Source organism: Stutzerimonas sp. NM35 (assembly GCF_054604355.1).
In genome coordinates this window covers 3,928,626-3,986,296 of the sequence record NZ_CM137728.1, presented here as the reverse complement: position 1 = coordinate 3,986,296, position 57,671 = coordinate 3,928,626, and the positions used below count along the sequence as shown (strand labels likewise).

At 61.5% G+C, this 57,671-nt stretch carries 49 protein-coding genes (2 of these 49 cut by a window edge); 20 read left to right on the top strand and 29 right to left on the bottom strand.

Annotated elements, in window-relative coordinates:
- A protein-coding gene (locus ACYCFC_RS18420) for an Arm DNA-binding domain-containing protein (protein WP_459652517.1) crosses the window boundary here: on the bottom strand, positions 1-1,128 show its 5' portion. It extends 33 nt beyond the left edge of the window; the window shows 1,128 of its 1,161 coding nt (coding positions 1-1,128); it begins with the start codon at positions 1,126-1,128; its stop codon lies off the left edge, out of view.
- Positions 1,121-1,354, bottom strand: coding sequence for a hypothetical protein (locus ACYCFC_RS18415; RefSeq protein WP_003292744.1), 234 nt, complete (start codon positions 1,352-1,354; stop codon positions 1,121-1,123). Before ACYCFC_RS18415 ends, ACYCFC_RS18420 begins: the two co-directional genes overlap by 8 nt.
- 96 nt (positions 1,355-1,450) lie before the next feature.
- Here ACYCFC_RS18415 and ACYCFC_RS18410 point away from each other — a divergent pair, with 96 nt between their 5' ends.
- A complete protein-coding gene (locus tag ACYCFC_RS18410) occupies positions 1,451-1,663 on the top strand; it encodes a helix-turn-helix domain-containing protein (RefSeq protein WP_459652516.1) in 213 nt (70 codons plus the stop codon).
- A 17-nt stretch (positions 1,664-1,680) separates the two neighbouring features.
- Here ACYCFC_RS18410 and ACYCFC_RS18405 read toward each other — a convergent pair whose 3' ends face one another.
- From ACYCFC_RS18405 to ACYCFC_RS18380, 6 genes are all read right to left on the bottom strand, one after another.
- Positions 1,681-4,548: a hypothetical protein gene (locus ACYCFC_RS18405; RefSeq protein WP_459652515.1), complete on the bottom strand. Its 2,868-nt coding sequence runs from the start codon at positions 4,546-4,548 to the stop codon at positions 1,681-1,683.
- A 231-nt stretch (positions 4,549-4,779) separates the two neighbouring features.
- A complete protein-coding gene (locus ACYCFC_RS18400; RefSeq protein ID WP_459652514.1) occupies positions 4,780-6,507 on the bottom strand; it encodes a hypothetical protein in 1,728 nt (575 codons plus the stop codon).
- 974 nt (positions 6,508-7,481) lie between these two features.
- Positions 7,482-8,057 (bottom strand): DUF6088 family protein, encoded by a 576-nt coding sequence (locus tag ACYCFC_RS18395; protein ID WP_459652513.1) that lies wholly within the window; start codon positions 8,055-8,057, stop codon positions 7,482-7,484.
- Between the two features lie 29 nt (positions 8,058-8,086).
- The gene (locus tag ACYCFC_RS18390; RefSeq protein ID WP_023131001.1) at positions 8,087-8,350 is read right to left on the bottom strand and encodes a BPSL0761 family protein; all 264 of its coding nucleotides are present in this window, start codon (positions 8,348-8,350) and stop codon (positions 8,087-8,089) included.
- A gap of 118 nt (positions 8,351-8,468) precedes the next feature.
- Entirely contained in the window at positions 8,469-8,891 is a 423-nt protein-coding gene (locus ACYCFC_RS18385; RefSeq protein WP_459652512.1) for a hypothetical protein, read from the bottom strand.
- A gap of 127 nt (positions 8,892-9,018) precedes the next feature.
- Entirely contained in the window at positions 9,019-9,837 is an 819-nt protein-coding gene (locus tag ACYCFC_RS18380; RefSeq protein WP_459652511.1) for a hypothetical protein, read from the bottom strand.
- Between the two features lie 583 nt (positions 9,838-10,420).
- Between ACYCFC_RS18380 and ACYCFC_RS18375 the strand changes: the two genes are divergently transcribed.
- Positions 10,421-10,651, top strand: a complete 231-nt coding sequence (locus ACYCFC_RS18375; RefSeq protein ID WP_023086883.1) for a helix-turn-helix domain-containing protein — start codon at positions 10,421-10,423, stop codon at positions 10,649-10,651.
- A gap of 22 nt (positions 10,652-10,673) precedes the next feature.
- Here ACYCFC_RS18375 and ACYCFC_RS18370 read toward each other — a convergent pair whose 3' ends face one another.
- The 7 genes from ACYCFC_RS18370 to ACYCFC_RS18340 all read right to left on the bottom strand — a co-directional run bounded on the left by ACYCFC_RS18370 (position 10,674) and on the right by ACYCFC_RS18340 (position 21,956).
- Positions 10,674-11,660, bottom strand: coding sequence for a Wadjet anti-phage system protein JetD domain-containing protein (locus tag ACYCFC_RS18370; RefSeq protein WP_003302600.1), 987 nt, complete (start codon positions 11,658-11,660; stop codon positions 10,674-10,676).
- Entirely contained in the window at positions 11,660-16,084 is a 4,425-nt protein-coding gene (gene mukB / locus ACYCFC_RS18365; RefSeq protein ID WP_459652510.1) for a chromosome partition protein MukB, read from the bottom strand. The genes ACYCFC_RS18370 and mukB overlap by 1 nt, the downstream gene beginning before the upstream one ends.
- Positions 16,081-16,761 (bottom strand): chromosome partition protein MukE, encoded by a 681-nt coding sequence (locus ACYCFC_RS18360; protein WP_459652509.1) that lies wholly within the window; start codon positions 16,759-16,761, stop codon positions 16,081-16,083. The genes mukB and ACYCFC_RS18360 overlap by 4 nt, the downstream gene beginning before the upstream one ends.
- On the bottom strand, positions 16,758-18,065 hold the full coding sequence (locus ACYCFC_RS18355) for a condensin subunit MukF (protein WP_459652508.1): 1,308 nt from the start codon (positions 18,063-18,065) through the stop codon (positions 16,758-16,760). The genes ACYCFC_RS18360 and ACYCFC_RS18355 overlap by 4 nt, the downstream gene beginning before the upstream one ends.
- Positions 18,066-18,122: 57 nt before the next feature.
- Positions 18,123-20,402 (bottom strand): AAA family ATPase, encoded by a 2,280-nt coding sequence (locus ACYCFC_RS18350; protein WP_459652507.1) that lies wholly within the window; start codon positions 20,400-20,402, stop codon positions 18,123-18,125.
- A gap of 595 nt (positions 20,403-20,997) precedes the next feature.
- On the bottom strand, positions 20,998-21,489 hold the full coding sequence (locus ACYCFC_RS18345; protein ID WP_037045108.1) for an RES family NAD+ phosphorylase: 492 nt from the start codon (positions 21,487-21,489) through the stop codon (positions 20,998-21,000).
- Positions 21,486-21,956, bottom strand: coding sequence for an antitoxin Xre/MbcA/ParS toxin-binding domain-containing protein (locus tag ACYCFC_RS18340; RefSeq protein WP_037045105.1), 471 nt, complete (start codon positions 21,954-21,956; stop codon positions 21,486-21,488). The genes ACYCFC_RS18345 and ACYCFC_RS18340 overlap by 4 nt, the downstream gene beginning before the upstream one ends.
- A 324-nt stretch (positions 21,957-22,280) precedes the next feature.
- Between ACYCFC_RS18340 and ACYCFC_RS18335 the strand changes: the two genes are divergently transcribed.
- Positions 22,281-22,526 carry a hypothetical protein gene (locus ACYCFC_RS18335; protein WP_037045104.1) on the top strand — a complete coding sequence of 82 codons (246 nt, stop codon included), beginning with the start codon at positions 22,281-22,283 and terminating at the stop codon, positions 22,524-22,526.
- Positions 22,527-22,937: 411 nt separating this feature from the next.
- Here the strand turns inward: ACYCFC_RS18335 and ACYCFC_RS18330 are convergent, their stop codons facing one another.
- The 3 genes from ACYCFC_RS18330 to ACYCFC_RS18320 all read right to left on the bottom strand — a co-directional run bounded on the left by ACYCFC_RS18330 (position 22,938) and on the right by ACYCFC_RS18320 (position 25,023).
- Positions 22,938-23,168, bottom strand: a complete 231-nt coding sequence (locus tag ACYCFC_RS18330; RefSeq protein ID WP_459652506.1) for a hypothetical protein — start codon at positions 23,166-23,168, stop codon at positions 22,938-22,940.
- Between the two features lie 39 nt (positions 23,169-23,207).
- The gene (locus ACYCFC_RS18325; RefSeq protein WP_459652505.1) at positions 23,208-24,044 is read right to left on the bottom strand and encodes a hypothetical protein; all 837 of its coding nucleotides are present in this window, start codon (positions 24,042-24,044) and stop codon (positions 23,208-23,210) included.
- Positions 24,045-24,162: 118 nt separating this feature from the next.
- Positions 24,163-25,023: an NYN domain-containing protein gene (locus ACYCFC_RS18320; protein WP_459652504.1), complete on the bottom strand. Its 861-nt coding sequence runs from the start codon at positions 25,021-25,023 to the stop codon at positions 24,163-24,165.
- Between the two features lie 227 nt (positions 25,024-25,250).
- Here ACYCFC_RS18320 and ACYCFC_RS18315 point away from each other — a divergent pair, with 227 nt between their 5' ends.
- The 16 genes from ACYCFC_RS18315 to ACYCFC_RS18240 all read left to right on the top strand — a co-directional run bounded on the left by ACYCFC_RS18315 (position 25,251) and on the right by ACYCFC_RS18240 (position 46,174).
- Positions 25,251-26,645: an SrfA family protein gene (locus tag ACYCFC_RS18315; protein WP_459652503.1), complete on the top strand. Its 1,395-nt coding sequence runs from the start codon at positions 25,251-25,253 to the stop codon at positions 26,643-26,645.
- A gap of 15 nt (positions 26,646-26,660) precedes the next feature.
- Positions 26,661-29,723 (top strand): virulence factor SrfB, encoded by a 3,063-nt coding sequence (locus ACYCFC_RS18310; protein ID WP_459652502.1) that lies wholly within the window; start codon positions 26,661-26,663, stop codon positions 29,721-29,723.
- On the top strand, positions 29,720-32,434 hold the full coding sequence (locus ACYCFC_RS18305; protein WP_459652501.1) for a putative virulence factor: 2,715 nt from the start codon (positions 29,720-29,722) through the stop codon (positions 32,432-32,434). The genes ACYCFC_RS18310 and ACYCFC_RS18305 overlap by 4 nt, the downstream gene beginning before the upstream one ends.
- A 3-nt stretch (positions 32,435-32,437) precedes the next feature.
- Positions 32,438-33,484 (top strand): flagellar basal body-associated FliL family protein, encoded by a 1,047-nt coding sequence (locus ACYCFC_RS18300; protein WP_459652500.1) that lies wholly within the window; start codon positions 32,438-32,440, stop codon positions 33,482-33,484.
- On the top strand, positions 33,481-35,475 hold the full coding sequence (locus ACYCFC_RS18295; RefSeq protein WP_459652499.1) for a vWA domain-containing protein: 1,995 nt from the start codon (positions 33,481-33,483) through the stop codon (positions 35,473-35,475). Before ACYCFC_RS18300 ends, ACYCFC_RS18295 begins: the two co-directional genes overlap by 4 nt.
- 4 nt (positions 35,476-35,479) lie before the next feature.
- Positions 35,480-36,178: an ABC transporter ATP-binding protein gene (locus tag ACYCFC_RS18290; RefSeq protein ID WP_459652498.1), complete on the top strand. Its 699-nt coding sequence runs from the start codon at positions 35,480-35,482 to the stop codon at positions 36,176-36,178.
- Entirely contained in the window at positions 36,162-37,385 is a 1,224-nt protein-coding gene (locus ACYCFC_RS18285; RefSeq protein WP_459652497.1) for an FtsX-like permease family protein, read from the top strand. The genes ACYCFC_RS18290 and ACYCFC_RS18285 overlap by 17 nt, the downstream gene beginning before the upstream one ends.
- An 85-nt stretch (positions 37,386-37,470) precedes the next feature.
- A complete protein-coding gene (locus ACYCFC_RS18280) occupies positions 37,471-38,922 on the top strand; it encodes a formylglycine-generating enzyme family protein (RefSeq protein WP_181083367.1) in 1,452 nt (483 codons plus the stop codon).
- Positions 38,923-38,963: 41 nt separating this feature from the next.
- A complete protein-coding gene (locus ACYCFC_RS18275) occupies positions 38,964-39,698 on the top strand; it encodes a hypothetical protein (protein WP_459652496.1) in 735 nt (244 codons plus the stop codon).
- Between the two features lie 153 nt (positions 39,699-39,851).
- A complete protein-coding gene (locus tag ACYCFC_RS18270) occupies positions 39,852-40,346 on the top strand; it encodes a hypothetical protein (RefSeq protein ID WP_459652495.1) in 495 nt (164 codons plus the stop codon).
- Positions 40,347-40,406: 60 nt separating this feature from the next.
- Complete coding sequence (locus ACYCFC_RS18265) at positions 40,407-41,651, top strand: vWA domain-containing protein (protein WP_459652494.1); 1,245 nt, start codon at positions 40,407-40,409, stop codon at positions 41,649-41,651.
- 176 nt (positions 41,652-41,827) lie between these two features.
- A complete protein-coding gene (locus ACYCFC_RS18260) occupies positions 41,828-42,034 on the top strand; it encodes a hypothetical protein (RefSeq protein WP_459652493.1) in 207 nt (68 codons plus the stop codon).
- A 61-nt stretch (positions 42,035-42,095) separates the two neighbouring features.
- The gene (locus ACYCFC_RS18255) at positions 42,096-43,010 is read left to right on the top strand and encodes a LysR family transcriptional regulator (protein WP_459652492.1); all 915 of its coding nucleotides are present in this window, start codon (positions 42,096-42,098) and stop codon (positions 43,008-43,010) included.
- 197 nt (positions 43,011-43,207) lie between these two features.
- Entirely contained in the window at positions 43,208-44,200 is a 993-nt protein-coding gene (locus ACYCFC_RS18250; RefSeq protein ID WP_014854594.1) for a TRAP transporter substrate-binding protein, read from the top strand.
- A 91-nt stretch (positions 44,201-44,291) separates the two neighbouring features.
- Positions 44,292-44,861 carry a TRAP transporter small permease subunit gene (locus ACYCFC_RS18245; RefSeq protein WP_459652491.1) on the top strand — a complete coding sequence of 190 codons (570 nt, stop codon included), beginning with the start codon at positions 44,292-44,294 and terminating at the stop codon, positions 44,859-44,861.
- On the top strand, positions 44,858-46,174 hold the full coding sequence (locus ACYCFC_RS18240; RefSeq protein ID WP_459652490.1) for a TRAP transporter large permease: 1,317 nt from the start codon (positions 44,858-44,860) through the stop codon (positions 46,172-46,174). The genes ACYCFC_RS18245 and ACYCFC_RS18240 overlap by 4 nt, the downstream gene beginning before the upstream one ends.
- Before the next feature lie 150 nt (positions 46,175-46,324).
- Here the strand turns inward: ACYCFC_RS18240 and ACYCFC_RS18235 are convergent, their stop codons facing one another.
- From ACYCFC_RS18235 to mdcA, 10 genes are all read right to left on the bottom strand, one after another.
- Positions 46,325-47,791: a carbon starvation CstA family protein gene (locus ACYCFC_RS18235; protein ID WP_181083314.1), complete on the bottom strand. Its 1,467-nt coding sequence runs from the start codon at positions 47,789-47,791 to the stop codon at positions 46,325-46,327.
- A gap of 479 nt (positions 47,792-48,270) precedes the next feature.
- On the bottom strand, positions 48,271-49,035 hold the full coding sequence (gene madM, locus ACYCFC_RS18230; RefSeq protein WP_459652489.1) for a malonate transporter subunit MadM: 765 nt from the start codon (positions 49,033-49,035) through the stop codon (positions 48,271-48,273).
- A gap of 4 nt (positions 49,036-49,039) precedes the next feature.
- Complete coding sequence (gene madL / locus ACYCFC_RS18225) at positions 49,040-49,450, bottom strand: malonate transporter subunit MadL (RefSeq protein ID WP_459652488.1); 411 nt, start codon at positions 49,448-49,450, stop codon at positions 49,040-49,042.
- A 117-nt stretch (positions 49,451-49,567) separates the two neighbouring features.
- Positions 49,568-50,503, bottom strand: coding sequence for a malonate decarboxylase subunit epsilon (gene mdcH, locus ACYCFC_RS18220; RefSeq protein WP_459652487.1), 936 nt, complete (start codon positions 50,501-50,503; stop codon positions 49,568-49,570).
- Positions 50,500-51,120 carry a malonate decarboxylase holo-ACP synthase gene (locus ACYCFC_RS18215; protein ID WP_459652486.1) on the bottom strand — a complete coding sequence of 207 codons (621 nt, stop codon included), beginning with the start codon at positions 51,118-51,120 and terminating at the stop codon, positions 50,500-50,502. The genes mdcH and ACYCFC_RS18215 overlap by 4 nt, the downstream gene beginning before the upstream one ends.
- Positions 51,121-51,205: 85 nt before the next feature.
- Positions 51,206-51,991: a biotin-independent malonate decarboxylase subunit gamma gene (mdcE, locus tag ACYCFC_RS18210; RefSeq protein ID WP_459652485.1), complete on the bottom strand. Its 786-nt coding sequence runs from the start codon at positions 51,989-51,991 to the stop codon at positions 51,206-51,208.
- Complete coding sequence (locus ACYCFC_RS18205; protein ID WP_459652484.1) at positions 51,988-52,854, bottom strand: biotin-independent malonate decarboxylase subunit beta; 867 nt, start codon at positions 52,852-52,854, stop codon at positions 51,988-51,990. Before ACYCFC_RS18205 ends, mdcE begins: the two co-directional genes overlap by 4 nt.
- Positions 52,847-53,146 (bottom strand): malonate decarboxylase subunit delta, encoded by a 300-nt coding sequence (locus ACYCFC_RS18200; RefSeq protein WP_058077775.1) that lies wholly within the window; start codon positions 53,144-53,146, stop codon positions 52,847-52,849. The genes ACYCFC_RS18205 and ACYCFC_RS18200 overlap by 8 nt, the downstream gene beginning before the upstream one ends.
- Positions 53,147-53,148: 2 nt before the next feature.
- A complete protein-coding gene (locus ACYCFC_RS18195) occupies positions 53,149-54,027 on the bottom strand; it encodes a triphosphoribosyl-dephospho-CoA synthase (RefSeq protein WP_459652483.1) in 879 nt (292 codons plus the stop codon).
- Positions 54,027-55,703, bottom strand: coding sequence for a malonate decarboxylase subunit alpha (mdcA, locus tag ACYCFC_RS18190; RefSeq protein ID WP_312247132.1), 1,677 nt, complete (start codon positions 55,701-55,703; stop codon positions 54,027-54,029). The genes ACYCFC_RS18195 and mdcA overlap by 1 nt, the downstream gene beginning before the upstream one ends.
- 179 nt (positions 55,704-55,882) lie before the next feature.
- Here mdcA and ACYCFC_RS18185 point away from each other — a divergent pair, with 179 nt between their 5' ends.
- Positions 55,883-56,989, top strand: coding sequence for a DUF1615 domain-containing protein (locus ACYCFC_RS18185; protein ID WP_459652482.1), 1,107 nt, complete (start codon positions 55,883-55,885; stop codon positions 56,987-56,989).
- Positions 56,990-57,209: 220 nt separating this feature from the next.
- Here ACYCFC_RS18185 and ACYCFC_RS18180 read toward each other — a convergent pair whose 3' ends face one another.
- Positions 57,210-57,671, bottom strand: partial view of a methyl-accepting chemotaxis protein gene (locus ACYCFC_RS18180; protein WP_459652481.1) — the 3' end only. It continues 1,086 nt past the right edge of the window; only the last 462 of its 1,548 coding nucleotides appear in the window; the start codon falls outside the window, past its right edge — the gene reads right to left on this strand; its stop codon occupies positions 57,210-57,212.

The following is a 57,671-nucleotide window of genomic DNA, read 5'->3' as shown; positions in this document are numbered from 1 at the left end:
GAATGCACTGCCATCACGGCGGGTCAGGTTGGGGACATAGCGCGAATAGACTCGGAACAGCATCTCGGTGGTGGTGTGCCCCATCTGCCTGGCGATCCACTCCGGGTTTTCGCCTGCAGCCAGCCAGAGGGTCGCGGCCGTATGACGGGTTTGGTAGGGACGCCGCCTGCGCAAACCCAGGTGCCGCAGCAGCGGGTACCAAACCCGTTCGTTGATGTTGCGGTATGCGTGCGGCGTACCTTCGCGGGTGCAAAAGACGAACTGCCCGCTGCCGGTCTTCTTGCGCTGGCCGACGAGCGCCTGATAAACCGGCTCGGACATATCGATCTCACGCTGTGAGCCGTCGTTCTTGGTGTAGTCGAGCTTGCCGCCCACCCAGGTTTCACGGATCAGAATCTGCCGCCGCTGAAAGTCGACATACTTCCATTGCAGACCATCAACTTCGGCTGTCCGCATGCCGGTGAAAAAGCGCACGGTGTAGTAGTTCCGGAAGTCTTCACGCACTGCGCTGAGGATCTGCAGCACTTCATCCAGGGTGAAGGGCTCCACGTCTGTCTTGGGGACTTTCAGCGATTTGATGTTGAGATATGGCGAGGTAAACTCGAAGCGGTCAGCTGCCTCACTAAGGATCATGCGCAATGGCGTCATGATGTGGTTGATTCGCGTCGCTGTCAGACTCTGACCTTTCTGCCCGGGGACTTTGCCGAGTGCCGAGCGGAATGACAGAAGTTCTGCTTTGGTGATGGCGCTGACCTCTTTTTTGCTGAACTCAGGCAGCAAATGCTTATCAAGGGTAAGGCGCACGGTTTTGGCGTGCGTATCACGCCACTCGACCCTCATCTCCTCAAACCACAGTTCGGCAAAATCCTTGAACAGTGGTGTTTTCAGCGATGCACAGCCAGCCTGCAGCCGACTGATCTCTTGTACTTTGCTGCTTTGAGGGAAGTAGGTGGCGTAGTCGAAGCAGCCGAGGGTGATTTCCGCCTCTATGCGCTCAAGGATCTTCTCCAGCTTTTTCCGGTTAGCAGGCGTATCAGGCAACGTGGTCTGCTCGCGGCAGCGCTGATCCAGGTAGGTGAAGTCAAAGAACAACTTTTCGTTGTCGGTACGGGCACGAATCTTACCCATGGCAGATGCCTCCACCAGCCATCGGAACCAGCCCAGAAGCCCGCGAGAATTTCTGCATGTCTTCTTCGACGGCTTCCCAGATGAAAAGAATCTTGCGGCCGCCAAAGGGACGGAAGTAGTGAATCCCTTCGAGCAGGACTGAATCTTTCAAGCGATTACGGATGGTGCGCGCGTCGTACTTCATGCGCGTGGCCAGCTCTTCGGTAGTCAGGTATGTGTGAGACATGGATATGCCCTCTCTGCCAAATTGAACGACAGCGGATTCTTATGAGCTTCTGAATGCTCATAATGATCCCCTGAAGATCATTTTTTGGAGATTGGGATGGTCAAGTGCCATTTTTCTCGCTTACTGGGCGAGCGGAAACTGAAGATCAGTGACGTGGTAAGGGACACGGGGATCAACCGCGGAACCCTCACGCGGCTCTATCACGAGACCGCGCAGAGGGTGGAGCTCAAGGACCTGGAAACGATCTGCCAGTACCTGAACTGCCAGGTGGGAGATTTGCTGGAATTGCAGGATGATCCGGAGGGCTGAATGCCCTCCAGACTTGCTCAAGCACGGAAATGCCAGTCGATGGAAGCCATCAGCAGCAGGTAACGTAAGGCCGCGCCTGAATGCCTGTTCTGCTGCAATCCATTTTGGAGTTCCAGTGTGGCGCGAATGCCTAGATGCAGATTTTCCACCTCGGTATTCTCCGGCTGAAGCAGCGCGATTGGCTTCCGAGGGGTTTCAAGCGCGCGGCGCCAATATGCTTTGCTCGCTCTCGGCTTTCGCCTGTCATAAACGATCAGCTCAATCGACCGCGCGGGAATGCCTAGCGCAGTCAGCAGCCACAAGTAGTCCCGTGCCTGCTCCTCATCACGGTTACGGTAAAAGCGCAGAGTGCTTTCCGAGAACCAGCTTCGCTCTACAAAGTCATCTAGAACTCGATTGGCGCGGTCGCCTTCAGCGCCTTCCAGGATCGTGTATAGAGACTGGGCGTAAACAGCTACTGAGTTGCGCCCCCCATGGCGCGGCGGCATCGGCACTAGCGATGGCGCATTGGTGTGTAACGAAAAACGCAATCGGTGCTTGTTGCCATTACTAGACAGGGAGCTCTGTGCCAAATCCCGTATATAACGCGCCCGCTCAAGCATCATGGCCCGATCCTCTGGAGAAAAATCCAGCCAGTCCAGATTAACCTGCTGGTTGGCTTCCTCCGCATAGGAGGCATAGGCCAGCATGGACTCGATTTGGCAGACTCGCTCCATCGCCCAATTTTGCTCAACGAACTGCACGACTGGACGCATTGCAGCTCTTCGAGTCCGCCTATGCGCTCTGAGAGGCCTGATCCGACCGATAACCTTCAGAAGCAGCTCAGCTTCCGAAGACGCCTCCATCGTAGGCAGACTCACCTGTGCAATCGACGCTACATTGTACGCGCTAAACAGCCAGGCTTTGGGGTTCCACTGCCAGGCTAGTGCCAACATCTGCGGCAGGCAGTGAACATAGTGCAGAAGCGACACCTTCGGGCTGCTATGGCCGAGAAGGGCGCTGACGACATGGACAACACGCCGTGTTGGCCCGCCACTGGGTAACGCTAGCCCGGCACGCAACCTTTCTAGATCCTGCAGCCACCGGCTGGTCTGCGGTAGATCATAGAAAATAAGCTTCGGTGTGACGTTGGTAACTAAACCGCTCAGCTTGAGCATCAGCCAGGTGGCGCATGAGTGGCGCAGATGGTGGTAATGAATGACGTCCGAACCCGTCACAGCACGCATGCAGGCATGTAATGCCGGCATCAAAGTGCTTTCGCTTATCCACTGTGATCTCAACTCTGGGATACAGAGCAGAAACTCCGAAAATGGCTTCTTACCTTCCTCTGCCTGACGTTGCTGGCACCAGCTCATCAACAAAGTAAGCTCGTCAGGCTCCAGCAGCATCAAAAGGGGCAGCCTTCTGACCGAGTTCTGTGTTTTCAGGCCGCGCAGGGCATGAGGTCGAACGAGCAGGTCAATGGGCAAGTCCAGATCAACAAGCTCTGGTAGAGACAGTCTGCGCATGTTTGGTTGACGCTGGTGAATGCGTTCGCTGCAATCCGCTGCTAGCAAGGGCAAATGTATATCGCATAGCCGTAGCTTCAGGGCTTCGTTACGCCGCAAGCCTAGCCGGAATCCTAAGATGAGGAACAACTTGGCCGCTGTCACTAGACGCGGTGTTCGAAGCTCTAGTCCGCAGGTATCAATGGCGCGTGAAACCGCCTGATACTGATCCTCGGAGAGAATGCGCGCATCAACACTTAAGACGTCCTGGCCGATACCCAGTACTGCAAAAGGGCTGATGGGAGGATAGTGGTGATGGCGTTCCAGAAACGCATGGAACTCATAAATCGCCCTGGCCAGAGTCCGGCGCTTGCCATCGCTGGGCTGGGCCTCGAGCAAACCTTCATAAATGTTCTCCAGTGCATCTGGCTCCAGTCTGAATACCGTCAGACCATCTAGCTGTTCCAACGCCTGCCCTAGCAGCCGAACATAGCGGGCGACCGTTGACCGTCCGATACTGTTTCCATATACCGAGCCCCCAGAGAGCATGCAGCCTGCCCATTCCGTTACTAAGAGCTCAAGCGCACTGGCATCTTGGGGTGGCTCGATGCGTTGTTCGGAGCGAATCTTCTGACATATCTCCAGCAACCAATCTGGCGCGTCCACCCTCTCCTCTATTTCAGTCCTCCCACCAGCACGGCTTCCATAAGCATCAGCAGGGTCATCTAGTCCGGCGACCCCAAATAGCTCTCCCCATGAGGAAGGGCGCAGTGAATGGGACACGAACACCTGTCGGCAGGCAAAATTGACCATCATCTGGGGCAGGTGCAACTGCACCTGCATGCGTAGCAGTTCCAGTAGTTCTGTCAGACTGCCTGGGAGATCTTTGACAGGCACCCCAGATGACGTCAAAAATGCGTTAACGCATCGGAGCTTGCCCCCTCTACGCCGCAGTTGTTCTTTCAATAAGCGAAGATCGTCCGCGCACCGAAACATCAACGCCAGCGTGGCCGGATCCGGAAACCACTGTCTGTGCTCGGCCTCTCGCTTGCCACGAAGCGGTAAAGGAAGCCTGACCTCAGGCACACCCGCCAGCCATTCGATCCGCTCTAAGGGTACTGAAACGAGAGCATTCAGCTGAGCAATATCTAGCAACCCACCGCTATAGGAAGCACTCATCAGCAGTAGTCCGACGCGTTGTGGAGGATGGAGCGACTCGAGATCACGCCGGTAACCCATCTGCATGGCCCTGAGCAACTGACGGCTGAGGCGTAATCGCTCAGCGGTGTACATATCCGGGTTGAACGGGTTTGCGGGACGTTCAACTGCGATGGCCAGCCGCGCTAGTGGGAATCTGGGGAGGTGGTTCCGCACCCGCTGGGTAATGCTTCGCAGCATGTTACGTAGCGCGTGATCCGTTCCCAATTGAGCCTCCAACTCGCGTACATGCTCGACAGTGATGTCTCGAATGGCACATGCACCCAGTAACCACTGGCCCAGTGGCCCAGTGGCACTCCACATTCTTCAGCGATTCGCCTCAAACGCTCACGAACCATTCCTTTCCAGTCCGGCTCATGAGGTGCTGCAGACCATAAATACTCAACCTCTTGGTCGCTCAGGCGTGTCATCTCATCGCCCCCACCGACTTCCCTGGACGTACCAGCCCAGTGTTTTCAGCAGTTGCGTTATCCAGTCACCCACCACCCCGGCATAGGCTGCAGGGCAAAACGATGAATACGGGTCTTGAGGCTCTTCTCCACGCAGCCAGTGCCCCATAAATGCAGCAAGGACCTCTGCAGGACAGCCACGCTCGGACAGCTCTGTGCGGAGAAATTTTCGGTAAGCGTTGACCCGATGTGGGATGTAGTCAGCCACCTGCTCCATATACAAGTAAAGAGTGGCGGGCCTGATCTCTATGCGGCGGACTCCGCTATCACTATGCGAGAGGAAGAAACCGCGAGACCATCGCTCATGATCCTCCGAGGAGTCAGAGAGAAGTACTTTCGAGATAGCCGCGCAATGCGCGAGGTAGTGGGCCGTTTGCCGTTGCAGCATCTCAGGCACGCAGACCAGCCGACTCATGTGCTGATCGCCGCTGTCCTTGTCAGCTATAGCGCCCATCCTCAGTAGCGAATCGAATTCGTCGACGAACCGCAGCGGATTGCGGATAGCCCGGCAGCCCGTGGATAGCATGAACATTTGCACAACCCATAGGGTGTAGACGTTATGCCACGTAATTTGGTGACTTAGGGTCGATGATGGCTTCTTACGCAGGATGCTCGCCATGGCTCTTACATTGGATGCAATCGTCTCGGGCAATAGGCAGTGCGTGGCGCCCAAACTTCCGTGCTGACCGACCTCATCCGGTTCTGGTAATTGGTACGCTAAGCCAGCACAGGCATAGACCCGTTGTAGGACGCGTCCCAGAGAAGAACTGTAGATGTGCTGTAAATGGCTGGCCCTGGGCTGCAGGTAATACTGTGGCGTTTGTGCGGAGGGCACTCGGACGCCAGACAGCATTCCAGCGATAGCTACGTCCTGCGTGTCCGCGGCGATCTGATAGAACAAGTAATTCCTGACCTTGCTCAGGGTGTATCTGGGATCGCTCTTGCCTAGAACCGCGAGAACCTTCCTGACTTCTGCGACCAGCTCTTCGACCTGATGGATAAAAACATAATCGGACGTGCGAGGAAAATGTCGCAACAGCACTGCGATCAAAGCAGAGCTGCCGGCCAGATCAGGCAGTAGCAGGCGGGCCTGTGAAGATCGAAATCCGTGTTTAGCCTGCCAACGCTCATCTCCCACCAATTCAGGATGACGAACACGTACGCAGAACTGCGAGGCCGCCCCTCTCAACAGGCACACACCGTCGGTGCAATCTGCTTCCCGATCAACCACCGTTAGCTGAACGACCTGGTATGGAGCCTGCCCAAGCCAGAGGCTTATGTGCAGCATTAGGATGGCTTCCATCCGCAGCTGCAGGTGCACATTATTCTGGCTATGAGTTAGCGCCTTCCGACATTCCTCAAACATATCACTGGCACCGAACAGCAGATTCCTCAACTCTGTAAGCGTGAATTGGGTATATGTGAACGGTAATTGCTGGCGACTTCGTACTATGTGATTTTCGATGCTCCGCTGGCTGAGCAAATCAGCAACGAAGGGCCGCTCTGCACACTCATCGTCCAGCACCCAGATTTCAGCGACAGGGCCCAACTCATCCGGAGCCAACTCAGCCATATCGGTATCTGTAGCCGGGGACTGGGTGAGGATTTGATAATGACCCGGCAACTGGTCAGGATCATCTGGATCGCCCAGTGCAAAACCATCGCGATCCTCAGCAATGAAATGCGTCAATTCCAGAGCAACCGGTTTTCCTCGCCGGCTACGGCTACCGCCGCCACCGCCTGATCTCGTTGGCGGCTCCTCCCCCTGGCTGTAACGAACCAATCGAGTAATAGAAGCGAACCGATCCGCATTCTCCGACCTGGAATCGAGTACTGAGAAACCTCGACATGCCGCCACGAAGTTGGCCGTGGCCCCCCAAACCCTCAGTTCAGGGGGAATGATCAGATGACGCGCTTCGCACAACCACCTCAGATCTAGGAACGCGGCATACCGCTGAGCAGACAGTGGCGACTGGCTAGGGGGCTGCGTTGCCGCGAGTAGCTGAGCGACCAGACGGTCGTAGTCTGGTGCATTCTCCGTATCTCGTGGCGCATGCCACAACGCTGCATACGGGAACCCATACTTTTTCACCCCCCTGCTCAGTACAGGGTTTCGAGTAGGTGGTGGTGTTCCCAACCAGAAGCGGTTACCCAAACGCTCCGAGATTTGGGGCTGTCTGCTCAGCGAGACGATCCACATGCATGCCTCTCGCCACACGAGCGGATCACAGTTCCCTATTCTGATAGGTGAACCAAGCTCAGATATGCGCAATGCGCGCAGCAGCCCTGCCACCATACGTGGCAAGTCGATCAGATCTGGGTGTGCACAAATGACATCAAGGATTTCCCCAACTACTTGGCCGGATTGGCCCTGCTCTATGGCTAGAGAAATTAGCGCTTTTCGGTTCATGTGGTTACCGCTCTACAAAGGGTTCACCTTCATAGTGGGAGAGCCAAATCCCCTAATCGCGCATAGACGCGATCCGCGCATGCGCGGATTTTCGATGCCTACCCAGTCGAACCTAGTTGCTGCCAGATGACTGGTTCTGCGATGAGACCTCGTGGCACACCTTCAGTAAGCACTGCTATTCCAAGTTGCAAGAGACCATGTTGCAGATGAAGTAGCGGTAAGAAACCGGGCCACGCGAGCTTCCGGGTTAGGGGTCATGATCCCAACGCTGCGCGCGTCCAGCTGGGTAGTTTGCAGCGCAGCAATGTAGTCAGCTCTACAAGGCTAAGCCCCCCTTTTATTGCATCGATGCATTCCTGAGTAACACCACCTTTACCAAGATAATAAAGAGCACTAATAGCCATGCCGACCTTGGTTCCTGCGCACTGCATAGCCATCGGAGCAGCATGCACGAGCCTGATCTCGGCCTTCCCCATAAATAGCGATCGGCTGGGGCCGCTCGTGTAATAAATCGGAATGACCGGCATCTGTGTACTCAGCCCGAATCGCCTCACGGCATCGGCGCCGTGGATCTGCAGCTTCCAACGGTTCTGCCTGGCAATCAGATTCACCACGTCCCAAGGCCCAGGACGATGAACCCGACCGGTGTACTGGCTGTATTTCGGCCGCATGTAGATGCCACGATACACATGCTCAAGCTCGCCACGGCGAACAAGTTGGGCGACTGCCTTGGAGATGGCCGAGTTCGAACCAAGCTCTGCAAGACACCTGATGCTGAAAGGCCTCCCCTTGCGCAGGTACTTCAGCCGCTGCGCGACGAGGTGAGACACCGGCGGTTCGAAATTTGGGCTGGACATCGCTATCGAGTCGACTCCAGCGACGAGCAGAGCAGCGGCTGGTGGAAGGCGATCACCCGCCGTCGGTATTCATCTTCAAGCGCTTCGTTTACCAGACATTCCTCAAGGCGCCCCAGCGAGAAAATCTGGTCGGCAGATGGATAGTGCCTGAGCAGGCTTTTCGCATAGCTGCGGATATCCTGCGGTAACCCAGAATGACGGGAGAGTTCACGCAGGAACTCCTCTGTTTTGACGATGGCGCGTGTTCTTTCATAAGGAAGAGTCAATCTCGTTATCTCCTGGTCATGATCTCAAAGCCCCGGATAGCTGGCTCACCATCGTCCACCACACAGCGCGTAGTTCAGCGCTGCGGCCATAGGGAGATCCCATACGACCCAATCCTGATCAGCACCTGCGATCATGATCGCGCTCCGTCTCGGCCTCCCGCTGTTCCATCCACTTGGCCAGACCCCATACCGTGGTCCCCAGCGCCAGCAGCAGCCAAAGCAACCATTGCGGAACTTGATATTGGGCGCTTAGCCAGAGACCTGCACCACCGCAAAGCATCACCACGAAAAACCATCTCATCAGCGTGCGCTCCCGATTACTTACGAGACACACGGTAACTCGATGTTCCGCTGCGCTAGCGCAGATGCCACAAATTTCGTCAGTTCCCAGATTGGGAAATGAGGATGAAATATTTATGGATTTCCGACGCAGCCGTCCTACTGCCGTAAAATCTGGCCGCTTGGGAATATGGCTGAATGACGCCTCCTTGCTCCGCTGCTCGCAGTGGAGGGGACGGCGATGAGCATCCACGATGCTCATCGCTTACTCCTGGTCACCAACGTCCAGGCCGCTTGAAGCATTAGCACAACCTCAAAAAATCTGAGGGACAAACGCCTAGAAAGCGCCCTGTCCAGTCCAAACTCGGACAGGGGAGCCTCAAGAGGGACTACGGATTGCCAGCCATCTGTCGAGCGTAATGGCGATCGCTGAGGTCTTTCTTGGGGTCAGCCTTGACCCAGCGCTCAGGCCTATTGCAGTTAGTGCAGGTCAATATCTGCTTATCAGGGCTGAGGTTGTATAGGCGGCTCTCAGAGCCAACTTTGACCTTCAATCCAACATCTGAGACCTCGAACCCTGGTACTTCCTGCCCTATGCGATCCATGGATTCAAATCGGAACGACCAGCGTTTAATCTGACTTTTGCGCCAGATAGTCATGATGATCAAGGGGTCTTGTTTCGTTGTTCTCTGATAAACCCAATCGCCTTCATATGGGCCTAGTTTGGTTGCTTCTTCGTCTCGCTTGGCCTGCTCATAAATTTGCTCCTGCATCTTGAGTAGCTCGGCATTCAATGCTTCTTCATCCTTAAGGGCTTGATCTTTCAGCATCCGCTCTACGTCATAAGGCCCTTGAGGGTCATATTTCCAAACCGCCGCGTCATTGATGCCAAGCACCTTGCAGTTGAGGCAATCGATACTCTGCTCATCTACATTTCGCGTGAGGGCCAAGCGTTCGGAACTATTAACATCATCAAGGAGAAGTTTTTTATCTTTTACTGAAACTTTCATCTTAACCAGCGGCTTGATGCGACCGTCGCCCACATCCTCTCCAAATATCTCGGCCTCATCACCGTGAACATTGAGAACCATTGCCCTCTCGCCACCGGGTATCTTGTAACGATACGCACCTGTGAAATCCTCACTGCCGCAACCAGCAAGAATGGAGCTAGCAAGAGCCAATGAAATAAACCTAGAAAAGTTCCGCATAAAATCCTTTACGGTAAATCACATAATCAATGACGTACGACTAGACTGACGACTGTGGAAAAGCTAATCAGCCGCACTGCCCTGCTATTAATCGAATCTTAATGCTGTAGTCCATATGACGCTCAGTTTCATGTAGATCCTTTGGCTTGAAGTCTCGTCGAGAAAAATTAACAATCTCCGAATCAGTAAACCCATACTCCTGCATTCTTTCCAACGTGCACGAACAGAGTGCAGGTGAGGACCCGCGCGCCTTGGAAGCAGCCTCACATCTTTTAACAAGTTGCTGAACTCCAGCTTCGCCAGCGAAGGCTCTTGACTGCAAAAACAATGCAAATGACACGAAAGCAGCTATGCCAATAATCCTCATATACTTTTAACATCCTTCTATTTAACTGCTTACTTATCGGCAATTAATCGTTTGTACTGAATTACAGCCGATTACGAAGACGGCATGTAGGAAGGCAGCCCTGCAATTCGCTGGGGTGACGCCATGCCATGAGGTCACGTTTTACCAAATTCACAATATACTGTGAAGACCAGAGATGACGCCGCCCAGATAGTCCTCCCTTTTGGGGAGTCATCTGTGGAAGTCGGATTGGCGTTCGGAAAGGTCCTGCGCAGACGGCGTGTCGAAGCAGGATTCACCCAGGAGCAATTGGCCCATGAGGCGGAATTGCAGCGTAACTACGTCAGCCTGATGGAACGGGGCATCAATCAGCCAACGATCACCACCTTGATCAAGCTAGCTAACCCCCTGGGCTGCACCGCAGCAGAGATCGTCGCCGAGGTAGAACAACTCGTTGCGCATCCCTGAGCACCGGTGTCCTTCGAGCCCCTCAATCGGCGACTAGTTGAATGATCGACTCAAGAGCACTTCTCATCCTAGAGTCGACCACCAAAGGCTCCTGCTCCAACCAAAGACCTCTGTCCACGAGATCATGCACCAGCTTGGGCGCATGACGAAGATCAAGCCCAGCAGGCCATGGCTTTTTCAACTTCCTAGGCTCGACGCACTCGGTCCAGAAGGATGGAACGAACCAGCACAGATCCGACCGAAGCTCTCGTAGTTTCAGGAAGATTCGTACGCCGTTCGGGTCGAGATCACCAAAGTGAACGACAGGAACCTCGGGCTGCACCTGAGCGAGTAGATGCACAACAGTGGCTATGTCCCAGCCAGGGACATGAGCCAAAAGCCATCCGTCCAGCATCGGCAGGTCACGCCAAGCGCCAGAGTTTTCCACCAGCAAGACCGCTCGCAAGGGACCTTCCAAGGTGAGGCCATCAAGGAAGGCCCGCTCCGGGATCGGTGCTTCACCAAGAAAACGGGCAAGCTTCCATAGATCCAGGACACCCTGCTCGGTCTGTGCCACCAATCCACGCGGTGGCCGCAAGCGTAACAATCCGTCGTGGGTCGCCTCGGTGCCGGCAAGCGCGGCTAGCCGGCGCGGCGTCAGTACCGCTTTGGAGTGGGGCGCGGTTAGCGCGGCTGCAGTCCGGCGATTGAGACGTCCTGGCAGCGCCGGAAGCCGCCCTGCGCGGCGCGCATCTTCCAAGCGAGTCCAACCATCAGGCGTGGGAGAAAACCCTCCCGCTGTAAGTGCCGCCAGCGCTTCCTGCCAGTCCGGCCATACCCGCTCAAGCAGCGCAACGAGTTCAGTGCGGCGAGCCTCTACCAAGGCAATCTGATCACGCCGGCCGGTCGAGCGGATCCAGGATAGTTCTGCCAGAGTGTCATACGCTTTCACCTGTGAGGCGCGGCGCTTGAGCGTCCCCTGCACCAGCAACTCGAGCAGAGCGATGCGCTGCTGCGGCGTCTGCCACATTAGCCTACGCTCCTAGTGCGACGACCGAACACCAGAACTTCCTCGCGCCCCTCGGGCGTCACCTGGCGCACCAAGCGATACGTCGTATTACCTTCGGCACGCGCCACTTCGGGAGCCGCGATCATCAACTGCAGATCCAATGTCTGACACAAATCGAACAAGACGCCGAGATTGTCTGGCGACAGGCGGTTGGCTTCGTCCAAGAACAGGAAACGCAGCGAACCGTGAGCGCGCTTACCGCGCAGCAAGGTCGCATCGCGCTCCCACTCGGTGAGAACTACCATCATCAACGCAGCACCGACACCGATCGCCTCGCCGGTCGACAAACGTGTCGGGTTGGCGACTTCCCACTCGGTGCCGGACTTGCGACGGATCTCCACCTGCAGATGCACGTATTCCCGATAATCGAGCAGACGCTGCCCTGCTGAGCGCCCACCGCCGTAGCGACGAAAGATTTCGTCGAGCGCCTCCTCGATCGGCATGTCCGCCTGGAACAGCAGCTCCTGGGCCGCACCTTCACGCAGGGCGCGAAGGATCTGCTCCATACGTTCGACAGCCTGCATGCGCACACGGATGCCCTGAATGCTGCCGAAGCTGACCTTTTCTAGATTCTTGGTCAAGCGAGTGACTTGGCCACGCGCCTTGCGGATCTGTACGTCAATGCCTCGTGCTACGTCTTCGCTAGCTCCACGCAGGTCGCTTTCCTGACGGGCGAGACGCTCTTCGAGGTCAGATAGTTGGTCGCGCAGCCGGATGAGTGCTTCGCGCGGGTCATCGACCTCGGCTACCTGTGCCGGCAGGCGGTGGCGCAGCCAGTCGCGCACAGCCAGCCAGAGTTCAAGAATAGGATCAGCGAAAGCGGCGTCTGCCGATGGATTTCGTACCAGTTCAAGCTCAGCGAGCAGAGCGTCCCCGCCTCGTGCGTTGCGTAACCGTTCTAGCAAGACGTCACGCCGCGCTGTCGCGATCTGTACGAGATTGACATGGCCGCGGATACTGCCTGGCCCGTCGGGATCATTGCCGAGTAGATTGCCTATGAGGCCGTGGCGCTGTGCCCGATCATGTAGTTCACTCCACCGCCTCGTTGCAGGCTCGGCCTCACGGCGCTCGCTGGTGAGTTTCTCATCGGCTGCGATCAGGCGTTCCTGCGCTGCTCGCTGGGCTTCCTGCTGCGTACCGACGGTTCTATTCAATTCCTGTCGTCGGTGCTCCAGAGCACGCAGCGATTCTTCCTGCCGTACGACCTCTTTAGCTGCATCCACTACCGCTTCTTCCGTCGGAGCAGGGATACCTATCCCGTTGAATCGAGTCGTAGCAGCCGCATGCTCCTGACTGGCGATTTGACGTCGGCCTTCCACTTCTTGGAAGTGCTCGGTAATTTGGTCATATCGTGCCTCAGCTTGGCTCACCCTTTCCTCGGCTGCCTCTTGCAAGCCTTCCGCTTCGCTCAGTTGCTCCTTCAGGGCCGGTATTAATTCCTGCGAGTCTTCGAGCCGGCGCGGCGCTTCCTCCCAGGCGAGCGCCTCAGCGTTGTCGCACAGGTATTCGAGGGCTTCGATCCCTGCATCGAGTTGCCGGCGCCGGCCTTCCAGAGTGTCGGCGTGGCGCGTCAGATCCTCTATGTCCGTGTCCGACAACGGAAGCTGGCGCAAATCACCAAGTCCGTTCTCCACATACAGAACATCCTCTTGGTTGGCGGTAACCCAGTCCCTGGCCTCGCCTGCCTGCGATGCCCTTTCACTGAGTATCTGCGCCCGCTCGCCGTGGTCAGGAGGATCAAGCAGAATCGCCTCGGCCAACAGCGAACGCAGCCTGCCAATACGGGGTTGCAGTGCCTGTGCAGCCGCAGCATGGCGATCAGCCATGTCGCTCTGTCGCTCGATCTGTTCACCGACCAAGGCGATCGCCTGCTGCACCTCGATGATGGCGTCCGCGGGGTCACCTGCCAGCCAGACCTCCAGCCCGGCGAGCAGCGTGTCGCCATTCTCCTGCAACCGTTCCAGCGTGCGGCGCTGGCTCCTCGCATTCTCTAGTTCGAACGTTTTCTCTTCGGCCTGCGCCTGCAGCTCGGCCGCCCGTCTCTCGCGCGCACGCCGTCCCAGCCGCGGCTTGGCAGGAATACGCGACATACGCAGGGCAATCCCTTCTTGGACGAGCAAATCACCTTCGTTAGCCATCGTAGTGTCGGAGGAATCGGCCAGACGGTAGAGATCGGCATCACGCGACACCAGTAGCACGTCTGTCAGTTCCTCTGGCCGGTCGACAGAGGCACGAGCTGCCGCAGCGGGATCATCGACGACCAGTGCCTGTGCCAGGGGGCCAAGTCGGGCCTCCAGCACAGCCGCTTCCTCGATCACCACTTCTTCGTAGCTGCCAGCCAGCAGCTCGGCGCCGAGCCTGTCCTTGAGCTGCAGCAACGCGGGCGAGAACGGCCCGCCGGCCGACAGCAGGTCACGTGCGTCCCGGAGCAGCTGCTCCTGTACATGCCGTGCCCCCTGTTCGACCCGGGCTGCCTCGGCGTGCTCTGTGCTCAAACAGGCACGAGCTGCATCCAGACTGGCCCGGTCCGTCACATGGGTATCGAGGTGATCGGAAATGCGGACGGCGCACTCCGCCAAAGTCTGCCATTGCGGCTCGCGTGCCATTAACTGCCGATGCTGTTGCTGCAGCTCCTCACGCCGGCGCCGTAGCTCAGCAAGTTCTTCATTGGCCGCCCGTTGTGCCTGTTCATGTGTGGATTGCTCGACTTCAGTATCACTCAGCAACGCGTCGACGACTTCAATGGCAGGCGCCTGGGTGAGAACCACGCCCAGCTCCCTCGCCGTTGCACACACCCGGGCCTGCCGGGCCTGCAGCTGTTGCGCTTCGGCCAGTTTCGCCTCAATGTCGGGAAGCTGCTCGGCAAGTACGCTCAGTGTCCGATGACGGTGCACCGCTTCGGTGGCCACATCGTACGCAGCGGTGATTTCGACATCCCGTCCCGCTAGCCGCCACACAGCCTCCATGAGCTGCTCATGACGCGCACGATGCTCCAGCGCATCGGACAGGCGCGTCCTTGCCTCCCGACGTTCCTGATCGACGCATTCGAGCATGTGGCGTACCGACATAAGCTGATCGGCGAACTGCGCAGGAAGCAAAGGTACGGTCTGCAAATGCGCCTCGGCTTCCCGTAGCCGTCGAATTGCCTGACGATAAGCAGCAGCCCGGCGATGCAACTCTTCGATGCCCTGCTGCAGATCGGCGAGCCCCTTGGCAGCGCGTTTGTAGCCCTCCCGGGCACGCTTGAGTTCCTCGCGATTGCGAGTCCGCAACGTTTCAGATTCGCTTCGTAGCCTGCCCGCTTGTTGTGCCGCTGTCTCAGCTTCCGCGAGCAGGGAGACACATTGTTGCAGGTTGCGTAGCGCCGCTAAGGAGTCCTTCAGTCTGCCGTGCCAGTCGCGGGCGGTTCCAAGTACGCGGTCGAGTTCATCTTTGCAAGTATCGAGCGTATTCAGCTCGGCCAAGGTTTCGTCGAGTACTCTGCGCGCTCCCTCTTGCGCCTGGAAGGCTTGATCGCGTGCGCTCTGCGCCTCGGCTACCCGGCGTGCCAGCTCATCGGCCCGTTCACGGGTGGCAAGGAAAGCTGCTGCGAACATGGCCTGGCCGGCTTCGAAGATACTGCCGATTTCTTGCTCCAGGCGGCGCGACTCTTGCACTTCTACCCGCGTGCGCCGGCAGGAATCCAGATTCGATCGCATCCTCTGCAAGGTATCAGCGAGGCCACTTTGCTCCCTGAGCAGGAACGAGCGTAGCTCCGAAGTGAGCACCCTTGAGATGCCGCCGGTCATGCTGGTACGCAACATATCGTTGAACTTATTGCGCTCCTCATCGGTACCAAGGCGCAGGGGCATGACTCCCTGATCGAATAGCGCGGCGAAGTACTCCCGGGCGGATGGATAAGATTGTAATCGCCCACCGAGCCGCGCCGCGTTGTCGCGCAACTCCTGTAACTCCGGCACGGACTCGACGCCCCCCTGTGCAACCAGCAGCAGATCCTGCAAGCGAACCGCAGGTTCGAGGCCCCAGACTATAAATGGGGTGGGCTCCACGGAGGGTTCACCTTTGCGTTCCAGATGTACCCCAGCCAGTAGCCTCTGTGCACCCGCAAGGGCAAAATCTACCACCACGTAGGAAGGGCGTCCGGGATCACCGAGACGTCCCCAAATACCCTTGTCGCCGCCAGTCGCTCCAGTCTCGCCGAGATTGGTGAAGCGCAGGCGGGACATGTCGGGCAGCAGAGCGACATAGGCGGCAATCATCACCGTGGTCTTGCCGGCACCGTTGCTGCCCTCCAGCGCAGTGACATGCCGATCGAGTAGATAGCGCTCGTAGAAGACACCTTTCCAATTGACTAAGGCCAAAGCATCGGCGCGTGTTCGGCTCATGACAACACTTCCTCCCCCTCCGCGTCGCCGCTATCGTCATCCATGTCGTTAGCATCGCCCAACAATACCTCGCCACGCGCAACCAGCCGCTCTAGGGCGTCACTGGGATCTGCGAGCCCGCGAACCGGCTCGGCAAAACGCATGAGTGCCGGACGCAGGCGCAACCTGGCAGCATCAACCACATCGATAAAGCCCAGGTCAGCTAGCTTACGCAGCGCCTCGTCCGCCTTCCCACGCACAGTTTCAGCAGCGATGCGTTCGTCATACTTGCGTCTACGCGGATTTAGCGTACGCACCAGCGCATCGGTGCCCAGCAAGCCGGAAAGCCGCTGCAATAGCGCTTCCCGTGTCGCCATGCCGCCATACTGCAAAGTCGCGGGATCGAGATACAACAGCGCCAGTACCTGCCCGACTAGCATTTCGCCGACCGACAGCTGGCGGCGCCCTAGCCGCTCGCCGCTGGGCAGCAAATAGAAATAGCCATCGCTCTGCTGGATCAGCTCGCCACCGAAACGTCGATAGAAAGGTTCGAGCAGCGCCTGTGCCTCCACCAAGTAATCATAGAGGCTGCCGTCATCTCGGCCGATATGGCGTCCACGTCGCAGCATCAGATCCACCTCGGGGAATCGCTCGTCGACTATCACCTCTTCCAGAGAATCGAATACGGCATCGCTCACTCCACTTTCCTCCGACCCTGGACAGTCCAATCCTCGACTTCGAGCTTTTCGCCCACCTCTCGCCATGGCCGCTCGCGGCTCGAACGCAAGCGGGCTAGCCTCGCAGCTGCGTCAGCGATCCGGCCCGCAACCACGTACTGGCTATCATCGGTCAACGTGGCTAGTACCTGCACCGTCAGCCCCGCCAAGGTATCTACGCCCTCGTCGAGCGCCCGACTCACCATCACTTCGATGTCTGCCAGCGCATTTTCAGTTTCCACCCAGGCTGGTTCGGTCTCACGATCAGTCCTTGGCCTGGCCACTGCTGGACGCTCGACGCGTGCTTCAAGTGGACGCAGCAGGCAGATGGAACCCGCATGCGCAACCAATAGATGGAAAGACCTGTTCTCCCAGTCCGCGATCTGATCGCGCAAGCGCTGGCTCAGCGCCCGATCAGGATCCAGTCTGACCACGTCGCGCAGGTAACGGTGTACATACTGGTAGTACTCGGACCATGCCTTTTGGCGTGCACCGCCCCAGGCTCCGATCCGGTCTACATGTTCGATGACCCGCTGTGCGGCTTCCTCGGCTTCGACATTTTCTGCTGAAACGGCTAGCGCCTGAATGTCCTGGAGCAACGCGACGAAATGGTGTGTGTCTCGCAGCAGGATTTCATTGAGTTCGCGCAATGTGTGGGTTGTTGCGTCGAGCAAGCTCTGGCATCGATCGATTGCGCTAAACCAGTCGGTCGACAGCAGGCTAGCGATTTCCGCCTGGATTTCCTCCTGCTGGGCATCAAGCCCCCGCTGCCGACGTTCGATACCCGCCACCATGTCGCCGACCGTAATCCTCAGAGGTGCGACCACGCGCTGACGCCAGTCCTCGTCGCTATGGGCCTTCCTGGCTGTCGCCAGGATGTCGGCCAGTTGAGCGCGCAAGGTACCGGTCAATAGGCTGAGGCTTTCCCGAGTCAGGGCCTCATCCGCCAGAAAGTATTCGATAACCGCAGCAGCAAGTCGTGTCAGCGCATACTCGCCCGCCCGTACGATGCCGGCGCCATCAACTCGGGCCAGCATGCGCTGCTCGCGTAATCGTTGAATGGCGTGGGTCGCGCGCTTGCGCGGATTTTCGGCCGCGGGTTCGACGACATCGCAGACCTGTTCGAACAGGTCGATCAGCAGATCTTCCTCGAACGACGCAAGCCCAGCCTTGTCCGCTCTCAGGTACAGACCTGCGAGAAAGCAGACATCCGCTGTCTTCAGGTCAAGATTGACCTGATCCCGCACCAGCGAGGCGATAAGGCGATTCGGATCGGATGCTGTCATAAGCGCTGAGTAGGCTTCTCTGCTACGCAGTATGAATGTGTCCAAGCCTCATATTGTTCAGGCATGGACGGCCCCCTGTGCATTGACCTGCTGTTCCTGAGTTTTGGCCGCGATCTCGGAATCGTCTGAGTATGCTTCTCGCATCATCATCTTGTAGTGAGCCAAATGCCCGGACTTGACGAAGATCGCCTTGAAGATATTCAGGTAGCTTTCCACCATTGCATCGTCGACAGCGACATACAGGTCATCGTGTGCGAAGTGGGAACCATCGTTGACCCATGAAAAAAGCGATCGGCATATGACCTTCTCACGCCCCTCGAACAGGTTGCAGATGTCGTCGGTATCGGATCCACCCAGGATCTTGAAGTAGTTTTCAAGAATGCGCCTGAGGGTGTTCTGGATTGAAAGGTTGGATCGGTCGGCCCGTCGTACCTCCGCCCACAGCAGTTCGTATGAGGTGACTATCGGGTTGCTTGTGTGGGCCTCTACTCTTGAAGAGTGATGAGATTTTCGGACGACCCAGAAGGTTTCCTCGCTGCGCATCGCATTTCTATCAGTGCGCCGGGCGTTGAAGGTCACTTCCTTGTGGAAGTAGACGTTATGGGTCAGTACGAAGACCTGTTTGATGTGAGCGGTTCCTTGGCGCACCTCATCGAACAGCGCCTTGATCAGACTGCTAACGATGAAGAGGATATCGCTATCCAGACTCGACACAGGATCGTCGAAGACCACTATACGGTCAGTCGTCACGCCGCTTTCCGAATCGCTGCCTTTGAGCAGATGGTAAAAATAGAGGAAGGTGACGAAGGTACGTTCGCCTTCGCTCAAGGTTTCCCTCGCATCCATACCATCCGGTCGCCGCAGCACATAGGCGGTACCGCTATCTGCCTTGGCTAGGGAGAAACCATGAAAACCGAACGAGGCTAGCAAGGCATTTATTGCATCGATGGTCGGCTGGATGCTGGTGGTCGCACGCTCCAGCTCAGCTATTTCTTTCTCCACCTGACGCCGGTCTGCTTCCGCCGCTTCGATCTTGCCGTTCAAGGCAGTGATCGCACCCACCAACCCTCGTTTCTTCGTCGAGTAATCCTGCAATGCGGGCGCCAGCTCGATGGCGACGATGTGCTTCCACACCTGGCTTGCCAATTGCTGCTTTTCTTTGCCCAGATTAGCTACCGTAGCGTTGTGTGACTCGATCTGCTCGTTGGCCAGCGCCAGTGCCTGGGAGATCGCGCCCAGAGCGTCAGCCAGAGGTTCCAGTGCAATGAGCTGGCTTGGCTCGCGTTGCTTATCGGCAAGATGCTGACGATTGAGGGCAATCCGAGAAGACAGCAGCGCCACTTCTGTCTTCAGTGTTTCCGCATCGAGAAATCGGGAAGGCGCATTAAGGATCTCGGACAATTGCGCCAAAAGCTGATCGGCCGCCGCGGCATAGGTCTTAGCCAGTTCATCAATGGCACGACTGTCATTCAGAAACGTTTCGTCGAAATAGGCCTCCAGGTTGGCCGCGAACGAGGCCTCTGTGGCTTGCTGGCAGAAAGGGCAGACTCCTGTCGCCTCATCGAAGTAAGCCCGGCCCTGCCGCACCCAATCGCTGTTGCCCAGCGCCTTGATCATTGCCGCGATATCGACATCTTCCCGGCCCAGAACGCGCTTGCTCAGGATCGGATTCGATTCGTGGGACAACAGCGCATCGAACGAAGGCAATACGACGCGGGGCTCCAACATAGGTGAGGGGCCAAAAATGGTCTTGGCTTTCTCCTGGAGATCGGCCAACGAAACCAATGCTGCAGAATTCCCAGCATGCTCCTGCAGCACACGGACCTTGAAGTTCTCGGCATTGTTGCGTACGCCCTGGAATGCCAAAGCGAATGCACTATCGTGCTTTTTTTTCTGGGCCCAGCATGTCTCCTGAAACCAAGCCTCGAGATCGGCGAGTTCTTTGCGTTTTCCTCCCAGACCATCCAGCCCTTCTAGAGTCTCCCTCAGACTGCTGATGCGTCCACTACAGCGACCGGATTCCTGCTTGAGTGCCGCGATCTTGGCAAGATTGTCGACGTTCTTTTCACCGAGGGTGAAGATGCCTTTGAGCTCCGCAGAGGGGCCAAAATTACGTGCAACGAAGTCGCGGTTGTAGACCATAGCCTGAAGGGGCACGCCGCTCTTCCAGCCAACATGGCAACTCGGATAACGAGTGGGGTTGTCGATCACCCTGGAAATTGTGGTTTTGCCACACCCATTGGCACCGTAGATAAAGTTGAACTTCGTCAGCCCATCAAGCGCTTGTACCTCTTGTCCATACGAAGCCACCCCCACTATCCGTATTGACTCAATCATTCGCCTCTCTCCCTAGGCAATCGGTGCCAATCTCTGGCCGGCTATTCGTTATATAGCTTGCAATGTCATTCGAATAGAGTGAGTGAAAGACTAGACCAGTCGAGGTCTAGTGATCTATTCCGGAGGCGCACGCTGGATATGGGCGATTTGGCGGAGAGTTCTGTCGTCACGAGGGTGTATTTGGCTAGTTCGGCGAAGGTGCCCCAGTGAGCGCTTGTGGCGGGTCAGTGGTTTTTGCAGGACTGCCACCGACATTCTGCGGTAGACGAGCGCAGCCACGGTGGCTACAGAGCGAAGTCTCGATGACCTATCAATGAACTGCCGGTGGATTAGCTGAATGCGGCATAGGGATATTAAATTCCCCCGGTGGTATTGCGGGATTTTCAGCTCAATAGGGGCGGTGTTAGCTAGTAGGCCTGGGGCGAGTTCAATTGTCAGAAGCTGCGGCTAGAGATGAGTTGTAAATCAGGGGGACAGGTAGGGCCTTTTGTTCTGGCCGGTACACGTCCTGGTACTACAGCTACGTGAAGAGCTGTCACGTAATCTAAAGGCGTTCACCTGAAAGACACTGCTGGCTCAGCCAGCGCAAAGCGGCTCAGACCTTAACGAGGCGCGTATCCAGGCCGAAGCGCTCTTGGCTGATCATTCGATACCTGCCCTCGGCCAGCTCGCGACTGACAAGCAAGTTCCAAGAGTGGCGAGTGACGGCGGATGGGATCAGTACGAACGGATGCTCGGCCAGCAGGGCGTCTGCAAATTTCTGCTGGTTAGGTGAAGCGGATGCACTCGTCAGCCAGACAGGATTGGGAACATCCTCGGGCTGTATGACCTTGATAAGGCTCTGATCGAGCACTTCAAAGCATGTGAGCACATGCGCAACCGTATCCAGCACATCGAAGCCAACATGCACCGCCACCTCCAGGATGGCGGTTGATGGGTCTGCCGATGCGTACACAACGTTTCGCCCCGGAGGATTCCAGCGGCCACCCAGCTTGTGGGCACCAATGCCACTGTCCCAGGTGTCCTTGTAGAGCTCGCGGTCAAGGCGCCATGCGTACCATGAGCCAGACCAGGGAAGCGGGTTCACTGATAGACCCCGTACTCGATACGCTCCAGATAATCCTCGACGGCCTGAAACCCCACCGGGTTGTCGATAACGTCCAGCGGCACGTCGCCGTCCAGATACTTGCAAGGACGCCCTAGCCATTCTTCGGCCAGCTTCTGAGTGCCGAACACATTGATCGCGTGCTCCAGCACCTTCGCGTACTGGAACGCCACAGCGCTCTGTTGGGAATTGAGGTGTGCTGGTTGCTTGCTGCCCTGGCGCTGGATCGTCCTGATGGACTTGCCCACAATGCGACTCATGATCTTCTTCGTCGAATACAGATCAGAAATCGCAAGCATGTCTTGCACGTCTTTCAGGTCGAAGCCTTTGACCGTGAGCCTGTAGACCATGACCGGACTGAGCTGGTCAGAGTCACTTTGGAAAAGATATTCCGTTGGCCTACGAGCGGCAGGTGCTGGCTTGCGGGTGCGAGTGTCGGCGGAAACCATAGCGTACTCCTCCACATGCGACATATGGCATTATTGTAGCGTCATTTGGCGCGCCGTGCAGCGGATAAGTGCTTGGTGCTCTGTTCGTGGCCTGAATCGATTGTGCGCATGCCTGACGTCCCATTCCGGGTGCTCGCGCAGTTGAGCTGCTTGGGTGAGTTTTCGCCCGCCGGCAGCAGTGGCTGGATCGGCGCGTTCGTTACCACTCTCTGAGCCTACCCGCTCTTTGCTATGCTGCCAGCCTGCGCCGCAGGACTTAGTTGGCTGCGGCCTGCCGCCGCCTCCCCTTGCGGACACCTCATCCAACCGGCTTCTGGAGTCGCGATGAAACATCATCTGGTGATCGAAGACTGGGAAGGCGATGGCGCCATTCGCCTGCCCGACGACGTTCTGCAGGAAATGGGAGTTGATGTTGGAAGCACGCTCTACCTGCTTGAGGAATATGTAGGCACCACCCGTTGCCTGGTGCTCAGTAAGACTCCGCGCATTCCTGATCGCGTTGATGAACTGGCTGGCCATTGGGAGTCGTTTGGCAAAATCTCTGCCGAGATAAACGCCAATGACGAGTGAGCTGACTACCCAGCCTGCTGCCCGCGAATCCCGGTGCTTGACGCTCTGCCATTGCCTCCTGCAAGGAGCAAAGACTTTCATGCATAGACAAGGGCCGCTAGCCTCTGGCCAACCACATTCCTGGGTTGCGCAAATGTGACAGCCCAGGACAAAAAGCAGGTTTGTGCGAACTCAGGCGCAGCACGGCTGTAATTGTGCATTCCACGCGCCGATGCGAGCGGGGGCAGCGCCAAGTACCAGTGATCTATTAACCCCCACTAAGTTACGATGATCGCTGCAGATCGCGAGCAGAACTCAGGCTCAATGAGACGACGGTAGGACGCGTCAGGGTCTGGCTAGTGGTCAAAAATCGATATCCCGGATTTCGTTTTTTGTGCCAAGGGTAACTGCCCTCGGATGTCTCTATTAGCCTTAAACTGCAAGACACAGTAAAAGACGAAACCCTTGCAGTACGGCACTTAGAGGCATTTTTGAACGCTTGTCGCCAACCAAGATTTCTGTACCGCATTGGCCTCCGAAGGGGGTCGTGGGTTCGAATCCCGCCTGGTGCGCCATCTTCATAGCAAAAAGCCCCGGATGAAAATCCGGGGCTTTTTCGTTTGGCGTGTCCCATCCTGAATAAGGTGCCTCGTCCTGGGTCATGCTGTCCTTCTTCAGCAGATCGTACAGCTCCAGTTCGTCTTACTGCTCCGGAACCTGATTGTGGATCGCAACGTGCTGACCAATCAGCGTCAGCCTTCGATCAAGTTCATTCATCAGGCGCAGCTGGGTCGCCATGACCTCCCTCTTGTTGAAGAATCCCGGCTGCTCGGTGTGAAGGCCGAAGCGGCTGTTGATCGCGGTCGGTGACATGACCTCTTGGTAGGCCTTCGACGCATGGTTGTAGATCGCGCACAGCAGGCCGCTGGTGGTCTCCGCCGGGTGAACGAACACCAGCGTCAGCCACTGTCCCGTGCGCATCTGGATGCTGCTGTCGGCAAACCCGAAGCAGGCCTCGCTGCCATCGCCCAACCTGATCCAGAACTCATGCTCGGTGGTGGTGTAGCTGCTGACGTGCATCGAGGAATGCGCGCTTCCACCCATGGAACCATAACCGCCATAGACGTACCCGCCATTGCTCGCACTATGGGAATGTGAAGCCGAGAGGTGGGTGTTGGCGCGCTTTTGCGTATCCAGAACCTGGCCGGTCAACGAGAAAAAGCGTAGTTCGTGATGAAAATGCCGGAGCCCTTCCTCAAGGAAGTTCTCGTCATCCGGCGACAAGGTGATGTCGTACATCGTGCGCACCATTTCTTCGCGCGCGGCCTTGTCGCGCTTGGCTCTCTCCTGCAATTGCGCGCGGTGAGCCTTTGCGTCTTCGAAGGCCTTCATGGCCTGGGCCTTTACGATCGGGGTCTTTTCCTTGGCGAAAGCCGAGGTTTTTTCCGTCGCTTCCTTGATGACCGGCGCAGCTTTCTGGCTGGCTTCGGCAGCAAGTTCCTTCGCGCGGTTCAGGGCCTGGGAGGCTTTTTCAGCCATTTCCGGGTTCGCCTGTACCGCCTTTTGCTTCAGGTCATCCCATAAGCTCATGTGCGTATCTCTTCATGAAAGAAAGGCCCGTTAAAGACGGACCAACTGAATACTCGACAGCGGTCTATCAGCGCTTGCCAGCCTTGCCCTGCTTCTCCGGTTTGCCTGGCTTGCGCAATCTCACGTAAAGGTCCAGGCCGCCGGTGGCGCTGCTGCCACGTGACTCCAGATCGAAACGTCTGGGCTCGGCGGCGATCAGGTCGCTGAGCTTTCTGCAGCCATACAGCCTGGGGTCGAAGGCCGGGCGCAGCTTGCTGATGTTCTGCCCGAGGGTGCCGAGCTGGATCCAGTCGTCTTCCTCGGAAAGATCGTCGAGCACCCTGGCGATGAAATCCACCGGAACCTGCTGGCAATTGATGGCATCGGCCTTGCCGAGAGGCTTGGCCACGTGGCTGACGGTCTCTTCGACCTGGGCAGCGGCGGCGGCGAGCTTTTCCGGCGAAGGCGCTTCCGGCGGCTGCTTCAGGGCGGCGGCACGGAGGATCTCGGTGTAGATGAACTTGTCACAGGCCGAGACGAATGGTGACGGCGTCTTCTGCTCACCGAAGCCATAGACGGTCAGGCCTTCCTCGCGGATGCGCGCGGCCAGGCGGGTGAAGTCGCTGTCGCTGGAGACCAGGCAGAAGCCGTCGAAACGCCGGGTGTAGAGCAGGTCCATGGCGTCGATGATCAGCGCGCTGTCGGTGGAGTTCTTGCCCGAGGTGTAGGCGAACTGCTGGATCGGCTGGATGGAGTGGTCGAGCAGCACCTTCTTCCAGCTGCCCAGGTTGGGCTTGGTCCAGTCGCCATAGATGCGCCGGACACTGGCGACACCGTATTTGGCGATCTCCTCGAACAAGGCTTCGACGATGGCCGCCGGGGCATTGTCTGCATCGATGAGTACGGCAAGAAATTTCTGCTTGTGCGGGGTGCTGGACTTGCTGGCCATGGGTCATCCCTGGAAGAAGATGTCACGACCATAACGCCGTCGTGCGGCTGCTGGCCAGAGGGCCATGCGTGCAACCCTACAACGGTCGTCATAGAAGCGTCCTGCAGTTTTCAAAAGCGCTAATGGCAAATTGACCTGAAAGGCCGTTTGCCATACTGTCCGTTGCAAATTGTGACGGAGCGCAAGGCTCTGTTTGAACGCCATATTGATCACGTTCTGGAGCAGGGATGCGCGGTGCATTGCTACGCAGTGGTAAAAGCGAGACTTTTACCGCTTTGGGGGAGACTGGGCAGCCGGTCTATCGGGCCGCCCTGCAACTGCGCGAGGCCATTCGGCGCAAGGACCCGACTCTCGTCGATCATCTGGCGATACCCCAGAGCGACGAACTGGGCAATCAGATCGACTGGTACAGCGGCATTACCGGCGATGTGATTCCCTGGACCTCGGCCACCGAAGAAGAACGCGCGCCGGCCAGGCCGCAACTCGAAAGGCTCAAGGCCGCGCTGGACGATCTCAGCACCCGCTTCCTCGGCAGCGACCCGGCTGACCAGCAGGGCGACAAGGCAGTGTTCGGCAAGCTGCTCAAGCGGGTCATCTATTTCCCCGATGAAAGTTTCGTCTACCTGGTCAACGGCAAGCCGGTACTGACCTTCTGGGGTTTTCAGCATGCCGATGCCGACCGCAGCCTGGAACCTCTGCATTGCCTGTATCCACGCAGCGAGCCGGCGCCCAGCATGCCCGTGACGCCAGCGCCGAGCGTGGCGGCTCCACTGGCGGCGGCACCCGTCGAGCAAGTGCCGGTCGTCACCCGCCCTTGGTGGCGGCGCTGGTGGTGGCTATGGCCGCTGCTGCTTCTACTGCTGACGCTGCTGTTGCTCAGCCTGCTGCGCGGCTGTATGCCGAATGCGGGCTTGCCGGACCTGCCCCAGGTGAACCTGCCAACACTGTCCACGCCGCAACTGCCGAGCGGCTCATTGCCGGCTGGCGGGCTGAGCCTGAACGGCTCAGGTGGCGCCGGCAATGGCGGGCCCAACGGCGCACCCGGATTGCCAGAGGGCAATGGAGATTCGCCAGCACCCGAGCCCACCGGGCCGGGTAACGAGCCGGAACCGAACGAGGCACCCACCGAAGAGCCGCCGGCACTGCCTGAACCGGAAGCGGAGCCTGAGCAGCCGGCTGATGAACCACAGCCCGAGCCGTCGCAGCCTGCCGAGCAGCCGCAACCACCGCAACTGCCCCTGGACCCGCAAGAGCCGCTGAGCATTCCCGAGCAGGCCGGCAACGGCCCGGCAGACTTCCTCAATGGTGACTGGCGCGCCGGCGCCGGCATCCAGGATCGCCGCACCGGCAAGCCGCTGCGCCTGCAATACCGTTTCGATGATGGCAAGGGTGAGGTCACGGTACGCCGTCCGGATGGCGTGGACTGTTCCGGCCCGGTCACCGCCGCCATGAACAACGGCAGCCTGGCCATCGACAGCCAGGGGCAAGCCGCCTGTGCCGATGGCAGCAATTACGACATGCCACAGGTCACCTGCGCCAAAGGCGCCCAGAGCATCGCGGACTGCACGGGCAGCTACGGAAACGAACGCTTCCCGATGTCCATGCGCCGTGCTGGCGAATAAGACTGGATGAATCCAATGTTGCCTGAAGTTACCCAATTCGAAGATACGGTCACCCTGATCAGCGATACCGGCATCCAGTTCATGGATTTCGCCCTTGCGCTGGACCTGCGCAAGGAGCCGCCGGGTGAATTCGCCCCACTGACCAGCGGCCTGCTGACCCGCCTGCTGTACAACGAGGAAAAGGACTTCTACTTCTACGAGCCCGAGCCGGAGAAGATCGAGAAGACCAAGCCCGCTTTCAGCCTCGACATGAAGAGCAGCCTGGACCTGCTCGACGGCCTCTGGCTGCCGATTCCCTTCTTTCGCTTCATGCCGCCCCATCGCTACGACGAAGGCCCGAGCAACTGGGCACGCATGCGATTGGTCAAGCTGCCCACGCCGGATATCGACGGCAACAGCCATCGTCTGACGCTGGCGTTCGACAGCCGGGTTATGCCCCGCCAGGACGGCACTGCCTACCTTGCGCCCAACCAGGAAGACGTCAGTTCCGGTGTCGCTTTCCGCCTGGCCTGCAACATCCGCGATACCCGCTGGTTCCTTGACCAGGGCTGGGTCAGGGAATGGCTGCTGGAAGTCTTTCGCGAAGGCAACGCGCATCGCCCGCGCGAGGAAATCGACATCGAGGTGCGCGAAAACCATCATCTGGCGCACTACCTCAACCTGCTCAGCCTGATGGCCCGCCCGGTCGCTGCACAGCAGACCAATGCCCGCGCCAAGGTGGAAATCCCGGAAATCAAGGTAGTCGCCAACGAGGTCAATGGCCAGGTCAAGCCTATCCCGGTGGATCTGGTGCTGGACGTCGGCAACTCGCGCACCTGCGGCATCCTGATCGAGAACCACGGTCAGGCGGGCTCGGGCCTCAAGCACAACTATGTGCTTGAGCTGCGCGACCTGATCACGCCCGAACACACCTACAACCAGCCGTTCGAGAGCCGCGTGGAATTCGCCCAGGCCAACTTCGGCAAGGATCAGTTCTCGGTCAAGAGCGGTCGCCACGACGCCTTCCAGTGGCCCACCATCGCCCGTGTCGGCAGCGAGGCCGGGCGTCTGGCCAGCCGTCGCCGCGGCACCGAAGGCTCGACCGGGCTGTCCAGCCCCAAGCGCTACCTCTGGGACGAAAATGCCTACGGCCATGGCTGGCGCTTCAACTGCTCCTACATCAAGGGCGACAGCGAACCCTACGCCACCGCCGCGCCGTTCTCGCACCTGATCAACGAAACCGGCGAGGCGCTGTACAGCCTCGACGAGGATGACCGCCTGCCGGTGTTCATGCCGCGCTACTCGCGCAGCTCGCTGATGACCTTCATGCTGGCCGAGGTCCTGGCCCAGGCGCTGTCGCAGATCAACAGCCCGGCCCAGCGCTCGCGCCAGGGCCACACACGAGTGCCGCGCCAGCTCAACAGCATCATCCTCACCGTGCCGCCGGGCATGCCCCAGGCCGAGCGCAGCATCCTCAACGAGCGCATGCTGCAGGCCATCGGCCTGGTCTGGAAAAGCCTCGGCTGGCACACCGGCGAGGAAGACCCGCACGAGGAAGAAGTCAGCAGCGCGCGCACACCGATTCCGAGCATCCGCGTCGAGTGGGACGAAGCCTCCTGCGGCCAACTGGTCTACCTCTACACCGAGGTCAACGAGAAATTCGCCGGTCACCCGGAAGAGTTCTTCGCCACCCTGGCGCGCCCGGACAAGGCCGACCGCGAACGCATCACCCTGGCCACCATCGACATCGGCGGCGGCACCACCGACTTGGTAATCACCGATTACCGTCTGGATCGCGCCGGCAATGGCGGCAGCGGCAGCAACGTGCATATAGTGCCGGAACAGCGCTTCCGCGACGGCTTCAAGGTGGCTGGCGACGACATCCTGCTGGACGTGATCCAGGACTTCATCCTGCCCAGCTTCGAGAAGGCTCTGCAGGTTTCCGGGGTACGCAGCCCAAGTGCGTTGATGTCGCGTCTGTGCGGCGACGAATCGGTCAGCGCCCAGGACGCCATCCTCCGCCAGCAGCTCAACCTGCAGGTCTTCACCCCGCTGGGCCTGGCCCTGCTCAAGGCTTACGAGCAGTACGACCCGGAGCATCCGCAGGAAGTCATCAGCCACAGCTATGCCAAGCTGCTCGGTGAAAAGGCGGTGAATGAAAGCGTCTGGGAGTACGTCTGCAGCGCGGTACGCCGTGAGGTGGGTGGGCAGACGCTGTTCGACCTGCTGCAGGTACCGATCAGCTTCGATCTGCAGCAACTGCACGCGGCCTTCCTCAACGACAAGATCAATCTGACCAAGACGCTCAGCGCCCTGTGCGAAGTGATCTTTCAGTATCCGTGCGACATGCTCCTGCTGACCGGGCGGCCCTCGCGTCTGCCTGGCGTGCAGGCGTTCATCCGCAAGATGCTGCCGCTGCCACCGGGGCGCATCCTGCCGCTGCAGAACTACCGCACCGGCGGCTGGTATCCCTTCCACAAGAGCGGCCTGATCGACGACCCGAAAAGCACCGCCTCGGTCGGCGCCATGCTCTGCCTGCTGTGCGCCAACCACAGCGTGCCGAATTTCTATTTCCGCTCGGCGGCGCTCAAGCCCTACTCGACCATCAAGCACATCGGCGTGATCGACCTGAACAACGTCATCAAGGATGCCGACGTGCTCTACCGCGACATCGTCTCCGAGGACGGCAAGATCAGCCTGCCACTGCTCGGTGAAGGTGACGAAACCGACACCCCGCAACTGGAGATGCGCGGTGACCTGCGCCTGGGCTTCCGCCAGTTGACCGCCGAACGCTGGGCTGCATCGCCGTTGTACACCCTGCGTTTCACCAAGGTCGGGCGCGAGAAGTTTTCCCGCGCCGATGCAGAAGGTGAAGCGCCGCTGCTGAAGATTCGCTTCCAACTCGATACCCGCGACAGACGCACCAAGAAGCAAGGCCTGATCAGCGACCGGCTGGCCATCGCCAACGTCGAATCGAATAGCAGCAAGGTCGTGTTCAACCCGCGCAGTGACCTGGAGCTGGAGCTGAACACCATGCTCGATGCCGGGCTGAGCGATACCAAGTATTGGCTGGACAGCGGAAGTGTGAAGCGCAAATGAGCAACCTGACCCCCAAACAGAACCAACTGAGCACCGCCTGGACGGCCATTCACGAAGGCGCCGGCCAGGCCCTGGAGTGGATTCACGAAGTACGCGGCAACGCACCGCGTCTGGACAGCGAGGCCGACAGCTTCAACCTCAAGCTGCACCGCGCGCGCAACCTGGCGCGCAGCCTTGGCCGGGTAGCCGGCACGCCCATGACCATCGGCTTCTTCGGCCTGTCCCAGGCCGGCAAGTCGTACCTCATCTCGGCGCTGGCGGCGAATGGCAGCGGCAAACTGGAAACCACCTACGGCGATACCCGGCTGGATTTCATCAGGCATGTGAACCCGCCGGGTGGCGGCAAGGAGGCCACCGGTCTGGTCACCCGCTTCAGCCGCACAGCGCAGTCGGGGCCGGCCAGCCATCCGGTAGAGCTCAAGCTGTTCAGCGAGATCGAGCTGGCCAAGATTCTGGCCAACGCCTGGTTCAACGACTTCAACCAGGAGCTGGTCGACTACGAACTCGACGAGCCGCGCATCGCGCGTATTCTCAAGCCCTTTGAAAGTGGCGCCATGAACGCCGCGCAGGCCGGAGTCAGCGCCGATGACGTGGTATCGCTGTGGGATTACCTGCGCGACAACTTCGAGAAGTCGATCCGCAAGCTGGAGCATCATTACTGGCCGCGGGCAATGGAACTGGCGCCACGCCTGAGCTGCACCCAGCGCGCCGAGCTGTTCTCGATTCTCTGGGGCGAGCAGCCGGAGCTGACCAACATCTATATCCAGCTGGCTTCCACGCTGCAGCGCCTGGGCCATGCGCCACGGGTGTTCGCACCGCTGAGTGTGCTGGTCAGCCGTGACGGCGAAGGCTACTCCCAGCGCGACAGCATCATGAACGTGGACATGCTCGAGCGCCTGGGCAGCAGTCGCGATCTGCCGGTCGAAGTCTGCCCGGCGCCGGGCCAGAGCCTGCTGCCGGCAGTCGGCATTCCGGTGGTGCAGCTGGCTGCGCTGACCGCCGAGATGATCTTCCCGCTCATCAACCCGACACGCGACCCGCAGGTTGAACAGGTCGATCTGCTGGACTTCCCCGGCTATCGCGGACGCCTGGGCATCCGCTCGGTCAGCGAAGCCGGCAGCCAGGCGAGCACTCAGGGCGGCAATCCAGTGTCGCAACTGTTGCTGCGCGGCAAGGTCGCCTACCTCTTTGAGCGTTATACCGACAGCCAGGAAATGAACAGCCTGGTGGTCTGCACCAGCTCGTCCAAGCAGATCGACGTCAAGGATGTCGGCCCGGTACTGACCCGCTGGATCGAAAAGACCCAGGGCGCCACCGCCCAGGAACGCGGCAAGCGCACCCCCGGCCTGATCTGGGCGCTGACCATGTTCGATATGCAGATCGGCTCCATGCTGGAACAGGACGAGAGCATGGTTCTTGCGGGCTGGGACGGCCTGCTGAAGAAGACCATGCTGGAGCGCTTCGGCCAGTACGAGTGGATCCAGAACTGGGCCGGCCAGCCATTCAACAACACTTACCTAGTGCGCAAGCCACGCCTGCCGATGGCCACTTTCGTCGAAATGGCGGAAGGCAGCTACGACGAACTGGGCATGCTGGCGCGTTATCAGCAGCAATTGCAGTTGCTGGGTCGCACCTTCGTCGAGGCGCCGGCTGTGCGTGAACACATCGCCCAGCCGGACGAAGCCTGGGCGGCGATGATGGCGCTGAACGACGGCGGCATCCAGCGCATCAGCCAGTACCTGGGCCGGGTCGCCCATCTCGACTTCAAGCTCAACCGCATCGAAGAACAGCTGGAGCGTTGCCAGGCTGACCTGCTGCACAGCCTCGACGGCTGGTATCACAAGGACGGCGAAGGGGCCTTGGCGCTCAAGCGCGCCCAGGCACAGATGATTCTGCAGGATCTGGGCCGCAGGCTACCGGTGCTCGGCGAGCTGATCGACCATCTGCAATTGCCCGGTGACAGCGTGCGCGACCTGTATCTGAGCGGCGCCTACGAAGTGGAAGAGGAAGCGCCCGAAGGCACCGAAGAGGTGGCGCAGGCCGCCCCGCAAAGTCTGTACGGCAACGATGGCGGCTTCGATTTCGGCGATGTATTCGCTGCAGACAGCGGCGCCAGCAGCTCAGCGCCAACGGCCAAGGTAGCGGCACCGCAACAGCAGAGCAGCGAGCACCGTTTCGCCAGGGCCGTGTTCAAGGCCTGGATCAGCCACCTGCGCGAGCTGAGCAACCGCCAGAACCTGCTCACGCTGCTGGGCCTTGAGCGCAAGATCGTCGAGGCCGTGGTGGACGAGCTGATCACCGCCGCCTACCGCCTCGATGTGCCCGACCAGCTCAGCCGCGCGCTGCAGCAGCGCGCGCAAAGCGGCGCGCGACGCGACCAGCTGGTGCAACGCCAGGTGCTGACAGTGCAACTGATGCTGCGCGACTACGTGTCCTGGTTCGGCAACCTGCAAAAACCAGTGGAGGAGCGACCCAAGAGCCTGATCGGCGAAAAGGATCACCTGTTCGCCTTCTATCGCCATCCGCAGCCGGGTCAGTTACCCGAGCTGCCCGCGCAGCCAGCCAACCAGTCCAAGCTGTTCCTCGGCGACTGGCTATCCGGGCTGTACCGGATCACAGAGGACAATGCCGGGCACAGCGCCGGACGCGAAATCACCATTGAACAGAATGAATGGCTGGGCCGTGTGCTGCAGTCCTTCCAAGCGAGATAATTCATGACCATACGTGTCGATCTGCTGGCCCTTGAGCCGAACATTCCCGGCCAGGCCCGGCTGGCCGTGAAGAAATGGCGCGGCGCCAGCGAGAGACTGGAGTTTTCCATCCAGCGCAACCAGGACCAACTCTACCTGCAGGGTAACCGCCAGTGGAGCAACAACCCGTTCTGGTTCCAGGTGCCGCGCTTCAACCAGGGCGCCGACGAGGACGTGCTGGAAACTCCGATCGGTCCCGAAGTGGTCGATCCCCTGCTCGAAGGCAGCGGCAGCTCCAATTACCGTATCGAGCTGCGCGAACTCGATGGCGGCCTCGCTGACCAGGGCGTGGTGCGCCCCGGCCAGGGCCTGCTGTCGTCGATTGCCGGTGGCGAAACGCGCGCCCTCTATGATGGCGGCAACCTGAGCGCCGTTCCTGAGACGCCTGCTGTGGAAATCCCGGACCTGCCGACACTGGAGCTGCCCGAGCCGCAACCTGCCGCGGAGCCGATCAGCGTCGAGCCCGAGCCGATTGTCGCTGAGCCTGTCAGCCCCGAGCCAGCGGCGAAGAAGCGCAGCCTGCTGCCGCTGATCCTGGGCGTGCTGGTTTTGCTGGCAATCGCTCTGGGCCTCTGGTTCTGGCTGAAGAAGCCGGCGGTCGAAACGCCGGTCGAGACGCCGCCCACAGCAACCGAACCCGCCGCGGCCAGCGAGCCAGTCGCCGCCGGCCCCTGCACGTTGGAAAGCATGGCCAGCCAGAGCGAGCTGAGTTTCGTGCAGAACTGCATCCGCGAGGCACCGGACAGCGCCGCGCTGCTTGAGATCATCGCCACCGCCAAGACTGCGGGCCATTGCGGTATCGCCCAGCGCCTGTACGCCAACCGCGCCCAGGCCGGCGATGTGCAGATCGCCCATGCCTATGCACGCGAATACGACCCTCAGTTCCACCAGCCCAGCACCTGCTTCGCCGAGCCGGATGCGGCCACTGCGGCCTACTGGTACGAAACCATCCTCGCCTCGGTCCCGGATGACGCCCAGGCCCGGCAACGCTTCGAGGAGCTGCAGCCGTGAGCCTGCGTATTTCCTGTGCGGCCCTGCTGGCGCTATGCGCCAGCGCCACCTTGCAGGCGGCGGACAAGCCCCTGTTGCAAGAAGGCAAGCAGACCCTGTTCCAGCGCGTGCTGACCACGCCCAACTGCCAGCTGAGCGCCACTGCCGGCGGCAATGGTGAAGCACAGCCGGCGTTCAGTCGCTTCTACGTCTACGAGCGGGCTCAGGCCGGCAACGCCGAGTGGCTGCGGGTCGGCCCGGACAGCTACGGTAAGAGCATCGGCTGGCTGCCGGCGGCCTGTACCGTGGACTGGAAGATGCAGCTGACCCTGGCCTTCACCAACCCGGCCAATCGTGACCGCCTGCTGTTCTTCAAGGAGCGTCCGACCCTGGAAGGCATCCTCGATGCGCCCGACCCGGTCAGCCATGTCGCGCCGCTGCGGGCCAAGCTCAAGCAGGGCCAGCCGGCGCCAGGCGTACTGGCTCAGGAGCCGGAATTCTTCGTCGATCTGCAGAAGGAGTTCTACCTGCTGCCGGTGCTCAGCGGCGAAGAGGTGATGAGCGAAGAAGGCTTCCGCATGCGCCTGCTCAACGTGGCCTCGGTGAGCAAGGCCGACACGCAATCCACGCCCGGCGGCAACGCGGCGGGCACGACGGGCACAACCGGCGGCACCAGCCAACCGGCCATCACCAGCCAGCTCAAGGAATTCAGCGCGGCGGTGGTGTTCGTTATCGACTCGACCATTTCCATGGACCCCTATATCGAGCGCACCCGCGAGGCGATCAAAAAGGTCTACGCGCAGATCGCCGTGGAAAACCTCGGCAAGCAGGTCAAATTCGGTCTGGTCGCCTTCCGCTCCAGCACCCAGGCCGTACCGGGCCTGGAGTACGTCAGCAAGATGTACGCTGACCCCAACACCGTCACGGACGGCGCCGACTTCCTGAGCAAGGTCGCCGAGCTCCGGCAGGCCAGGGTATCGAGCAGCAGCTTCGACGAAGATGCCTACTCCGGGGTCATGCACGCCATCGATCAGGTCGACTGGAGCCAGTTCGGCGCCCGCTACGTGGTGCTGATCAGTGACGCCGGCGCCATCGAGGGCGACAGCAAGCTGTCCGGGACCGGCCTCAGCGCCGAACAGGTACGCATCGAGGCCAGCAACCCCGGCGTGGCGATCTATACCCTGCACCTGAAGACCGCCGCCGGCCTGAAGAACCACGGCAAGGCCGAGGCCCAGTATCAGGCGTTGTCGACCTATCCGGGCACCAATACCTCGCTGTATTACCCGGTCAATGCCGGCGATCTGGACGCCTTCGGGCGCAAGGTCGATGCCCTGGCCAGCGCCATCACCAGCCAGGTCAAGGCCGCCTACATGGGCGACGAAGCCATCGGCAGCGCGCTGAATGCCAAGGCGGAACCGCAGGCCGCGAGCAGCGAAGAGCAGAAGATGCTCGACGACGCCGCGCTGATCGGCCACGCCATGCAACTGGCCTATCTCGGACAGAAGACCGGCACCCAGGCGCCGCCGGTGTTCCAGGCCTGGATCAGCGACCGCGACCTGATCAAGCAGAACCTGCCGACCACCGATGTCCGCGTGCTACTGACCAAATCCCAGCTCAGCGACCTCAGCGACGTGCTCAAGCAGATCCTCGACGCCGCCAACCAGGGCCTGATCTCGCCCAGCGAGATGTTCGAGCGCCTGCGCTCGGTGGCCGCCACCATGGGCGCCGACCCCAACCAGCTGAAGCAGGGCGACAACACCCGGCTGGCGGAGCTGGGCATGCTCGGCGAGTACCTGGAAGACTTGCCCTACCAGAGCGAAGTGCTCAACCTGGACGAGGAAACCTGGAAAAGCTGGGACGGCCTGGCTCAGGAGAAATTCATCCGCACCCTGAGCACCAAGCTGCGCCATTACCAGCGCTACAACGCCGATGTGGACCGCTGGGTAGCGCTGGCCAAGGACAGTGACGCGCGCGACAACGTGTATCCGGTTCCGCTGGAAATGATGCCCTGACCCCATGCTCGATATTCAGGGACTACGGGTGGCACGGGGCACCGGCAACCAGGCGCATCGCGTCTGTCTGCCGGCCCTGCAACTGGACCATGGCGAGATTCGCGCCATCACCGGCGAAAGCGGCTGTGGCAAGAGCACCCTGCTCGAAGCCATCGGCCTGCTGCTCGCGCCACAGGCGCTGACGCACTACCGGCTGGGACGTGAGCGGCTGGATATCCGTCAGCTGCTGCAAAACGATGACCAGCCGGCGCTGGCGGCGGTGCGTTCGCGCCAGCTGGGTTTCGTCCTGCAGAGCGGTGGCCTGCTGCCTTTTCTCAAGGTGCGCGACAACATCAGCCTGCCGCGCCGCCTGCTCGGCCTGCCCGTGCGCAGCGCCCATGTCGAAAAAGCCCTTGACGTGCTGCGCCTGCAACCGCTGCTCGACAAATATCCCCAGGCCCTGTCCATCGGCGAGCGTCAGCGCGTGGCCTGCGTGCGGGCCATCGCCCATGAGCCGCAACTGCTACTGGCCGACGAACCCACCGCGGCGCTCGACCCGCACAATGCGCGACGGCTGTTCGAGCTGCTGCTGGGCCTGGTGCGGGAGCTGGGGCTGACCGCGCTGGTGGTTTCACACGACTGGGCGCTGATCGACGAGTTCGGCCTGCCGCGGCTGGGCGCTGTCAGCAGCGAGGGGGAGACACATTTTGTCCCTGCGGCTTGATCGCTTCGCCCTGCTCGGCAGGTTGGCCCTGAGCGATCTCTGGCACGACCGCAAGGTATCGCTATGCGTGGCCGCCTCGCTGGTGGCGGTGATCGCCCCGCTGCTGCTGCTGTTCGGCCTCAAGCACGGCGTGGTCAGCCAGTTGCAGGACGAGTTGCTACGCGATCCGCGCAACCTGGAAATCAAGCTGCTGAGCAGCGGCAGCTACGACACAGCCTGGCTCACACGACTGCAACAGCGCCCGGAAACCGGCTTCGCCATCGGCCAGACCCGCTCGCTGAACACCCAGGCCGACCTGCTGGGCGCCAGCCGGCGCTTTGTCGAGAACGCCGAAATCATCCCCACCCAGGCCGGCGATCCGCTGCTCGACACGCCATTGAGCGCATTGAGTGGCAATCAGGTGATTCTCAGCGCACGCGCCGCAGAGCGTCTGGACGTCCAGGCTGGGGACTCGCTGCGGCTACGGGTCACGCGCCGGCTGAACGGCGTCAACGAGCGCGGCGAGCAGGCTTTGCAGGTGCTGGCGGTACTCGACCCGGCGCGCTTCGCTCGCCCCGCTGCCTTCGCCGCCCCCGGCTTGCTGCTGGGGCTGGAGCGTTTTCGCGACGGTTATCAGGTGCCCGCGCTGGGCGCGCACAGCGGCAATTCCGCCGAGGGCCTGGCACCCGGTTATGCCCGCGCGCGGCTGTATGCACGGGATATCGACAGCGTTGCGCCGCTGGAGCGCTGGCTGAATGCGCAACACATCGAAACCGCCAGCCGCCTGGCCGAGATCGACGCGGTCAAGGCCATCAACCATGTGCTGGGAGTGATCTTCGGGGTGATCGCCGGCGCTTCACTGGTGGGCTGTATCGCCTCGCTGATCGGCGCCTTCCTCGCCAATATCGACCGCAAGCGGCGCAGCCTGGCGCTGCTGCGCCTGCTGGGTTTCCAGCGTGGAGCGGTGGCCGGTTATCTGGTCCTGCAGGCGCTGTTTCTTGCCGGCGCCGGCTATGTCGGCGGGCTGGCCTGCTATGGCGTTGGCAGCCAATTGTTCAATCACCTGCTGGGCAGCAGCCAGGCCACCGGCAGCTTCGTCTGCGACATCACCTTCTGGCATGGGCTGATCGCCCTGTCGCTGGCGCTGCTGGTGGCCGCGCTGGTAGCCCTCGTCGGCGCATTGCGCGCCATCAGCATCGAACCTGCGGAGAGTCTGCGTGAACTCTAGAAACTGGTGCCGTTTCCTTTTGTTGCCGCTCGGTCTGGCCTGCACCCAGGCCTTCGCCGCTTGGGACGAGAAACACTTCAACCCCATGCCCGAAGCCGACGACGTGGTCCTGCCCATGCCCTGCGACGGTTCCATGGTGTTTCGCAAGGTGCATATTCCGATGGCCGGCCCGCTGGACGACTACCCCATCAACATCGGCCAGGACAGCGCTGAATGGGGCTACGTCGAGCAGACCCGCCCGGCCTTTATCGCCGGCAGCTTCACCTCCAATGGTTCAGAGAAGTCGCGCTATTACCTGCTGGCCAAATATGAAATGACCCAGCTGCAGTACCGCGCCCTGACCGACGAGAACTGCCCGACGCCCTCCAACAAGTTGCGCCTGCCCGTGGTGGCGGTCAGCTGGCTGGATGCGCTGCAGGCTTCGGACAAGTACAACCTGTGGCTGCGCCAGCACGCGGCGGACAAGCTGCCGAAGGAAGACGGCGCCCTGGGTTTCGTCCGGCTGCCGACCGAGATCGAATGGGAATTTGCCGCACGCGGCGGGCTGGAGGTCGGCACAGCCGAATTCCGCGACGGTCGCTACCCGATGGCTGAGGGGCTGAACGGCCATGAATGGTTCGCCGGCTCGCAGTCGGCCAACGGCCAGTTGCAGTTGTCCGGCCTGCTCAAGCCCAATCCGCTTGGGCTGCACGACATGCTCGGCAACGCCGACGAGATGATCTTCGAGCCCTTCCGCCTGAACAAGCTCGACCGCCAGCACGGCCAGGCCGGTGGCTACGTGGTGCGTGGCGGCAACTACCTGACCGCACAGGGCGAGATGCGCACCGCACTGCGCAAGGAAGAGCCCTACTACAACGCCCAGGGCCAGGTGAAAAACAGGACCACCGGCCTGCGCCTGGCGCTGGTGTCGCCGACTCTGACCTCGCGCGAGCGGGTCGCCAGCATCGAAAGCAGCTGGAAGAAGCTCGGCAGCGGTGATGAAGAGACTGCTGTCGCCAAGGACAAGGGTACGGTGCAGGCGCTCGAAGCACTGGCCTCCGGCGTCGAGGACCAGGCCCTGAAGGATCAGCTCAAGTCGCTGGAAAACCAGCTGCGCGCCAGCAACCAGCAGCAGGAAGAGGCGCGCGACCAGGCCATTCGCGCCAGCCTCAACCTCGGTGCCTTCCTCTGCACCAAGATGCTCGATGATGGCCAGTACCTGGATTTCCTGCAGAAGAATTACGACCTCAACTGCGCCGAAGGCGAGCAGGACCCCAGCTGCCCGATGCGCAAGGACAAGCTCGACGAACAGCAGGACCGCCTGCACAAACTCAGCCGCTACTACGCCAGCAGCCTGGTGGAGTCGGCCACCCTCTATGGCCAGCCGCTGCTACAGAAACAGCTGCCGGTGATGGAAGAGCTCATCGGTCGCAACAAGCAATTGCAGGAGCTCAAGCCCTATCTGCGCACCCACTGGGCCAACCAGAAGGCCTTCCTGCAGACCCAGAAGATCGACACCGGCGCCTGGCTGACCAGCTGCAAGACCGTATCCCGATAATCAGAAAAAAAGCACAACGCCAATACACAAGGAGCGACAACATGAAACTGAGCCAAGGTTTGTTTTCCAGGGCCGTCCTCGGCTTTGTCATGGCGGGCAGCATTCTGCTGAGCGGCTGCGCCAGCACCGGCAGCCTGCTGACCGATAACTCGGTGCCGGCCGCCGACCCGCGCCTGACCCAGGGCAGTGACGCCGCATTCTTCAGCAAATCGGGCTTCACCGCCTGCGCCGGCGCTGCCGGGGTCGGTGTCCTGGCCTGCGCCCTGTCCAATTCGAGCGACAAGGCCACTTGTGCCATCGTTGCCGGCATCGCCGCCTGCGGCGTGGCCATGGGCGCCAACTACTACTACGACCAGCGCCGTAGCCAGTACGCCAACACCGCCGAACGCCTGCAGGTGATGAGCGCCGACATTCAGAAAGACACCGAGCAAGTCGCTGCCCGTACCGAAACCATGCAGCGCGTCATTCGCGACGACGAGCAGAGCATCGCCGCCATCCAGAAGTCGATCAAGAACAAGCAACTGGACAAGGCCCAGGCCGAGCAGGAGCTGGCTGGCGTCGACCAGAACCTGGCGTTGATGCGCAAGGAGCTGGGCAACATGCGCAACAAGGTCGCCGAATACGAGAAGACCGCCAAGCTCGAGCGTGAAAGTGGCGCGGGCTCCGACGTGGCCAAGATCGAAGAGGAAATCGGCAAGATGAACCTCAAGGTCGCGGCCCTGCAGCAGGAAGTCGACGGCCTCTACAGCCAACGCTCCGCGATCACCCTGGGCTGAGAGGGTGTTTAGAAAAGTAGCGAGCGAAGATCAGGCAAGGCGAAATCAGCCGAGAAAGCGGAGTGTACGAGTAGTACATGAGCATTTTGAGGCTGATTTCAACGCAGCATGGTCGAGCGCAGTAATTTGTAAACATCCTCTGAGGCGACGCACATGAACCTTCGACTGTTGTTTCCCGCCCTCGCGGCGCTGACGCTGGCCGGTTGCGCCACCGCGCCGACCAACTGCAACTCCGCCAACAACGACGCGAGCCTGATCACCAAGATGCAGTGCGACCACTCCGGCGGCTATAGCGCGCAGATCCAGCAGCGTGAGCAGGAGCTGCTGAACGCACGCGCAGAAAACGAGCTGTTTCACCGGGTGTACGAGGAGATCAGCGCGCAGCAGCAGGCCACTCGCCAGAGTCTGGACGCCCAGCGCCAGCGGCAGGCCAGCCTGCAGCAGTCGCTGAACAGTCTGCTGAGCCAGCTCAAGAGCCAGCACGCCAGCAAGGGCCAGGTCCAGCAGCAGATCGCAGCCCTGGAACAGGACCTCCAGCGCAGCCCGACCAGCGGTGGCAGTGCTGCCGACATCGCCGCACGCCAGCAGGAACTCAAGGCGCTGCAGCAGAAGGTCAGCCGTCTGCAACTGAGCCTGGGTTACGAGTAACACGGCTCACGGCTTCCAAGGGCCGTCGCTGGCGGCCTTCATTTTTCAGGAATTCGCTTCATGCAGCGGGTGACACGCGACTCGGCAACCTATCCCCAGCAGGCGCTATCGGCACTCGACGCCAAGGTCGAGCTGATACGCCAGCATTTCCCGCCCAGCGTCGCCAGCCTGCACGCCACGCCGCGAACGGGCGACGACGGAAACCTGCAATGGTGGTCGGAGCTGGCGGGTCAGCCGCACCCCTACGCCGAACTGAACGCCGACCAGCAGCGCCGGCTGCTGGAAAAATATCACCAGCGCCAGCACGCCATCGGCCATCTGGCCAACGAGCTGCAGAACCGTGGCCAGGACGACACCGCCGCCAGCCTGCGCAGCCTGATCGGCGCACCGGACCTGGCCAATCTCTACAGCCTCAACGATGAACCGCTGGTGGTGCGCTGGGGCCTGCCGCCACCGCCTCCGGTCGCGCCAGCAGCCCCACCACTGCCGCCCCGCTCAACGCCTGCGCCGCGCAAAACCTGGCGGCTGCGCCTGTCACTGTGGTGGCTGCTGTTGCCCCTGTTGCTGCTTCTATTGCTCTGGCTGCTCTGGTTCTGGCGTGGCTACCTGCTGCATCTGATCGACCCCACGCCCATGACCAGCTATGCCTGCCAGCCGGAAGGTGCACGAGCGCCGGATTTCGCTGTGGTGCTGGATACCTCCGGATCGATGAACCTCAACATCGACGCCTCGCCCGAGGACGAGCAGTGGATCAATACGCTCGGCGGCAACCTGCCGGACACCAACCCACGCCGGGCGCGCGTCCTCAGCGAGCCAACCCGCCTGTCGGTGGCCAAGCAGGCGTTCGTCGGCATGCTCGACAACCTGCACCCCGACATCGATACCCGGCTGATCACCTTCGATGGTTGCTACAACCAGATCGACCAGGGCCTGTTCAGCCAGAGCCAGCGAGCTCAACTGAAACGCGGCGTGCAGCAGCTCGGCGCCAATGACGGAACGCCGCTGGCCAGCAGCCTGGAACTCGCCGCCAGCCAGGTCGATGGCCGTCTGCACGATGCGCTGGTGGTGATGTTCGTCGATGGCGAGGACGGCTGCGAACGCAACGCCTGCGCCGTGTCACGCAGCATAGCCCGCCAGCAGCCGCGCCTGCGGGTCAATGTGGTCAATATCAGCGACAGCGAACTCTCCAACTGCATCGCCGAGAATACTGGCGGTCGTGTGTATACCGCACGCAACGCAGCGGAAGTGGCGAGCATGCTGCGCGAGGCCAGCCAGGAAGTGTCTGCCAACCCGGGCTGCCCATGAACTGCGCACCACTGCTTCGGGCTTCGCCGTAATCGCCCGATTACGCAAACGCCCGCGGATGACCATTCAGCGGGTGCCCACCGCGCGGCGATGAACGGCTAGGGAGCGAGCCCGGCAAAGTGACAAAATGATATCACGGCTGTGCGCAGCCATTCCGATGCCCAGAGTGACTTTCCATGCCCGCTGACAAACGCTACTCCATCATTCTCGAACACACCGGCCAGGTTCTGCTCGAGCACGCCCCGCTGTCGCAGATCGAAGCGTTCTGGGACGCCAACGACACGCTCTACTTCGGCCTGCGTATCGAAGACGAGCAGAGCGATCACGCCCGTGTGTTCGTCACCGACGTGTTCCCGGAAGAGGAAGACGCCGTCTTCGCCTAGGTGTTTAGTCCGACCCGCTGCTTGTTAGGCATAATCGACTGACCGCAAGCGGAGCAACGGCATGCAGATCGACGAAGAACTGACCCTGAAGAAGCTGGAAGTGTTTCTGGCCTTCATGCGCAATAGCAGCCTGAGCAAGGCGGCCGCCGAGCTGAATACCAGCAATGTCAGCATACATCGCGCCATCCACTCGCTGGAAAGCGCGCTGCGCTGCCCGCTGTTCAAGCGCGAAGGCCGCAATCTGATCCCGCTGGAAAGCGCCTTCGTGCTGGAGGAGCGAGCCCAGCAGCTGGTCAAGGACGTCGTCGAAACGGTGCGACAGACACGCGAGGCGGCGGGCTTTTCGGCGGAACGGTTCAAGCTCGGCGCGTTGTATTCATTGACCGTGAAGACCGTTCCGCAGCTGATCATGGGGCTCAAGCTGCGCCGCAGCGAACTCAATATCGACCTGATCCTCGGCTCCAACGTGGACCTGCTCTACAAGCTGAAGAACATGGAGCTGGACGCCGTCCTGATCTCCCTCGATGACGGCCTGATAAACCCTGATTGCGAGCAATTGCTGCTTTTCGCCGATGATATCTTTCTTGCCGTACCCACCGATTCGCCCTTCGCCGAGCAGGCGGAGGTGGATCTGGCCGACCTGCGCGACGCCACCTTCATCACCCTCACTCAAGGCTTTGCCACTCATCGCGACAGTGCGCGGGTATTCAGCCAGGCAGGCTTCGAGCCGAACGTGGGCATGCAGGTCAACGACATTTTCACTCTGCTGAGCATGGTCAGCTCCGGCGTCGGTTACGCCCTGCTTCCCGGGCGTGTCGCGGCGGTGTACGAGAACCGCATCCGCCTGATCCCGCTGCAGGCCCGTTATCGCCTGCAGCAGCAGATCGGCGTGGTCTTCCTGAAAGCCAAGGAGCGCGATCCCAATCTGCTAGCGCTCGTGGCCGAATGCCGAATGTACCGTGGCAGGTCTCGCTGACAGGCCGATCCCCGCTGAATCGTTAACCTTTCCGTAACGATGCTAGGGCAGTCTTAATTGTTGCGCCCCCTTGCACACGCTAGCCTGCAGTTGGCTCGAATAAGCAAGCCTGACAACAAGAAGAAATTCCTCTGACGTAATAAAAATAATTATGAACCGCATGGCGCGGTTCTGATGTGTCAATCCAGGAGAATCCAATGAAAGCCCTACTCCGTACCTCGGTCGCGGCTGCGCTGCTGGTCGCCAGCATCCCCAGCTTCGCCGAAACCGTCCTGCGCGCTTCCCACCAATTCCCCGGCAACCAGGGCGACCCCCGCGATGAAATGGTGCAGATCATCGCGCGCGAAGTCGCCGCCGCCGATGTCGGTCTGAAGGTCCAGATCTACCCGGCCTCCTCGCTGTACAAGGCCAACGAGCAATGGGGTGCCATGACCCGTGGCCAGCTCGACATGACCGCCCTGCCGCTGGACTACGCCTCCGGTCGCGTGCCGCAGTTCTCCGCCACGCTGATGCCCGGGCTGGTCAAGAACTATGAACATGCCCAGCGCCTGAACCAGTCCGACTTCATGAAGGAAATCCACGCGCTGGCCGAGAAGAACGGCGCGATCATCCTCGCCGACGCCTGGCTGGCCGGCGGCTTCGCCTCCAAGGAGCGCTGCATCACCTCGCCCGAGACCATCAAGGGACAGGTCATCCGCGCTGCCGGGCCAGCCTTCGAAAACATGCTCGCCGCCGCCGGCGCCTCGATCTCGTCGATGCCGTCTTCGGAAATCTACACCGGCATGCAGACCGGCGTGCTGGACGCCGCCAACACCTCGAACGACAGCTTCGTCTCGTACCGCCTGTACGAGCAGGTGAAATGCCTGACCGCGCCAGGTGAAAACGCCCTGTGGTTCATGTATGAACCCGTGCTGATCTCCAAGCGCAGCTTCGAGCGCCTGACCCCGGAACAGCAGGAAGCGATGCTGGCCGCCGCCAAGAAGGCCGAGGCCTACTTCGCCGAGGAAGGCCCCAAGGGCGAGAAGCGCATGAACGAAACCTTCTCCAAGGCCGGCGTGGAAGTGGTCAGCCTGAGCAAGGAAGAGCACGACGCCTGGATGCAGGTCGCCCGCGAATCCTCCTACCAGTACTTCGCAGAGAAGGTCAAAGGCGGCAAGGATCTTCTGGACAAGGCACTCGCCGTGCAGTGATGCCCCATCACGGTCGCTTCAGCGGCCTTTCACTGCGTTCGAGCCCACCCCGTGGCTTTTGCAGTACGGCGCGGGCTCCCAGGAGTTCTTTATGTCCAGACGTTTTATTAGCGCCATCGAGGCCCTGTCGCGCCTGGGTGGCGTCAGCGCCGTCATCCTGCTGATCGTCGCCATGGTCGTCATGTGCCAGATGATCCTCATGCGCTACCTGTTCAGGGCGCCCACCATCTGGCAGACCGAGGTGGTGGTATTCGCCGCCACTGCGGCGATATTCATTGGTGCGCCCTACGTGTTGATGAAGAAGGGGCACGTCGGCGTCGATGTGATCGAGCTGATGCTGTCGCCACCCAACCGGCGTCGCATGCAGTGTCTCGGTGCGGTACTGGGCCTGACGTTCTGCCTGCTGATGAGCGCGGCCAGCGGCATCTATGTCTACGAGGCCTGGGAAGGTGGCTGGACCACCCCGACCATCGCCGCCATTCCGCTGTGGATTCCCGCAACGCCCATGCTGGTGGGCTTCTGCCTGCTGTGTCTGCAATACGTGGTGGAGCTGATGAAAATGATTCGCCCGGAACTGGCCATCTCGCCTCAACGAAACGCTGAAGGCCAGAAGGTCGAAACCATCATGCACAGCCATCAGCGCCTGGGAGAAACACCATGACTCCAACCCTTGCAGGCGTGCTGCTGATTTGTGCCTTACTGCTGTTCCTCGCCACCGGCATGCCGATCGCCTTCGCCCTGGGCTTGGCGGCCATGGGCGGGCTGTTCCTGGCGATGGGCCCGGAAGTCATCGGCGTGGTCGCGGAAACCATGTTCGCCGGCATCGGCAACCTGGCTTTCGTCTCGATTCCGATGTTCGTGCTGATGGGCGCCATCGTCGCCGGTACGCCCGCCGGCGCCGACCTGTATCGCGCGCTGGACCGCTGGATGTACAAGGTGCCAGGCGGCCTGGTGCTGTCGAACATCGGTGCCTGCGCGGTATTTTCCGGCATGACCGGCTCCAGCCCGGCGACCTGCGCAGCAATCGGCAAGCTGGGCATCCCGGAGATGATCAACCGCGGCTACCCGTCCTCGGTGGCGACCGGTTCGATCGCCGCAGGCGGCACGCTCGGCATCCTGCTGCCACCCTCGGTGACGATGATCATCTACGGCATCGCCACGGAAACCTCCATCGGTCGGCTGTTCCTCGCCGGCGTGTTGCCCGGCCTGATGCTGACGGTGATGTTCATGGGCTGGGCGATGCTCGATGCGCGGCGCAAGGGCTTCCGCTTCGGCGCCGAGGGCGTGTACTACAGCCTGCGCGACAAGCTGGCGGCGCTGCCGCGGATACTGCCGCTGATGCTGATCATCCTCGGCGTCCTCTACGTGCTCTACGGCGGCGTGGCCACGCCCTCGGAAGCGGCTGGCGCAGGCGCCATGCTTACGCTGGTGGTGGTGGTACTGGCCTACCGGCTGTTCAAGATGGGCACCTTCCGCAACATCTTCGGCTCCGGCATGCGCGAAAGCGTCATGATCATGATGATCCTGGCCTCCGCCGAGCTCTTCGCCTTCGCCCTGTCGTCGCTGTACATCACCCAGTCGCTGGCCGAGGCGATCGCCAGTCTGGAGGTCAACCGCTGGGTGCTGATGGGTGTGATCAACGTGTTCCTGCTGGTGGCCGGGATGTTCCTGCCGCCGGTGGCGGTGATCGTGATGTCCGCGCCGCTGCTGTTCCCCATCGTGGTGCAGGCCGGCTTCGACCCCTACTGGTTCGCGGTGGTGCTGACCATCAACATGGAGATCGGCCTGATCACGCCGCCGCTGGGGCTGAACCTGTTCGTCATCAACGGGATCGCCCCGCAGGTGCCGACGCGGGAAATCCTCTGGGGCGCCCTGCCCTATGCACTGGTGATGGTGCTGGCGATCATCATCCTGTGTCTGTTCCCGCAGATCGCTACCATCCTGCCGGACTACGTGATGGGTGAAGCCATCTAGAAGTGAAATGTCATCAGCCGTGTTGCGGGCCTCCTCGGAAGCCCGCTTTTTTTCACGATTGTGTCGTGGACGGCTTGGGTCTCACAAGCGACCCGCAAGCTGGGGTCCAGCGCGATGCTCAGTCGAACATCGCAACTTCGACCCCCGCGTTTAGACGGCCACCGCAGTACGCTTGCTGTTTTTGAACACCAGGCCAATCAAGCACACCACTGCCACCGCGATACCGATCGGCTTGCTGTATTCCATCGGCAGGTTCAAACCGATACCCGCCGTTGCGATGTAGGCCACCGTGATGGCTGTACCGACCACTGCTGGAATGCTGGCGATCCAGTGGAAGGTGCCTCTGTCGAACAGGTACTTGGTCGCCAGCCACAGCACGCTGGTCGACAGCAACATGTTGGAAAATGCGAAGTAGCGCCAGATCAGCGAGAAGTCCAGGAAGGTCATCAGATAGGCCACACCCAGCAGCGGCGCGGCCAGCGCCAACCGGTTGAGGGTCGTTTGCGAGATCTTGAACGCATCCATGATGGTCAGGCGCAGTGAGCGGAAGGCCGTGTCGCCGGAAGTGATCGGGAATACCGCAACGGCAAGAATCGCCATCACACCGCCGAACACGCCCAGGTAGCTGGTGGCAACGTGATTGACCACCAGGCCGGGGCCGCCCTGATCCAGCATGCCTTTCAATTCGGCATAACCACCGGGGAACGCCGCGATGCCGGCCAGCGCCCAGACACAGGCCACGATGCCTTCGCAGGTCATGGCGCCATAGAACACCGGGCGGGCATATTTCTCGTTGGTCAGGCAACGGGCAATCATCGGTGACTGGGTGGAGTGGAAACCACTGATGGCGCCACAGGTGATCGTCACGAACAGCAAGGGCCATACAGGCAGGCCGTCAGGGTTCGGCGTGAGGAAATCATGCTCCTGATGGTTATGCACGAAGAAATCGAAAATACCCGATACCTGCGGCAGGTGAGGTGCATCGAGCAGCAAGGCCACGGCGACCAGGGTGGTCATCACGATCATCAGCAAGCCAAACGCCGGATACAGCTTGGTGATGATCTTGTCGATGGGCAACAAGGTGGCGAGGAAGTAATAGCCCAGGATCACCAGTACCCAGAAGGTGTTGCCACCCAGAATGGTGCCCTCGAAAAAGGACAGGTTACTCAGCAGCCCGGCCGGGCTCATGATGAACACCACGCCAACGAAGAACAGCAGCATGGCGGTGAATATCAGCATGCAGCCCTTGAACACCACGTTGTAATAGTGACCGGCGATTTCCGGCAGGCTCTTGCCATCCTCCTTCAGGCTCATGACACCGGAGAAGTAGTCATGCACCGCGCCGCCGATCACGTTGCCGAGCACGATCCAGACGAGCGCGATCGGCCCATACAGGGCACCCAGGATGGGGCCGAAGATGGGGCCGACACCCGCAACGTTCAGGAACTGGATCAGGAAGGCCTTGAAGGGGCTGACAGGAACATAGTCGACGCCGTCGCGCAGACGTTCCTGAGGGGTTACGGCAGTAGGGTCTATGCACGCCTGTTTTTCAACGAAGGGGCCATAGAACTTGTAGCCGAGAAAAAGTATCGCAAGGCTGATGAAGAAAAGAAGCATGGAGCAAGTTCCTCATTATTTTTTAAGTAGTTATGGGACTTATCCTAAAGCGTCAGCAGCCAACGGGGTCGAAACCGCAGAATACTTTAGGAGAAGCCCAGAGCCGTTCACGGCCAGCTTGCACATGCTCATCGTTCGATTTCTTGAGAACGCAGCGCGTCGGCGATGACACGCCGCGAGCCATCAGGCGCATCGAGAGTGTTCAGCCAGGCAAACTGCGCATGACGAAGAACGAAGACAGCCCGAGCAGGCAATCTAGACGGTGCAAGCCGACAGCAGGCAGCCGTAGGGTACCAGTTTCGGAACGGTCGTCGCGCACCGCTCGACCGCTCAGGCAGCGGACACGGCGCCCGCAGGAGAATCGTGCCAATCGGCGGGGCCAACGACTGTACCGCCCCGGTCGACAGGCGAGACATCGAGCAAACGCGCCCTTGCGGGCGCGCTGTGGGTTACGTTGAGCGTTAGCAGCCTGTCAGGCCTCAGCCAAGCAGTCCGCGCATGATGAAGAACAGCAGCGAGGGACCGAGCAGGCAACCCAGTGCGGTGTAGAACGCCGCGGTCAGGCAACCGTAGGGCACCAGTTTCGGATCGGTCGCCGCCAGCCCGCCGGCGACGCCGCTGGAGGTGCCGATCAGGCCGCCGAAGATCACCGCCGAGCGCGGGTTGTTCAGGCCGATCAGCGGCGCGACGAAGGGCGTAGCGACCATCACCAGAATCGCCTTGACCAGGCCCGCCGCGATGGACAGCGCCATCACCTCGGAGCTGGCACCGATCGCCGCGCCGGTCACCGGCCCGACGATGTAGGTCACCGCGCCGGTGCCGATGGTGGTCAGGCTCACCGCATCGGTGTAGCCGAAGGCCACCGCCACCCCCACGCCGGCCACGAAGGACGAGAGCACGCCGATGAACAGCGCCAGTACGCCGACGAAGCCGGCGCGCTTGAGCTCTTCCACGCTGACGCCGAAGCCGGTGGCGACGATGGCGAAATCGCGCAGCATGGCGCCGCCGAGCAGGCCGATGCCGGAGAACAGCGCGATGTCCACCAGGCCCTTCTGCCCGCCGGTGACCACGCCGCCGATATAGGACAGCAGCAGGCCGATCAGGATGGCTACCGCCGAGCCGTGTAGACGGCCCTTGGTCAGCTTGTCCGAGAGCCAGTAGGACAGCCACATGGTGGCGCCGATGATGGCGAAGCCACTGACCATGCCGTAGCCGGATACAACCTTGAGAAGCGATTCGTACACAGGATCAGCCCTCTGCAGTCAGCGGTGTGGCGGTGGCGGTGGCGGTGGCGGCATCGGCCTTTTTCTGGCCGATCCGGTCCAGCACCGGAACCAGTGCGAAGGCGATGACGACGGCGGCGACGCCGGCAAGGATCGCCATCGGGCCACCGCTCAGCGCGCCGTAGACGTTCTGCTGGGCAGCCATGGCGACGACGATGGGAATGTAGACGGCACTCCAGAACTTGACGCCCTGCTCCGACTCCATGCTGAACAGGCCGCGATTCTTCAGGTAGCTGCCTATGAGAATGAGCAGCACCATGGCGATGCCGACACCGCCGACGTTGGCCGGCACGCCAATGGCCTTGCCCAGCAGTTCGCCGATGAAAATGCCTGTCAGGGTGCACAAGGCCAGAAAGGCCACACCGAAGATAATCATTGTTATTGTCCTCTTGGGTTGCGCTCGTGCCTGCAAGCCGGCCGGGCGCGTATTACGAAGTGAGTTGTAGTTATTCATCGTTCAGGTGGATGGCGCCAACGGCCATCCCTTGCGGCTCTACTCGGCTCGACCTACCTCCCGACGCAGCAATGCATCCAGCGTATCGAGCCGGGCGCCATCGAAGGCGACCAGCGTACCTTGTTCGAAAACCCGTCGTGCCAGCCCGGTCAGCACCGAGCCCGGCGGCAGTTCGACGTGCAGGCGCACGCCGCGCTCGTAGGCGGTGCGCAGGGTGCCGTGCCAGTCGACGACGCGGCACATGTTGAAGGCCAGGTCGTCGCGCAGGCGCTCGGGATCGGCGATGGGCCGCGCCGTGGTGCCGCTCAGATAGCGCAGGCGCGGCGCGCGCAGGCTGACCGTCGCGAACGCCTCGGCCAGCTGCGCGGCGGGCGCGTCCAGCAGCGCACTGTGGGATGGCACACTGACCGCCAGGCGTCTTGCACAGGAGGCCCCCAGCGCCTTGGCCCGTTGCGCCACCGCCGCCATGGCGGCATCGCTGCCGGCCACGACGAGCTGGTTGTCGGCGTTGATATTGGCCAGATGAACCGGCGCCTGCGGGCCGCTGACCTGCGCCAGCAGCCCTTCCACCTGGCCGAGATCGAGGCCGAGGATGGCGGTCATGCCGAAGCCTTCAGGATAGGCGTTCTGCATCAGCTCGCCGCGCAGCGCCACCAGGCGCAGGGCATTGGCATAGTCCAGCGCCCCGGCGGTGACCGCGGCGGCATAGGCGCCGATGGACAGGCCGGCGACATAGTCGGGGCGCAGGCCGCCGCGCATCAGCAGCCGGGCGCCGGCCACGCCGGCGATCAGCAGGCAGAGCTGCACGGCACGGGTCGATTGCAACGCTTCAGCCGTATCCAGCGCCAGCGCATCCTCACCGAGCACCTCGCTGGCTTCGGCCAGGGCGGCGGCGATCTGTGGTTCGTCCGGCAGCCGATGCAGCATGCCGGGCTTCTGCGCACCCTGACCGGGGAAGGCGAACAGGCTGCTCATGCCGCCAGCTCCCTGGCCGCCCAGGGATCCTCGATCAGCCGCGCACCGGTGGCGCACTTGAGCAGGATACGCGCCGAGCCCCCGGCCCATTCGCGCAGGGCAATGCCACCTGACGGTGTCTCCAGCTGCATGTCGATACGGCAAGGTGCTTCATCCATCAACTGCTGCAGCTCACCTGCCAGTTGGCGGGACAGCGGTTGCGGGGTCCGCAGCAGCAGATCGAGATCACTCTCGACATGCGCCGCCTCGACGCCGCTGGCGAGCTGGTAGCCAACCGATCCGGTCACGCCCCAGGCAAGGCCCAGCTCGTCGAGAAACGGCTTGAGCAAGGCCAGCGCCTTGAAGGCAGGCAGCCCACCGCTCGGCAGCCGCTCGACCAGTTGCTCCGGGCTCACCCGACGCAGCACTCTGCTCAGCTCCAGCGTGGTCGCGAAGCGCTGATCACGGCTCGCACCGCGCACGCCGACCGCAACCTGGCCGTCCGCGACGAGCGCACGGCGCACCACGACCGGCTGGCCGGTGGCGAGCACCTGCCGCACCCAGGCCGGCGCGTCGGCTGGCAGCTGTGTCGGGGTCATGCCCCAGAGCAGGTCGTGGGGACGTGGTGTCTCGTGCATCTGCGGCCTCCTCGTATTGTGTATTGCAGGGCGGCAATCGGGTGTTGGTTGCGGGTGCGTTCGGCGGGTTGCAACCCGCCCTACGTCACCATTGCGCGCGCAATAGCTCCCGGACCCGTGAAGACGCTGCGCGATTCGCCGCTCCAAGGCGCCCGCGCAGGTCGGTGCTGGCGCCGATATCCGCGACGGCTTCCTGCAGGCAGCCATGTACGCACCGCAGGTCATCGCCGGTCGGCTGCTCGATATTGTCCACCGAGAGGGTTTTCCAGAGCAGACCGAGGGTCGCGTAGTTGTCGATGTCGTAGGCCATCGGCGGCACCGATTCGGCCAGCGCCTCCAGTTCCTCGACGCTGCGCAGGGTGATGCGCGCGGCGGCGGCCTTGCCCATGGCGTGCACCATCACTCCCGGATCGCGCAGGGCGATGATCCGCTGGGCCTGGTAGCCATGGGCGAGGAAGGCGCCGGACATGGCCTTGCCCACCAGCAACGCGACCACCGGATGCCCGGCCAGACGCGCGCGGGCATAGCCATCCACCGCGCCGGCCAGCGCCTGGTGGATACCCAGGGCCTCCTCGCGGCGGCCATAGGCCTGGCTCGGCACGTCGACCACAGCGACCAGCACGCGCTTCTCAAGCGTATCGCGGTCGGCCTCGATCACCTCGTCCACGGCCTGGCCCAGGGCCCAGCCTTCGAGCAGGCCGACTTCGCCGTTGCGGGCGCGCGGGAAAGGGCTCTCGGCATCGGGCACCACGGCGATATAGCGCGCAGCACGCTCGCCGAGGGTGCCGTCGACGACCTTGATCGAGGCCGGATACCCCACCAGTGCCTGGCCACCGGCCAAGGCTTGCAACCAGTTCAGTCCACGGCTCATTGGGCATCTCCTTGGTAGAGGGCGCGCACCGCTGCAGCGTCGAGCTGGGTGCGGGTGTCGGCGTCAGCCAGGCGTTGCAGGAACCAGGCATGGCGACTGCTACGCGGCTGCGCCGGCTTGCCCTGAGCGAACAGGCGCTGCAATTCGCTGCGGATGTCGTCGGTGTCGTCGGCGACGTAGCTGTCCGCCAGACCGCTGGCATGGCGCTGTTCGCCGCCGGTCAGGCTCCAGATGAACGGTCGGTTGCTGGCGTCGTATTCATCGATGCCGGCTTCCTGCTCGATCACCTGCGGGCCGTTCAGGCCAAGGCGTGCCTCGCGGGTGACCACGAGATAGCTGCACAGCCCGGCAGCGATGCCCATGCCGCCGAAGCAGCCGACCGAACCGGCGACCACGCCGATCACCGGCTGGTGTTCGCGCAGCTCGACGATGGCCGCCTGGATCTCGGCGATGGCGGCCAGACCCAGGTTGGCCTCCTGCAGGCGCACGCCGCCGGTTTCCAGCAACAGTACGGCACGGGTGGGAATGCCGTTGCGGTTGTCCTCCGCGGCCAGCTCCAGCGCGCCGGCGATCTTCGCGCCGCCGACCTCGCCCATGCTGCCGCCCTGGAAGGCGCCTTCGATGGCGGCGATCATCGCCGGCTGGCCGTCGATAGTGCCTTTCGCGACCACCACGCCGTCGTCGGCCTGGGTGACGATGCCCTGCTTGGGCAGCCAGGGCGAGGTGACGCGGTCGAACGGATCGAGCAGTTCGCGGAAGCTGCCTGCATCCAGCAGTGCGCGGGCACGCTCGCGGGCGCCGAGTTCGACGAAGCTGCGCGATTGCAGCAGACGGGTCACGTTGTTTGCAGAAGCATCAGTCATGGCCGACCTCCTCCAGTCCCTGTTCCAGGCGCAGGCGCACCACGCCGGGGGTCGCGCCGAAGTCGTGGATGTCGATGTTCAGCGCCGGTAGCGTCTGCTCGCGGAACATCCGCTCGAACAGCTGCTGCCAGCGTTGCTCGGCGCCGTTGACCGAGGTGACCACCTGGATCGCCAGCTTGCCGGCCTGGCCGGGTTCGAGCAGCACTTCCAGATCGCCCGAGCCGACCACGCCGACCAGGGCCTTGCCGCGAGCGGGTTGCCCGGCGGCGAATTCGAAAGACAGGGTTTCCATGATCAATTGCTCCCAATCGGCGCCGGCGCGGCAGGCGCCAGACGGTCGAGGAAAAGAGTGGCGGCCAGCAGATCGGCGGCGCCGCCCGGCGAGGCGTTGAGCGCCAGCATGGCGTGGTCCAGCGCGCGCAGCTGGCGACGCCCGGCGAGGCTGGCGGCGCCACCGGCGGCGAGCACGGCGCGGGCGCCCTGCTGCATGCGCTCCAGGCCTTCCAGCCCGGCGCGATGCAGCACGCAGGTGTCGGAAAGCGTGCTCATGATCGCCAGCAGCGCATCGAGCCGGGCGTTCTGCTCGCCAGCGCCGGCGCGACGGCTGGCCAGCAGTTGCGGCAGGCCGTGGTCGATGACGGCGGGGAAGCCATGCTGCGCCTGTTCGCGGGCGCCAAGCACACCGTAGCGGCGGCAGACCCGCGCGCCGTGGCTGTCCGGGTTGTGCGGTGCGGCAGGATCTTCCAGCCGAGCCAGGGCCGCTGCGGTATTGCTGATCCGCCTAGCGTCGGGCGCATCGGCATCGAGCGCCGCCGCCGCACTGAGCAGCCCCAGCGCCCAGATCGCGCCGCGATGGGTATTCACGCCCTTGGTCACGCGCAGCATTTCCGCTTCCCCGTCACGGCCCAGCCCGCCGAGGATTCCACGCAGCGGCTGGCTGACCTCACCGGCAATCAGCGCCGCATCGGCCATGGCCTTGAAGGTCGGCCACAAGGCAACCGCCGAGGCGTGCATCAGGCCCAGGTGCAGATCGTGGTGCGCACCGCTGCCGCGCCGGTCCACCAGCCCCGGCTTGGGCGACAGATCCGCCTCGTCGATCAACACCTGCACGGCCAGGTCCGCCAGCCGCTCGGCCAGCGATGGCTGCGCCTGTCTTGCTATGAGTGCGCTCATCACCAGCTCCTGAACTTGGCAGGCGGGTTGTAGAGGCCGCCGGACCATTCCACCAGCTCGGCGATGCTCTTGGCAGCGAGCAACTCGCGGCTGGCGTCGTTGCGGCGGATGCCGAGGTCTTCCGGCAGCGCGATCAGCCCTTCGCGGCGCATGCGCTCGGTGTCCTTGGGATCATGGCGCAGGCCGATGCTGGTGACGCCGGCCACCGCGGCGATCATCGCCTGGCGCTCTTCCAGCGAGCGCGCCTTGTACAGGTAGGCGATGCCTTCCTCGGTGAGCAGGTGGGTGACGTCGTCGCCGTAGATCATGATCGGCGCCAGCGGCATGCCGCTCTTCTTCGCCACCTGGACCGCATCGAGCTGCTCGACGAAGGTGGGTTTGCCGCCTTCCTGGAAGGTCTCGACCATCTGCACCACGAGCTTCTTGCCGCGTTCGAGCAGGGTCACCGGGCCTTCGCCGCCGGGGGTGGCCATGTCCAGCCAGGCCGGAGTCGGATGGCGGCGACCGCGCGGATCGTGGCCCATGTTCGGCGCGCCACCGAAGCCGGCCAGGCGGCCACGGGTGACGGTGGACGAATGCCCATCGCCATCCACTTGCAGGGTCGCGCCGATGAACAGGTCCACCGCGTACTGCCCGGCCAGCTGGCACATCATGCGGTTGGAACGCATCGAGCCGTCGCGCCCGGTGAAGAATACGTCCGGGCGCTGGGCGATGTAGTTCTCCATGCCCAGCTCGGTGCCGAAGCAGTGCACGCTCTCGACCCAGCCGGTCTCGATCGCCGGGATCAGCGTCGGGTGCGGGTTGAGCGTCCAGTTGCGGCAGATCTTGCCCTTCAGGCCCAGGGATTCGCCGTAGGTCGGCAGGATCAGCTCGATGGCTGCGGTGTTGAAGCCGATGCCATGGTTGAGCGACTGCACGTTGTGTTTTTCGTAGATGCCACGGATCGCCATCATCGCCATCAGCACGTGCACCGGCTTGATGTGGCGCGGGTCGCGGGTGAACAGCGGCTCGATGTAGAACGGTTTGTCGGCAAGCACGACGAAGTCGACCCAGCTGGCCGGGATGTCCACACGCGGCAGGTCGCGCGGGTCGTCGACGATCTGGTTGACCTGGACGATGACAATGCCATCGCTGAAGGCGGTGGGCTCGACCAGGGCCGGGGTGTCCTCGGTGCTCGGGCCGGTGTAGATGTTGCCCTCGCGGTCAGCGGTGAAGCCGGCCACCAGCGCGACGTTGGGGATCAGGTCCACCAGCAGGCGCGAATAGAGCTCGATGTAGGTGTGGATGGCGCCGACTTCCAGCAGGCCGTCTTCCAGCAGCTGGCTGATGCGCAGGCTCTGCGGGCCGGCGAAGGAGAAGTCGAGCTTGCGCGCGATCTGCCGTTCGAACAGGTCCAGATGCTCGGCGCGGCTGACGCTGGGCATGATCATGTGCAGGTCGTGCAGCTTGCCGGGATCGACCTGGGCCAGCGAGCGGGAGAGGAAATCCGCCTGCTTCTGGTTGTTGCCTTCGAGCACCACCCGATCGCCTGGGGCGATCAAGGCTTCGAGCGCCGCGACGATCTTGTCGCTGGGCAGGACCACCCCGTCAGCGAGGCTGCGCACCTGATCGAGACGGCGGGCTTTTTCGGCACGACGACGCGACCATTGCGGCGGTGGGGATATTGTTGTTGTCATGACGACTCCACAGGTTTCCGCGATGTGGAGCTCACAGTAGGGAGTGCCCCCAAGGCCATCAATCAAGCTGGAGGGTCAATCATTACGGCTGGAGTAACTATGGATTTCTGGTTTGGCCACCTCGCAACAGCTCCGGTTGTTCCGAGGTCCAACAGGCCAGACGACAGCGCGAGGCCTCCATGCTTACTCCAAACCACAGCGCTCGGTGCTGCATGCCGGTTATCGCCGCATTGCTGGTCCTTGCCGGCTGCGCCCGACACGCGCCGGCACCGCAGCCGCATCCGAGCGAGGTTCGTGCGAAAATCGTGCGGCTGATGCCTGCCGAAATTCCCAACCGCAGCGGCTGGGCCAGCGACATTCAGTCGGCCTTCAGCACGCTGGAGATTCCCCCGTCCGATGAAAATCTCTGCGCGGTCCTGGCCGTGACGGTTCAGGAATCGACCTTCCAGGCCGCGCCACCAGTGCCCGGCCTGGCGAAGATCGCTCGCGAGGAAATCCAGCGACGGGCGGATCGCCTGCATGTCCCGCGTTTTCTGGTTGATGCCGCGCTACGTCTGGAATCGTCCGATGGCCAGACCTACGAGCAACGGCTGGCCAGGGTCCGCACCGAGAAGGAGCTGAGTGAGATCTTCGACGACTTCCTCGGCCTGGTGCCCCTGGGCCGGCAGTTGTTCGGCATGCTCAACCCGGTGCGAACCGGCGGGCCGATGCAGGTCAGCATCGCCTTCGCCGAGGTGCGTGCGAGCGATTACCCCTATGCCTACGAAGGCAGCATTCGCGACGAGGTTTTCAGCCGCCGTGGCGGCATGTACTTCGGTATCGCCCATCTGCTGGACTATCCGGCGAACTACAGCCGCCCGCTGTATCGCTTCGCCGACTTCAACGCCGGCTGGTACGCCAGCCGCAACGCCGCCTTCCAGAGGGCGCTCAGCCTGGCCTCAGGCATCGACCTGGCGCTGGACGGCGATCTGATCATCCATGGCAGCCGCAAGGCGGGCGCCACGGAGCTGGCGGCCCGTTCGCTGGGCAAGCGTCTGCGCATGAGCGACGCTGCCATCCGCGAGGCACTGGAGCTGGGCGATCGCCTCGAATTCGAGGACACGCGGCTCTATGAACGGGTGTTAGATCTGGCGGAACGAGTCGAAGGCGGACCACTGCCACGGGAAGCCTTGCCGGGCATCAAACTGCAAAGCCCGAAGATCACCCGCAACCTCACCACCGCCTGGTTCGCCAAGCGCGTCGACGAGCGCCATCAACGCTGCATGCTGCGCGCCTCGCAGCCTTGAGCGAGCCCTGCCGCAGTACCTGGTGCTCGCTTTCCAGAGTCCGGCCTCGACAGCCACGGAAAACAAAAAAATGCCGTTGCGTCAGTGACTGACTCTCGTCAGGCTGCCGGGCGATTCATGAAAGGACTGCTAACAGGAGATCGGTAGCAAACCAGAAGGTTCTCCATCAATCTGAACGAGAAAGCCTTTACGTTTAACCTAACGCCCCGCTCGAAGGTCATCAGTTCATCTGCGCGAGCAAGGCCCGCTGCCGGCCCGCCTGGCGGCTGACTTCGTCCGCCACGCCATAGGTGTCGTGCTGCAGTTGCAGGCTGTGGCGAGCCAGCTCCTGCAGCGCGCAGAGCTTCTGGCCGATCTCTTCGGCCGCCTGCCCCTGTTGCGTACCGGCCTCGGCAATCTGGCCGCTGATGCGGGCGATTTCGCCGACATGGCCGGTGATGTCGGCCAGCGCCCGGGAAGTGGCCTCGACCTGTTCGACGCTGGCCCGCGACTGTTCCAGGCCTTGCTGCATGCGGCTGACCACCTCACCCGTGCCCTGGCGCAGGGCCTCGATCATCTGCTGGATCTCGTCGGTGGAGGCCTGGGTGCGCCGCGCCAGGGAACGCACCTCGTCGGCGACCACGGCGAAGCCGCGACCGTTGTCGCCGGCGCGGGCCGCTTCGATGGCGGCATTCAGCGCCAG

Bases quoted from the DNA above. Each gene is read 5' to 3' on its own strand.
- ACYCFC_RS18415 (WP_003292744.1), bottom strand. From the start codon at position 1,354: ATGTCTCACACATACCTGACTACCGAAGAGCTGGCCACGCGCATGAAG.
- ACYCFC_RS18410 (WP_459652516.1), top strand. From the start codon at position 1,451: ATGGTCAAGTGCCATTTTTCTCGCTTACTGGGCGAGCGGAAACTGAAG.
- ACYCFC_RS18405 (WP_459652515.1), bottom strand. From the start codon at position 4,548: ATGCTGCGAAGCATTACCCAGCGGGTGCGGAACCACCTCCCCAGATTC.
- ACYCFC_RS18385 (WP_459652512.1), bottom strand. From the start codon at position 8,891: ATGAGCATCGTGGATGCTCATCGCCGTCCCCTCCACTGCGAGCAGCGG.
- ACYCFC_RS18380 (WP_459652511.1), bottom strand. From the start codon at position 9,837: ATGCGGAACTTTTCTAGGTTTATTTCATTGGCTCTTGCTAGCTCCATT.
- ACYCFC_RS18370 (WP_003302600.1), bottom strand. From the start codon at position 11,660: ATGTGGCAGACGCCGCAGCAGCGCATCGCTCTGCTCGAGTTGCTGGTG.
- mukB (WP_459652510.1), bottom strand. From the start codon at position 16,084: ATGAGCCGAACACGCGCCGATGCTTTGGCCTTAGTCAATTGGAAAGGT.
- ACYCFC_RS18355 (WP_459652508.1), bottom strand. From the start codon at position 18,065: ATGACAGCATCCGATCCGAATCGCCTTATCGCCTCGCTGGTGCGGGAT.
- ACYCFC_RS18350 (WP_459652507.1), bottom strand. From the start codon at position 20,402: ATGATTGAGTCAATACGGATAGTGGGGGTGGCTTCGTATGGACAAGAG.
- ACYCFC_RS18340 (WP_037045105.1), bottom strand. From the start codon at position 21,956: ATGGTTTCCGCCGACACTCGCACCCGCAAGCCAGCACCTGCCGCTCGT.
- ACYCFC_RS18335 (WP_037045104.1), top strand. From the start codon at position 22,281: ATGAAACATCATCTGGTGATCGAAGACTGGGAAGGCGATGGCGCCATT.
- ACYCFC_RS18330 (WP_459652506.1), bottom strand. From the start codon at position 23,168: ATGACCCAGGACGAGGCACCTTATTCAGGATGGGACACGCCAAACGAA.
- ACYCFC_RS18325 (WP_459652505.1), bottom strand. From the start codon at position 24,044: ATGGCTGAAAAAGCCTCCCAGGCCCTGAACCGCGCGAAGGAACTTGCT.
- ACYCFC_RS18320 (WP_459652504.1), bottom strand. From the start codon at position 25,023: ATGGCCAGCAAGTCCAGCACCCCGCACAAGCAGAAATTTCTTGCCGTA.
- ACYCFC_RS18315 (WP_459652503.1), top strand. From the start codon at position 25,251: ATGCGCGGTGCATTGCTACGCAGTGGTAAAAGCGAGACTTTTACCGCT.
- ACYCFC_RS18310 (WP_459652502.1), top strand. From the start codon at position 26,661: ATGTTGCCTGAAGTTACCCAATTCGAAGATACGGTCACCCTGATCAGC.
- ACYCFC_RS18305 (WP_459652501.1), top strand. From the start codon at position 29,720: ATGAGCAACCTGACCCCCAAACAGAACCAACTGAGCACCGCCTGGACG.
- ACYCFC_RS18300 (WP_459652500.1), top strand. From the start codon at position 32,438: ATGACCATACGTGTCGATCTGCTGGCCCTTGAGCCGAACATTCCCGGC.
- ACYCFC_RS18290 (WP_459652498.1), top strand. From the start codon at position 35,480: ATGCTCGATATTCAGGGACTACGGGTGGCACGGGGCACCGGCAACCAG.
- ACYCFC_RS18280 (WP_181083367.1), top strand. From the start codon at position 37,471: ATGCCCGAAGCCGACGACGTGGTCCTGCCCATGCCCTGCGACGGTTCC.
- ACYCFC_RS18275 (WP_459652496.1), top strand. From the start codon at position 38,964: ATGAAACTGAGCCAAGGTTTGTTTTCCAGGGCCGTCCTCGGCTTTGTC.
- ACYCFC_RS18270 (WP_459652495.1), top strand. From the start codon at position 39,852: ATGAACCTTCGACTGTTGTTTCCCGCCCTCGCGGCGCTGACGCTGGCC.
- ACYCFC_RS18265 (WP_459652494.1), top strand. From the start codon at position 40,407: ATGCAGCGGGTGACACGCGACTCGGCAACCTATCCCCAGCAGGCGCTA.
- ACYCFC_RS18260 (WP_459652493.1), top strand. From the start codon at position 41,828: ATGCCCGCTGACAAACGCTACTCCATCATTCTCGAACACACCGGCCAG.
- ACYCFC_RS18255 (WP_459652492.1), top strand. From the start codon at position 42,096: ATGCAGATCGACGAAGAACTGACCCTGAAGAAGCTGGAAGTGTTTCTG.
- ACYCFC_RS18250 (WP_014854594.1), top strand. From the start codon at position 43,208: ATGAAAGCCCTACTCCGTACCTCGGTCGCGGCTGCGCTGCTGGTCGCC.
- ACYCFC_RS18245 (WP_459652491.1), top strand. From the start codon at position 44,292: ATGTCCAGACGTTTTATTAGCGCCATCGAGGCCCTGTCGCGCCTGGGT.
- ACYCFC_RS18240 (WP_459652490.1), top strand. From the start codon at position 44,858: ATGACTCCAACCCTTGCAGGCGTGCTGCTGATTTGTGCCTTACTGCTG.
- ACYCFC_RS18235 (WP_181083314.1), bottom strand. From the start codon at position 47,791: ATGCTTCTTTTCTTCATCAGCCTTGCGATACTTTTTCTCGGCTACAAG.
- madL (WP_459652488.1), bottom strand. From the start codon at position 49,450: ATGATTATCTTCGGTGTGGCCTTTCTGGCCTTGTGCACCCTGACAGGC.
- mdcH (WP_459652487.1), bottom strand. From the start codon at position 50,503: ATGAGCAGCCTGTTCGCCTTCCCCGGTCAGGGTGCGCAGAAGCCCGGC.
- ACYCFC_RS18215 (WP_459652486.1), bottom strand. From the start codon at position 51,120: ATGCACGAGACACCACGTCCCCACGACCTGCTCTGGGGCATGACCCCG.
- mdcE (WP_459652485.1), bottom strand. From the start codon at position 51,991: ATGAGCCGTGGACTGAACTGGTTGCAAGCCTTGGCCGGTGGCCAGGCA.
- ACYCFC_RS18205 (WP_459652484.1), bottom strand. From the start codon at position 52,854: ATGACTGATGCTTCTGCAAACAACGTGACCCGTCTGCTGCAATCGCGC.
- ACYCFC_RS18200 (WP_058077775.1), bottom strand. From the start codon at position 53,146: ATGGAAACCCTGTCTTTCGAATTCGCCGCCGGGCAACCCGCTCGCGGC.
- ACYCFC_RS18195 (WP_459652483.1), bottom strand. From the start codon at position 54,027: ATGAGCGCACTCATAGCAAGACAGGCGCAGCCATCGCTGGCCGAGCGG.
- mdcA (WP_312247132.1), bottom strand. From the start codon at position 55,703: ATGACAACAACAATATCCCCACCGCCGCAATGGTCGCGTCGTCGTGCC.
- ACYCFC_RS18185 (WP_459652482.1), top strand. From the start codon at position 55,883: ATGCTTACTCCAAACCACAGCGCTCGGTGCTGCATGCCGGTTATCGCC.